General features: G+C 43.5%; 26 protein-coding genes. 17 read left to right on the forward strand and 9 right to left on the reverse strand.

The window, feature by feature from the left end:
• Positions 1-119: 119 nt before the first annotated feature.
• The 4 genes from secA to PI95_RS21450 all read right to left on the reverse strand — a co-directional run bounded on the left by secA (position 120) and on the right by PI95_RS21450 (position 5190).
• Positions 120-2912, reverse strand: coding sequence for a preprotein translocase subunit SecA (gene secA / locus PI95_RS21435; protein WP_039737600.1), 2793 nt, complete (start codon positions 2910-2912; stop codon positions 120-122).
• 235 nt (positions 2913-3147) lie between these two features.
• Positions 3148-3450 carry a hypothetical protein gene (locus tag PI95_RS21440; protein ID WP_163519067.1) on the reverse strand — a complete coding sequence of 101 codons (303 nt, stop codon included), beginning with the start codon at positions 3448-3450 and terminating at the stop codon, positions 3148-3150.
• A 27-nt stretch (positions 3451-3477) separates the two neighbouring features.
• Positions 3478-4011 (reverse strand): cytochrome c, encoded by a 534-nt coding sequence (locus PI95_RS21445; protein WP_039737598.1) that lies wholly within the window; start codon positions 4009-4011, stop codon positions 3478-3480.
• Between the two features lie 255 nt (positions 4012-4266).
• A complete protein-coding gene (locus PI95_RS21450; protein WP_052324654.1) occupies positions 4267-5190 on the reverse strand; it encodes a LysR family transcriptional regulator in 924 nt (307 codons plus the stop codon).
• Between the two features lie 313 nt (positions 5191-5503).
• Here PI95_RS21450 and PI95_RS21455 point away from each other — a divergent pair, with 313 nt between their 5' ends.
• The 15 genes from PI95_RS21455 (at position 5504) to PI95_RS21520 (ending at position 31842) form a co-directional block, all read left to right on the forward strand.
• On the forward strand, positions 5504-5764 hold the full coding sequence (locus PI95_RS21455) for a hypothetical protein (RefSeq protein ID WP_039737595.1): 261 nt from the start codon (positions 5504-5506) through the stop codon (positions 5762-5764).
• A 113-nt stretch (positions 5765-5877) separates the two neighbouring features.
• A complete protein-coding gene (locus PI95_RS37240; RefSeq protein ID WP_039737593.1) occupies positions 5878-7887 on the forward strand; it encodes a histidine phosphatase family protein in 2010 nt (669 codons plus the stop codon).
• 143 nt (positions 7888-8030) lie between these two features.
• Positions 8031-8798 (forward strand): carbonic anhydrase, encoded by a 768-nt coding sequence (locus tag PI95_RS21465; protein ID WP_163519068.1) that lies wholly within the window; start codon positions 8031-8033, stop codon positions 8796-8798.
• 179 nt (positions 8799-8977) lie between these two features.
• Entirely contained in the window at positions 8978-9946 is a 969-nt protein-coding gene (locus tag PI95_RS21470) for a mechanosensitive ion channel family protein (RefSeq protein ID WP_052324653.1), read from the forward strand.
• A 340-nt stretch (positions 9947-10286) separates the two neighbouring features.
• Complete coding sequence (locus PI95_RS21475; protein WP_052324651.1) at positions 10287-11924, forward strand: iron uptake porin; 1638 nt, start codon at positions 10287-10289, stop codon at positions 11922-11924.
• Between the two features lie 65 nt (positions 11925-11989).
• Positions 11990-14134 (forward strand): adenylate/guanylate cyclase domain-containing protein, encoded by a 2145-nt coding sequence (locus tag PI95_RS21480; RefSeq protein WP_039737591.1) that lies wholly within the window; start codon positions 11990-11992, stop codon positions 14132-14134.
• Positions 14127-15629 carry a mechanosensitive ion channel family protein gene (locus PI95_RS21485; RefSeq protein WP_039737590.1) on the forward strand — a complete coding sequence of 501 codons (1503 nt, stop codon included), beginning with the start codon at positions 14127-14129 and terminating at the stop codon, positions 15627-15629. The genes PI95_RS21480 and PI95_RS21485 overlap by 8 nt, the downstream gene beginning before the upstream one ends.
• Positions 15630-15746: 117 nt before the next feature.
• Positions 15747-16064: a hypothetical protein gene (locus PI95_RS21490; RefSeq protein ID WP_039737588.1), complete on the forward strand. Its 318-nt coding sequence runs from the start codon at positions 15747-15749 to the stop codon at positions 16062-16064.
• A gap of 130 nt (positions 16065-16194) precedes the next feature.
• Positions 16195-16623, forward strand: a complete 429-nt coding sequence (locus PI95_RS35315) for a globin family protein (protein ID WP_039737587.1) — start codon at positions 16195-16197, stop codon at positions 16621-16623.
• Positions 16624-16704: 81 nt separating this feature from the next.
• The gene (locus PI95_RS21495) at positions 16705-18585 is read left to right on the forward strand and encodes a globin domain-containing protein (protein WP_039737586.1); all 1881 of its coding nucleotides are present in this window, start codon (positions 16705-16707) and stop codon (positions 18583-18585) included.
• Between the two features lie 679 nt (positions 18586-19264).
• Complete coding sequence (locus PI95_RS21500) at positions 19265-20125, forward strand: DUF11 domain-containing protein (protein WP_236117141.1); 861 nt, start codon at positions 19265-19267, stop codon at positions 20123-20125.
• Between the two features lies 1 nt (position 20126).
• Positions 20127-23990 (forward strand): hypothetical protein, encoded by a 3864-nt coding sequence (locus PI95_RS21505; RefSeq protein WP_052324650.1) that lies wholly within the window; start codon positions 20127-20129, stop codon positions 23988-23990.
• Positions 23991-23999: 9 nt separating this feature from the next.
• The gene (locus PI95_RS21510) at positions 24000-26090 is read left to right on the forward strand and encodes an OmpA family protein (protein ID WP_039737581.1); all 2091 of its coding nucleotides are present in this window, start codon (positions 24000-24002) and stop codon (positions 26088-26090) included.
• Positions 26091-26309: 219 nt separating this feature from the next.
• Positions 26310-29444 (forward strand): beta strand repeat-containing protein, encoded by a 3135-nt coding sequence (locus tag PI95_RS21515; RefSeq protein ID WP_052324649.1) that lies wholly within the window; start codon positions 26310-26312, stop codon positions 29442-29444.
• Between the two features lie 67 nt (positions 29445-29511).
• Positions 29512-31842 carry an EF-hand domain-containing protein gene (locus PI95_RS21520; protein WP_236117142.1) on the forward strand — a complete coding sequence of 777 codons (2331 nt, stop codon included), beginning with the start codon at positions 29512-29514 and terminating at the stop codon, positions 31840-31842.
• Positions 31843-32363: 521 nt separating this feature from the next.
• On the opposite strand, the gene PI95_RS21525 is transcribed toward PI95_RS21520, so the two are convergent.
• From PI95_RS21525 to surE, 4 genes are all read right to left on the reverse strand, one after another.
• Positions 32364-33272, reverse strand: a complete 909-nt coding sequence (locus tag PI95_RS21525; RefSeq protein ID WP_039738267.1) for an AAA family ATPase — start codon at positions 33270-33272, stop codon at positions 32364-32366.
• A gap of 206 nt (positions 33273-33478) precedes the next feature.
• Positions 33479-34489, reverse strand: coding sequence for a bifunctional riboflavin kinase/FAD synthetase (locus PI95_RS21530; RefSeq protein ID WP_163519069.1), 1011 nt, complete (start codon positions 34487-34489; stop codon positions 33479-33481).
• 267 nt (positions 34490-34756) lie between these two features.
• The gene (locus tag PI95_RS21535; RefSeq protein WP_039737577.1) at positions 34757-35653 is read right to left on the reverse strand and encodes an MBL fold metallo-hydrolase; all 897 of its coding nucleotides are present in this window, start codon (positions 35651-35653) and stop codon (positions 34757-34759) included.
• A gap of 317 nt (positions 35654-35970) precedes the next feature.
• Positions 35971-36768: a 5'/3'-nucleotidase SurE gene (surE, locus tag PI95_RS21540; RefSeq protein ID WP_039737576.1), complete on the reverse strand. Its 798-nt coding sequence runs from the start codon at positions 36766-36768 to the stop codon at positions 35971-35973.
• 233 nt (positions 36769-37001) lie between these two features.
• Between surE and pheS the strand changes: the two genes are divergently transcribed.
• Positions 37002-38003 carry a phenylalanine--tRNA ligase subunit alpha gene (pheS, locus tag PI95_RS21545; RefSeq protein ID WP_039737575.1) on the forward strand — a complete coding sequence of 334 codons (1002 nt, stop codon included), beginning with the start codon at positions 37002-37004 and terminating at the stop codon, positions 38001-38003.
• Between the two features lie 181 nt (positions 38004-38184).
• On the opposite strand, the gene PI95_RS21550 is transcribed toward pheS, so the two are convergent.
• Positions 38185-39630, reverse strand: a complete 1446-nt coding sequence (locus tag PI95_RS21550; protein ID WP_039737573.1) for a RecQ family ATP-dependent DNA helicase — start codon at positions 39628-39630, stop codon at positions 38185-38187.
• A 266-nt stretch (positions 39631-39896) separates the two neighbouring features.
• On the opposite strand from PI95_RS21550, the gene PI95_RS21555 reads away from it, so the two are divergent.
• On the forward strand, positions 39897-40334 hold the full coding sequence (locus tag PI95_RS21555; RefSeq protein ID WP_039737571.1) for a GNAT family N-acetyltransferase: 438 nt from the start codon (positions 39897-39899) through the stop codon (positions 40332-40334).
• Positions 40335-40558: the final 224 nt, after the last annotated feature.

Here is a 40558-nt window from a genome sequence, read left to right on the forward strand (position 1 = left end):
CACCAGACGCTCCGCGAACGCTCCTCGCCACTACGAATAGACGGTACAGGCAACCGCGCTGCCTTGACTCACCGCAACGCACTGGCTCCCCTACAATGTAGGTAGTTCACCGCTTAACTTCAAACCATCTCTGATGGAGTCTGAACTACTGGTTGCGGTTGCGGTTGAAACATGAACAGTGAGTATACCACATCTCGGCGGATATTCACCATCATATCCAAGAAAAGTTCATATCCCTCGCTCTTGTACTCAATCAGCGGGTCTTTTTGACCGTAGCCGCGCAGTCCCACAGATTCTCGCAAGGCATCCATTTGTTGTAAGTGTTCCCGCCAGAGGGTATCAATTCGCTGTAAGATAAAGAACCTTTCAGCTTGTCGCATTAGTCCGGGCTGCACTTGGTCAACTTGAGCTTCCTTGTTGTCGTAGGCAATTCGCACCTGTTCGTGAAGGAAAAATTTAATTTCGCCAATTGTCATTTCCTCTAATTGATTTGGCTGCAAATCTTCCAGCAGATAGACGAATTCTTTGACTTTCTCAGCCAGCTTTTCTAATTCCCACTCTTCTGAGGGCAAGTCTGGGTTGATATAATAGTCAACGATCTCATCCATCGTTTTTTCGGCGTACTTGATTACCTGTTCTTTCAAGTCTTGCCCTTCTAGCACCCGACGACGTTCGGCATAAATAGCACGACGTTGATTGTTCATCACTTCGTCGTACTCAAACACCTGTTTGCGGATGTCGTAGTAATAGGTTTCGACTTTTTTCTGAGCGCCTTCTAAACTGTTGGTGAGCATCTTCGACTCAATAGGCATATCCTCTTCAACATTGAAGGCTTCCATTAAGCGGGCTACGCGATCGCCTCCAAAAATCCGCATCAAGTTATCTTCTAAACTTAAGAAGAATCTTGTCGAACCAGGGTCCCCTTGACGTCCTGCACGTCCGCGCAACTGATTATCTACTCGTCGCGATTCGTGGCGTTCTGTACCAATTACGTGCAAACCGCCTAACTGCACTACTTCTTCGTGTTCGCGACTTGTAAACTGTTCGTATTCGTGTTTGACGCGGTTATAAGCTTCGCGCAGAGTTTGAATTACTACGTCGTCAATTGGCGCTTTTTCTGCCGCCACAGCTACTTTCTCTTCTGCTTCTAATTCGGGTAAACTGCGCTCACCATACTCCCGCACCGCGACTTGTACAGCTTGTTTCAGCAGTTGTTCTGTTTCTTTTGACAGTTGGATGGGGAATACTTGTGGCGAAGCCTTCCAAGTTTTCACCTTCTTACCAGGGACAAAACCTTGTCCACCACCAGTGCCTGTAGGCAAACCCGCGTCTCTGTGGACACCAAAAGTATCTTCGTCTTCGGGTTGGACGATGCGGGGCATAAAGTATTCCCGCAGCTTCAGACGCGCCATATATTCAGAGTTACCACCCAAAATAATGTCAGTACCTCTACCAGCCATGTTGGTGGCGATAGTCACAGCACCTTTCCGTCCGGCTTGGGCGACAATTTCTGACTCTCGTTCGACGTTTTCTGGTCTTGCGTTGAGCAATTCGTGGGGAATATTTTGTTGCTTGAGAAGCCCGCTGAGATATTCTGATTTTTCTACGCTTGTGGTTCCTACCAGCACAGGTCTGCCGATTTGGTGCATTTCGGCGCATTCGTTAGCGATCGCCCGCCATTTACCCGGCTCAGTTTTAAAGACCATATCAGACAAGTCTTGACGCAGCCTTTTCCTGTTGGTCGGAGTTACCGTTACTTCCAGTTTGTAAATTTTTTCAAACTCAGGTTCTTCTGTCTTTGCTGTTCCGGTCATTCCTCCCAACTTGGGATACAACAAAAACAAATTTTGATAAGTAATCGTCGCCAAAGTTTGCGTTTCCGGCTGAATTTCTACGTGTTCTTTAGCTTCAATTGCTTGGTGTAGTCCGTCACTCCAACGTCGTCCTGGTAACACCCGACCGGTAAATTCATCGACAATTACCACTTCCCCATTGCGGACGATATAATTTACATCCTTGAGGAAAAGTTCTTTCGCTTTAATCGCATTGAAAACAAAGTGTGCCCACGGATCTTCCGGGTCGAATAAATCTCTTACTTCCAAAAGATTTTCCGCTTGAGCAAAGCCTTCATCGGTCAACAGCACGTTACGCGCTTTTTCATCGACCTCGTAATGCTCATCTTTTTTCAGAGTAAGTGAAATTTCCGCAGCTTGCAAATATTTTTCTGTAGGTCTTTCTACCTGCCCGGAAATAATTAGCGGTGTCCGCGCTTCATCAATTAGAATTGAGTCTACTTCGTCAATTACGCAGTAATTAAAGGGACGTTGCACAACATCTGCCATTGATGTTGCCATGTTATCACGCAGATAGTCAAAACCTACCTCGCTGTTAGTCACATAAGTGATATCGCAGTTGTAGTTTTTTTGACGTTCGGCGGGAGTCATATTTGCTTGAATTAGCCCCACACTCAACCCCAAAAAGCGATGCACCTGTCCCATCCATTCTGCGTCTCGACGAGCCAGGTAATCGTTTACGGTGATAACATGTACACCTTTACCGCTTAAAGCATTTAAATAACTTGGCAAAGTCGCAACCAGGGTTTTGCCCTCCCCGGTTTTCATTTCGGCAATTTGCCCTGAATGCAGGATAGCACCACCTAAGAGTTGCACATCAAAATGTCGCAACCCTAAAACACGTCTTGCTGCTTCCCGGACAACAGCATAAGCTTCGGGCAAAATATCATCTGTAGTTTCACCTTTAGCGAGTCGTTGTTGAAACTCTGCTGTTTTACCCTTTAACTGTTCATCAGAAAGAGCTTTAACTTCTTCTTCTAGAAGGTTAACTTCAGTAATGTAAGGTTGGTATTTTTTCAGCTTACGAGCGTTGGGATCGCCCAACAAAGTTTTTAGCATGGCGTTTGTTTTCAACTAAATCAAGAGGGGATGGAGATTAAAGGTTTGGCATTTATTATAAGCATTTAACCCAACCGAGCCGTGAGAGCGCAAGGTCGATCGGTTGAAGCAGGAGAATTAACTCAAAAACCTAGTCGCTTGTCGAGCCAATCAGTCTACTTAACGATTGGTTTAACTCATATCTTATAATTTGAAACTTATTTCATAGTATCATTTTGCCTTCAGCACTCGAAGGTTATAGCCAACCATGCGACTGTAGCGATCGCCCTACTTGCGGAGTGGAGGAGGGGGGGATGGGGGGAGGGGGGGATGGGGAGAGGGGGGGATGGGGGGATGGGGAGATGGGGGGATGGGGAGATGGGGAGATGGGGAGATGGGGGGAAAGAAGAATTATTCTCCTTGTCTTTTTGTCTCCTTGTCCCCCTTGTCCACGCCAGTCGCTACAACGGAGGAGACCTCCGCAACGCGCTGGCTCCCCTTGTCCCCCTTGTCTCCTTGTCTCCTTGTCTTTTTGTCCCCCTTGTCCCCCACTCCCCACTCCCCACTCCCCACTCCCCCACTCCTCCTACTTCCACTCTGAAGTCAGGCTGCGAAAGTTGAAGTCACTAGCGCTGGGATGACAGCTGACACAGCTACCTACTTGCACTGGGCGTGGTAGTTGCACTTTGGGATGCAAAGCTTTAAAATAGCGCGAATCGCTGAGGCGATACGGTGTTGGTTCTTCTTTGAGGTGGGAACGGGAAAAAGTTGACAAATATCTCCATACCAGGATGCGCGGTGGATCGACTAAAGGTTTGAGTTGTACGCCGTAGTGCTGCGAATCTTGCAGAAGGTTTTTCCAGGTTTGGGTGGGAAAAACAGCCGGGGAAAGGGCAATGTGACAAGTAGAGCAGTTTTCTAAATATAGTTGTTGTCCTAACTGATATTGTGCTGGCACTACGTCAACCGTGCCCACTTCTGACGTGTTTGTAGCACCTTGGACGTTAGTTGCCAAAAAAAGAAGCCAGCCCATAGCCAGACTCCACGCTAAAATTATCACCATTAAACCGATAGTTTTTCGTTTTGTTGGGCGGGATTTGCGCTTCACGAGATTTGACATTGCTCTGACTCACAGATATTTGAATGTGGCGCTTGAGCTAATCATAGGACTTATGCTGCGCTTGTGGTGTTTCTGACTTTGCTTAAATATTGCCGGATAACAATTTATTTGTCGTGTTATCAAATTAATCTGGTTAAATAAGTCAACTAAATTAAACATAAAATGCCATTATAGGGGGGTCCCCCCCTATTTTTAGTTTATTTAGGTTGAATTACTTATCAAATTAATCTTGTTAAAGATTTTTGCTTCTTGTTTTCACAGTTGCTGAGTTTGAGACGCGACTAACTCACGTAGCCAAATGTGTTGCGGATCGTAATGGCAACGCTCATGCCAAACCTGTATATAGTTGTAATTACCAAGTTCAATCGGTGGTTCAAGCACAGCCAGGTTTGTATATTTAGCAAACAGCATGGCAATTCGACGAGGCAAGGTAAAAATCAGATCGGTCTGTTGCACAATCAGAGGAACCGAGAGAAAATGCGGTATCTTCAACATCACTCGACGTTTTACGCCTAAATTTGACAACACATTATCCACATGGGTTTTAGTTGGACTCGGAACTATGTTTGCAGGCGTGATGAACCCGTGTGGCAAAGCAATGTAAGATTCAAGTGTAAAATTTGTTTGAGCGATCGGATGATCGGCGCGAATGACGCACAGATAATCTTCTACAAGTAACTTTTGGGATTTAAATTCCTCAGTTTCCGGTAGATTTAGAACTCCTAAACCTAGATCGATCACTCCATTTCGCAAGTCATCTAATATGTCAGAACGCCAATTATTGCATTCTAAATTCAGTTGAGGAGCTGCCCTGGAAATTTGATTTAAAACTGAAGGAAGAATCACGGCGGTTGCATAATCTGACGCACCTAATCGAATCGTGCCTTGTGCTGTTTTTGGATCAAAAACGGTTGGTTGAATTAACTGCTCAATATTTAACAAAATTTTTTGTAATGGCTCTAGTAACTCAAGAGCGCGTGGTGTAGGAGTCATGCCTTTGGCAGAGCGCACTAGCAGTGGATCGTTGAACACTTGACGCAATCGCCCAAGCGCATGACTGGTAGCGGATTGACTCAAACCAATTTTTTCTCCAGCATTCGTGACGTTACGCTCTTCGAGCAAGGCAGATAACACCAGTAGCAGATTAAAATCCAATGTTAATAAATCTATTTTATGCATATGTATCATTCATATCATGCATTTGACAAAGCATAGTAAATTCTCTAACATACATCTTATGTTTTTAAATGATTGCAGAAAAAGTCAAAATAATTGGTAATTTCAATCAGTGGGAGCTTGAATCCAGGTAATTGTTGACTGATTTCTCCTTGATGGTACAACCGAACAGTTTATCCGTGGAATTAATCGATGGTTGCAAAATCTAAAATTCCCAAGCCCCCGAATTTATCCGTGGGGTTAATCCAAAATCCAAAATCTAAAATCCAAAATTGCCTGACCGCCCAATTAAAAAACAGCGTGTTTGCAAATACCAATGAATTATGAATTATTAGGTCAAATTTCTCCGGGACTGGTACGAATTACAATTAATCCAATGATGCTAATTGGAGCGGGTGCTTTTGTGTGGATAATATACCAACTTCAAGCACTTGCCGAGCCAAAAAATATGTATGATACATCGCACTTGCGACTTATATTGCCAGGGTCGCAGTCAGTTATTATGCAATACTTTCCAAAGCTGATTGTGATGCAGGTGCAGACAGTTTTTACTACTATGTTGAAGCGGCAATTTTAAGAAACTTTTAAATTAAACTTCTCAAAACTTTACTGAAAAACCTATTGATAAATTGGTTACTTAGTATTATTGTACTTTAACAGAGTCAGATTTCAAACTATCTATTAACAATCGTGGTAAAAACTGATAATACCAGCGTGTCTGCTGCACAGAAGGATGATTATCCCGGACGTGCATACTTTATTCGGCATGGTGAAAGCACCAGTAACGAACGTAACATTTTTGCCGGGGTATTAGATGTTGACCTGACCGCATTTGGGAGGTTGCAGGCACGCCGTGCAGGTGTTGATATTAAGAAAAAAGGCGTGAAGTTTGATGCAGTATATGTTTCTCACATGAGACGGGCGCGACAAACTTGTGAAATCGCTCTTGCTGAAAGTCAAGCGCTGAAGTCGCCCGATATCCCTGTTCAAATCGACCATCGAATTAGCGAGAAATCCTTTGGCATTTTTGCGGGACGTAACCTGAATTTGCTGCGTCTTGCTTTGGGCTACGAAGGTTTCGAGGAAATGTTGCATTCCCATAACGAAGCACCTCCAGCAGGCGAGAAGATTGCCCAAGTTTACGGACGCGCTGCTTCTTTCTACGAAGAGCGGGTTGTACCGCACTTAAAACGGGGCGAAACTGTTTTAGTAGTCTGCCACCAATATGTATTAGAGCCTTTAGCACTTTATTTAAGCGATTTACCACCGACTGATTATAAACATCTGAAACTCCCCAATGGTAAAGCTCTCAGCGGTGAGGAGTTAGTCAAGTTTCGCGGCAAAGAATCTGGCGGTGCAGCTTCGGTGCGTAAACAGATCAACGATCTGTCAATTATGTGGGCAATTTTGCTGTATGCTGCTGCTTTCTTACTGGGAAGCTTGGTAAGGGCAGTCAGCGCTTCTGCGGTCGGAATTCCCTCAGAATTATTTCGAGCGATAATCGTTGTCTGTCTGGCGGCTTCAACGTTTTATACTTACCTAGACATTGACTTTGCAGCCAGTAAACGCAAAGTAACTCCAACTGTGAAGTATATAGTTTATGCGTGGATGTTGGCGAGATGGGTAGTTGGGCTAGCTTTAATATTTTCGGGAATTTTGTATCAAAGTCCCGGCGATTTGTACAAAGTTATGTGGGTGCTTTTTTGGATGGTGCCACCCGCCCTTACTTCCCCAGTTTTATCGGTACTTTGGGGCGGTAATCTTTATCCGTCGGCTATCTTATCAAGGACATTATCAATTATCGCTCCAGTGGCACTGATTGTGACATTTGGCTTGGCAAAACAATTACCAATTAACTCTTCGAGCCTGATATTTTTCGGTGTCATTCTAATTGTTGGTTTGGCAATACCGGGAGCTTTAGCCCAGTTTTGGCGTGACAAATCTCCTGTTGAATCAAATCACCACAGTAAGAATTGGAAATTTATTGGAGTGCTGGCGGTTGCATTCATGGCTTTAGCAACTGGCTTTCAGTTTACTCCATCAACATTTATCTCAGACTTATTTTACTCAACAGATGCAAACCGCTCTCTAGCTTGTCTGCAACAATTGGCAGTGGCAACATTAGTCTTTATCTTAATGCGCGTCTTTGCTGTATTAACTTCAGTGTTTACAAAAGACAAGCTGATCAAGGCAGAAGCGAGGGATGCTTATATCCTGCTTGTTAATCCAAACTTTTTCCTTTGGGCAGCTCTTTTCCTCGGAGTTAGTGCAACTGCAAATCCAGAAGCTGTAAGTTATGCAATTTTTTGGGCAGCATTAGGATTTTTCTGCATACCACTGGTCGAGCAGATATTGTTTATGAATTCATTTGGTAATGAATTATTGCGCGAAACACTGCGTTCTTCGAGAATGGCAACAGAAGATGTGAGAAAACTTTTTCATCAATTGGATACAGATGGAAGCAATGCACTCGATAAAGACGAAATTATGGAGCTTTTAGGGCGAATAGAAGATATGACAACAGGTGAACGCTCCTCTGAAGATGTTAGGAGGTACGTAACTGATTATCTTTTTGCCACTCTTGACTCCGATAAAAATGGGACGGTTGATTTGCAAGAGTTAGAAGAGTATGTATCAACCTACGGGTTAGTTGCTAACCTTAACGTTGTCTCTGCTGCTGCATCCCCAGTAACAACATAATCAAGCGAGGCAGAGTAAACGCATCTTAATTAGTCTTGACAAAACCCTTGGTTAGTGCATCCACGGAATCATAACTTATCGTTTTGCCCTGCCCTCATCCTCCAACTTTTTCTCCCATCACAAAACGCGAACTGCAAACAATAATGGATAGACGAACCTTACTTAAACTCTTTGGATTTGGGACGCTGGAAATTTCGTTGGGTGTCAGTTTCCCATCAAGAGTGTCTGCTGTTGGACAAGTTCACTGGGGCTATATCGGAGAAAGCGGTGCCCAGAATTGGGGGAACCTGTCTCCCGAATTTCAACTGTGCAAAACGGGAATCCGGCAATCGCCAATTGATTTGCACGGAGCAGTCCCAGCCCAACTGTCACCAATTGAAATTGATTATAAGGAAAGTCCTCTACGCATCGTCAATAACGGTCATACCATCCAAGTGAACTATGAACCGGGAAGCTCAATTAAGCTAGACGGTCAGACCTTTAACCTGGTGCAATTTCACTTCCACGACCCCAGCGAACACACCATTGATAAAAAATTATTTGACATGGAATTGCATCTAGTGCATCGCAGCGAGGCTGGTGCGCTAGCTGTGATTGGAGTGTTATTGAAGCAGGGACAACACAATGCTGCCCTGCAACCGATCTGGGACGCATTCCCAAGTAGCAATCAACCAGAGCAAGTAGTGAAGACAGTGAAGGTAAATGCAGAGCAATTTTTACCAAAAGACCGAAAAATTTACCGCTACTTTGGCTCTCTGACGACGCCACCCTGCTCCCAAGGAGTGAACTGGATTGTGATGCAGCAGCCTATCGAAATCTCACAAAATCAGATTCAGCGATTTGCCGACTTAATATCTATTGATGCCAGACCTGTGCAACCGCTAAACAATCGCTTTGTATTGCGTTCTTGAAGACCCGATTTTTAAGAAGCAAGTCAAGGTAGTTGAAAGAGAATAAACGTATTTGTAGGGACAATTCATGAATTGTCCCTACACCAAGCGACGAAACAATCCCCGATTTCTAACAAGCAAGTCAAGGGAGTTGAAAGAGAATAAACTGCAACGTTGTGTAAGTATCAAATTAGATAACCATGAAAATTTTTGCAATATCATTCATAGCAGCTCTTACTGGTTCTGATTTTTGGAAGCTCATTTTTAGTGCAGACATCTCTATCGTCAACACACCGATACCGCTGTTCAAAATAGTTTTTGTCGTCATTGTCCTCACACTTACCCTAGCGTTAAAACAAGTTTTCTCCGAAATTATCATTCGTAGAATCGAGCGTCTGACTAGCAAAACGCAAACCACCTTTGACGATGAGTTAGTCGAGATTATCAAGCAACCTTTAAACTGGCTGATTGTTATCGGTGGACTGTGGATAGTGCAGCTAATTCTGGCAGAAAATTTCGGAACAGAATTGAACGAAAAAGTAGAAGGGATTCTTAGGTTTGGTGCTTACGCTACCTTCGCCTTTATAGTTTACCGTGCCGCTCCTGTGTTGGGAGAGGTGCTGAAACAATTGGCGCTGAAAAGTGAAACCGAGTTAGACGATTTGCTCGTGCCTTATCTGCCGAAATTGTTTCAGGTGCTGGCGATCGCTATTATCTTGCTCAAAGCAAGTGAGGTGTTTTTGGGTGCATCAGCAGGCGCACTCATCGGGTTGATTGGTGGAGCGGGTGTTGCGATCGGTTTGTTATTGAAAGACCTGTTCTATGACTTGTGTTGTACCATCATTATCTACGTAGATAATCTGTTTCGACCCGGCGACCAAGTGACGATGCATGGAGTAGAGGGTTTAATTAAAGTGGAAAATGTTGGACTGCGAAGTACAACCCTTCGTATACTGACCAGAAACACTATCCAAAAAGTGCCGAATTCTAAAATGATTAATGGAGTAGTGGAAAATTGGTTCCAACCGATAGGAAATGATAATTCAATAGGTATCAACTTAACCCTAAAAATTGATGGTATTTCAGCAGAAAAAACCGAAAAATTTTGTATTGGTCTTCGAGAAATTCCCAAGTCAATTGATATCTTGACGGAAAAGTTTTTTATTTAGTTTAGCGAACTAAATCAAAATTCTCGTGTGATTAAAATTCGGGTTTTTGCTAATACTAATGGTAATTCCCAATTATACTTTGATACCATCGAAAAAGTAAACCTAGCGATACTGACTTTACTGGAGAAAGAGCAGATTAATCAATTCTCTTATTATCCGGTGCAACTCCAAACTAACCTTGGAGAAGCTCAAAATATTTATGATTACGCTCCCATTAATAGGTAAAAAGTGAAGAGCCTTCTTTCTTTTACCTTTTGCAGCAACGCCCACTTTCAATCCAAAACCTGCCTTGAATCTAACTTTTCTCAAGTATTTTCGCTTTTCTGCACACAACATAAATATGAGTTTCAGCAGACCTTGGCAGATTGTCATCAGCTTATACCTTTTCCACTTCTTCCAAGTTACTCCCGTACTTGCCGAGCAGTTGACGCTATCAGATCAATTCCCAGATTCTACTATTGCTGAAATGCCTACTCTCAACCAAGTAACCAGTGTTGATCAATTGACTGATGTGCAACCAACAGATTGGGCATTTCAAGCACTGCAATCTTTAATTGAGCGACATAGGTGTATTACAGGTTATTCAGATAGCACTTTTCGTGGTAGCCGTGCTTTAACTCGTTATGAATTTACAGATATTTTAAATTCTTGCTTGAATCGCCTCAACGAACTGATGGCAACTAAACTTGCCGACCAACTAACTCAAGAGGATTTATTTATAGTACAAAAACTACAAGAAGAGTTCGCTGAAGAATTGACAACTTTGCGAGTCAGAATAGATACTCTGGAAGCTCGCACTACTCAGCTAGAAGCCAATCAGTTTTCTACAACTACAAAGCTATCAGGTCAAGTCATCTTTGCAGTAAATGGAGGAGCATTTGAGGGCGATGGCGCAGGGCGCCCGCTTCGCGATGCTCCTTTAGGAGCCGCCAAGGGCGATCGCATTGTCAGCCCCACAGGTGCAGAGATCGCTCTTAACGACCCAAATATTGCCAGCCTTTACCGTGTTGTCTTGGATTTAGACACCAGTTTTCATGGTAGCGATCGCCTAAAAATTCGTCTTGAGACTGGCAGCAACGGTAGTCGTGATAACGCGGCTGGGGTTTTAGAGCCTTTTTTTGGCAGTGTTTTAGACTTTTCAGTGAAACCACCTAGCGATGGCAATATTGGCGTAGGTAGGCTGTATTACACTTTCCATCCAATTCAAGATTTTACAGTCTCTTTTGGTTCTAATATTCGTACTACAGACTATGTGGATCGCAACAGTCACGCCAATCTCAATTTCCGAGACTTTGCCACCCAAGCATTTATCAACAACTTTATTCTCTTGCCTATCAATGGACCGAGTACTGGAGCAGCACTTGATTGGAAACCTAAAGCCACACCTTTTAGGATACGTGCTGTTTACGCAGCAGCAGATGCACAAAATCCTCGCAATCAAGGGCAAATTAGAGGTTTATCCACGTTTATTCCACTGCTTTACTCTAACAATGCAGGCGATCGCGGTTTATTCGGTGATACTTACCAAGGTATAGTTGAATTTGAATATGCTCCTGACAAAGCTTTTGCTCTACGCCTCCAGTACACTGGGGGGCAAATGTTGAGTAACCGCTTTGATGTATTTGGGGTTAATTTTGAATTGGCACTTTCAGATAAGTTGGCGGTTTTTGGTCGTTATGGCTACGGTGATTACAGTAACACTACCTTCGGCGATCTCAATCCTCAATACTGGATGGCGGGTGTTGCATTCCGAGACTTATTGAAGCCGGGAGCAATAGCCGGTATTGCAGCCGGTCAGCCCTTTATTGAAGGTAATATTGGCAACGCTACTCAAACTAACTTTGAAGCATTTTATAACCTCCCGATTAACGATCGTATTCGGGTGACACCTCTAATTCAAGTGATTACCAATGCTGCCAATCAAAATACTAACGGCACTATTATGACAGGGACGCTAAGAACAGTCTTTTCTTTTTAACCAAATACAATATATCCAAATGTCTAAAGTCCAGAAATAACACAAAGAATATCAATAAAATTTATATGCAAATACTTAATCAATTAAGTATAAAAACAAAACTTATAGTCATGTTGCTGGTAATCAGCCTTTGCACTATGCTGGCAAGCACCTTTACATGCTCTACTGCTGGTAGGTCTCTTCTGACGGAAAGGGTCTTCAATCAATTAACCAGCCTGCGTTCCGCCAAAACTTATCAAATCGAAGATTATTTTGAAAACCTTTACATCCATAGCCAAACTTTAAGCGAAGACCTGACAGTGCTTGGCGCGATGCAGGAGTTTCAGACAACTTACCGCGAACTGGAAAAATCAACAGTACCAGCGGATTTTGACAAAAAAATTGATACCTACTACCAAACACAATTTCTCCCCAAACTGGCGCGAACTAGCGAGGGTTCGCCCGTTGTCGCATCTTACACGCCAAAAACAGTTCCTGCCCGTTACCTACAATACTACTACACCGTCGCTAACCCCAACCCCGTTGGTAAAAAACTTCTCCTTGACGACCCAGGCGATCGCAGTGACTACAGCCGCGTTCACGCCCGCTACCACCCGATTTTTCGCAATATAGTGCAAAAATACGGTTACTACGATATGTTTTTAATCGAACCCGCAGGAACCGTTGTCTACACAGTTTTTAAAGAAACCGATTTTACCACAAACTTCACTAACGGACCCTACAAAGAGAGTAACTTAGCAGAAGCGATCGCCGCCGCACGACAAGCAAACGGAAAAGGCTACGTGAAAATAGTAGATTTTAAACCGTACAGCCCTTCTGGGAGTGCGCCTGCCGCTTTTATCGCTACCCCAATCTTTAACAACTCCCAATTCATTGGTATTTTGGCGTTCCAGCTTCCGGTTGACAAAATTAACAATGTGATGACTGGTAACAAACAGTGGAAACAAAATGGTCTGGGCAATTCAGGAGAAACTTATCTAGTCGGGTCAGATTATCTCATGCGTTCTGCGTCTCGTTTCCAAATTGAAGACCCAAAAGGTCATGCAAAAACTCTCCGTTCTATCGGTACTGATGAAAAGACCATCAACAAAATCAAAGAGTTTAATACTACAATTCTTTTACAACAAGTACAAACAAAAGCAGTAAAAGAAGCGTTGTTTGGCAAACAGGGCACGCAGGTAATCGATGATTATCGTAATATTCCAGTTTTAAGTTCTTATGCTCCACTAGATATTGAAGGATTGAGGTGGGCTATCTTGGCGGAGATAGATGTTTCTGAAGCTTATGCCCCAATTCATTCGTTTGAAAAAACAGTTTTGATTGGGGCTACTTTAATCATTGCCCTAATCACGCTTGTTGCCATGTGGCTGACCGCAATTTTTGTCAAACCAATCAATACTTTAATCAAAAGCGCTCGCAAGGTGGGAGCCGGAGAATTTGACGCGGTTGTGAAATCCGGTTCGCAAGATGAATTTGGAGAGTTGGCTAAATCATTTAACCAAACGATAGACAGCCTTCGCGCCGAAACTCAACTCATCGATCGCCAAAATCGCTCTAATGAAGCATTAGTCTTAAGTATATTTAGTCCCGCGATCGCTAAACGCCTTAAAGACGGAGAGAGAGAAATTGCCGATCAGATTTCTAATGTCTCGGTTTTGTTTTCCGACCTCCACCGATTCACCAGGCTTTCTCAAACGATGTCTGCTCAAGAAGTTGTTGCCCTGCTGAATGAACTAGTAACTAACTTCGATGAAATGACAGATAAATACGGTTTGGAGAAAATTAAAACTATTGGTGACGGTTACATGGCTGTATGCGGGTTGAGTGTGCCGCGTTTGGATCATGATAAACGCACGGTAGATTTTGCTTTGGAAATGCAGGCGTTTGTCCGCCGATTTAATTATGAAAAAGGCTTGCATTTAGATGTGGAAATCGGCATCAATTCCGGAGATGTGGTTGCAGGTGTGATTGGCAAAAATAAATTGCTCTACGACGTTTGGGGGGATACTGTAAATATTGCCAATCGGTTGAAGTCTGCTTGTCCGGTAGGAGGAATTTTAGTTTCTCAAAATATATGCGATCGCCTGCGCGATATCTACGATTTTGAATTCTTTGGTGAAATTCAAGAACCTGGAAAAGAAAAGCTAGTGGGTTGGCAACTCAAAAGTTCTCAGCTTCAAGTAAGTGTTCAAGAAGAAGAATATGAATAATTTCAGCTTTTCAAACAACTGGCATACTTGGGCGGTAATTGTCGGATTAGGGTTCCCACTCCTGGTAGTTTTACTAGGAGAAATTATTTATCATCTAAAAAGGCGCGGTAGACCGCTGGCGGCTACTCTGCGGGTTGTGAAAAACCTCGTTTTGCCCGTGTTAATGCTGATGCTTTTAATCAGGAATGTCTTAAAAGTTGACGTAAACGGGAATTTTGCCAAGCTCGTTGAAACGCTGTTTTGGATATCTGTTATCTACGCTTCTCTCTCGCTATTTAATGTAATTTTGTTTGAAGAAGCGGAGGCGAATACATGGCGGGCAAGGATGCCCAAACTGCTGATCGACCTTTCGAGGTTGTTTTTGGTGCTAGTAGGTAGTGCGATCGTGCTGGCGGCGGTGTGGGGTGCAGATTTGGCGGGTCTGGCTACGGGATTGGGCGTTAGCTCGATTGTGATTGGTTTGGCGCTTCAGGACACATTGGGTAGCATCATGTCTGGGATTGCGCTGCTTCTGGAACGCCCCTTCAGCGTGGGTGATTGGTTGCGCGTTGGCAATAGCGAAGACCAAATCATTGAAGGGCAAGTAATTGATATTAATTGGCGATCTGTTCGCTTGCTAACTCTCCAGCGCCAGATAATTATCGTTCCCCATCAATTCATTGGCAAAGAAATAATCCATAATTACAGCCAACCAGAACGCATTTATAACCAACGCATCAATATTGGCTTCTCCTACGATAGCCCCCCTAACGTCGTGAAGCAGGTACTACAAAGTACAGCTTTGGCTACACAGGGCATATTAGCTCAACCCGAACCAGAGAGCAAAACCACATCCTATGATGAGACGGCAATTATCTATGAAGTGGAGTTCTTTATCGAAAATTTTGAGGATATGGAGCAGATACTTGATAGATTTATGACGCGAATCTGGTACGCAGCGCAGCGAAACAACCTGACGCTATATCGCTACCGATACGAGTATGCTGTGGAAACTGCTGATAAGGCAGATAGCGCTGCAAGTAAGTTAAGTCAGTTGCACTCAATTCCCGGATTTATGCCTTTAACTAGAGAGCAGAAAAATTTGGATGACTTAGCGAAGGGAACTATTGTACAACAGTTCGGTGCGGGCGAGAAAGTTATCCGGCAGGGCGAGCCTGGTAATGCTTTGTATATTATCATTGCGGGTCAGGCTCTAGTCACCGTCACCAACGAGTTTGGCAAGGAATTGGAGGTAATGACTATCTTGCGTGGTGAGTTCTTTGGCGAGATGGCACTGTTTACTGGGGAACCAAGTCCGGTATCAATCAAAGCAGTTGACGATTTGCAAGTTCTTGTCATGTACTCAGATTCTGTAAATACGATGATTTCACGTCAACCAAGCTTGGGACGTGAGATAGGTAAAATTATCGAAGCGCGAAGCAAAGCGGTAAGTATGGCTCAACAAACAGATGTTTCGTCCAATGCTGAGGTTGAAACTATTAGGAATTGGAAGTAAATTGATATCAAATGAAGTCAGAAGAAAGGGAACCCCATATTAAAAAGATTGAAATATGCGTAACATTGAAAGTATTGTCCAGTTAACTAATAAAGAACTTGTGAGGAAGGGATACCAATGAAGTTAGATAAATTCGTCCTGGCACAAAATATGGCTTTTCTGATATCGATTCCACCAGAAAGCAATTTAGCAAAATTACTTTCCTTTTGTTTGGCGACAAAGGCAAGAGTTAATACTTCAGGAACAGAAATCTTGAAGATAACCTGTGAACTAATGGAAAACCCATCAAATTTGCCTTATTGGACTCAAGACGTGATGGGACTTGATTTAGATTACAGTAGTGAGGAGTGGAAAGCTTTGGGAGAGATGGGTATAAAAGATGCAGCAGAATTTATGGCTAAGATCGGGCAAGAATTGGATTCTTTGAATTTGTAATATCAAGCTGTGGCTGAAGCAAAGAAACTCTCAGTTTCAAAACATATCGAAAGCATTCATCATCACCGGATAGTTAAAAAACCCTGTCTTTAGACAAGCGATCGTCAACTTTCAACAGAGGAACAAAATTATGTCTTTAAATGTTGAACTTTTAGAACAAAGTTTCGAGCAAATCAAACCTCGCGCTAATGATTTCGTAGCTAGCTTCTACGAAAACCTGTTTGCAACTCACCCGGAAGTAAAACCGCTGTTTGCCCACACTAACATGGTAGAACAACGGAAACATCTCATAGCTGCTCTGGTCTTAGTGATACAAAATCTCCGTAAACCAGAGGTTTTAGGGTCAGCTCTCAAAACTTTAGGAGCCAAACACGTTGGATATGGGACAATTCCCGAACATTACCCCGCAGTTGGAGAAGCATTGTTGACGACTTTTGAGCAGTATCTCCATCAAGATTGGACTCCTGAGGTAAAGCAAGCCTGGGTCGATGCCTTAACAGCAATTACTGCTTTGATGTTAAAAGGTGCAGGAGAAGATTATGCACTCTTAACTGTGTAAAAAGCATTAGTAAGCGCTGGTAAATCCAGAAAGCCCTGTGTTTATACAGGGTAGTTTCAGCTTTTAAGTCAGGCAAGAAATATGTCTTTAAATATTGAACTTTTAGAGCAAAGTTTCGAGAAAATTAAACCCCGCGCTGATGAATTTACAGCTAGTTTTTACGAACACCTGTTTACACTTTACCCAGAGCTGAAACCGCTGTTTGCCACAACCGATATGGCAAAGCAACAGAAAAAGCTGCTTAATGCTCTGGTTTTAGTAGTAGAAAATCTCCGCAATGCCGAGGCTTTAGAGCCTGTTCTCAACGCTCTAGGAGCAAGACACGTTGGATATGGAGCAATTGCCAAATATTATGGACCAGTTGGAGAAGCACTGCTGATGTCTTTTGAGCAGTATCTCCAACAAGATTGGACACCCGAAGTAAAGCAAGCGTGGGTAGATGCTTACAGAGCGATTACCGCTTTGATGTTAAAAGGTGCTGGTGCAGAATCTGTACCAAAAGAAGTTCAATTATCGAAAATACCAGAGAAAAAAGTAGAATCTCAACTAGAGTCAGTCCCAGAAAAAGAGCCTCAGGAGTTACCCGTAGAGTTACTCGAAAGCAGTTTCGATAAAATTAAACCTCGCGCTGATGAATTTGCAGCTAGCTTCTACGAACACCTGTTTACACTTTACCCAGAGCTGAAACCGCTGTTTGCCACAACTGATATGGCAAAGCAAGAGAAAAAGCTGCTTAATGCTCTGGTTTTAGTAGTAGAAAATCTCCGCAATCCGGAGGCTTTAGAGTCTGTTCTCAACGCTTTAGGAAAAAGACACATCGGATATGGAGCAACTGCCAAAAATTACCGCCCAGTTGGAGAAGCACTGCTGATGTCTTTTGAGCAGTATCTCCAAGAAGATTGGACTCCTCAAGTAAGCAAAGCGTGGAAAGATGCTTACACAGCGATTACTGCTTTGATGTTAAAAGGTGCTAGTGCAGAATCTTCACCAAAAGTTATCTCAGATGAAAAAGCAGCAACCAAAGAAAAGCCAAGACAATTAAAGGAATCTAAGCCATTTAAGCCGGAAGTAGAGCAACAGAAAAAGCCTTTAATATCGATTCAGTTAGATGGTGAAATTCTCCAAAAAATCAGAGCGAAAATCAGCGACAAATATCAGCAATTTCAACCAAAATTATCAGTTGGGCAGTGGGCTGAAATCCTCAAACAAATTCCGCGTAAAGCGATCGATACTTTCTGGATATCACCAGCATGGTTAGTCGCTACTGTTTCAGCCGTCATCTTCACAATATTTTTTGTGAGCATCGATGAAAATTCTGTGCTGGGAAAGGCTCTGGGTGCTGCTGATACTATTAGTCTCGTAGTTGCCTTAGTTCTAGTGATTAAAGAAGCTCCCGATCGCAGAAAACAATTTCACTACCAAGCTTGGAGTATCATCGACGCAGCGCACGGTGTAAAAGTTAGCTATGCCAGAATTCTAGCACTCCAAGATTTAAATGAGGATAATGTTTCTCTTAGAGGTTTGGATGCTGTGGGTGCAGAGTTAGTAGATATTAATCTCCCCAAAGCTAATCTGAGTGCAGCAAATTTAAGTGAAAGCGACCTCAGTAATGCTAATCTGAGCAACGCTAACCTCGATAATGCTAACCTGAGTCAGGCTAAACTTTCTGGTGCTAATCTCAGTCATGCCAAGCTGAGTTTTGCTCACTTAAATAAGGCTAATCTCAGTAGTGCCAACCTCAGTAGCGCAAACCTAATTTGTGCCGACTTGAGTAATGCGAATATGAGCGGTGCGAATTTGAAAAATGCTACTTTGAGCGGTGCTAACTTAGAAGGTACTTACCTAACTGGTGCAAATTTAAAAGGTGCTAAAGTCAGCAATTATGAACTGAGTGCTGCTTTTATTGAAGGTGCGATTATGCCTGATGGTTCAAAACATCAGTCTCTCTTTGATTCAAAATAGCGTGTCTGATAGTTGGTGAGAACTTGTTTTTTTAAGCGCGATACCGAAGCGCTGCTGCTTTCAGCAGATCGCTCTATTTATTCTGCACATCTAAGTATTTTTTCAGTACTTAAATATTATTCTAAATAAGTTTTGGTAAAAAATATCTTTTTATAAATAAGCGATATTTACCTTGTTTATTTATACAAATTAAGTTATTCAACACAGTAATTTGTAAAGCCTATGCAAAGCTATTGCCAATTGATACATCTCTAGTTATATTGAGTTTGCAGATAAATCTGTTTGCTGCATATGTAAGGGAATTGCAGCATCTACCTCAATAAATAATTAGGGCATTTATCACATTTAAATAATTCATCTATAAACCGATAATTCCAATATTGAGTATCGGTGGCATTTCGTGTTGAGTATGGGAAAAGTTTTCCGGACTCTTGTACGCAAAAAATGAGCGTATTTCCACTCTGCTGATGATTGTAATCGGTAAGTAGTTTCTTTTTGCCAATCTGCACAAAAGCGGAAAGTCTGAGCGGAGGTTTCCTCCGTTCCCCGAAGGGGTTGCCGAAGGCATCAGAACTTTCCAAGACAAACGCTGATTTTTAACGATTCGGGTATTCAAATGAGATTGATAATCAAACGGTGGAGGTGTAGTCACCTTCTCCTATTTTTGCTGCTTCCGGGAATGCTTACTTGGGAAGCAAAGTCTGCTGTTGCCGATGAAATTGTAAATACAGCAGTCTTTGGGGGTGACAATATCCAAAATGTCAACACCAATCGCACATCACTAACCACAGATGTTGCAGCTTTGCAGATTATCAAAAGTGGCGATCGCGCCGCAGCTGAACCTGGAGATACAGTAATTTACCGTGTTTCCATCCGCAACACTGGCGGCGTGAGTGCGAATAATCTCACTCTTACAGATATTTTACCATTAGGGCTGCAATTAATTACGCGATCGCCGCAAGCAACTTTAACAAATAGCGGTACAACAACCCCAGTCACAATATCAACCACACCACCACAGAATCGCACATTCACCATCAATGCCGCTAGCATCCCCGCACAAGCAACTTTGAATGTAGTTTACGCTGCCACAGTCACACCTGATGCAGTGCGGGGAACTGGGAGAAATTTAGCAGTTGCGAATGCTGGCAACATCAAAAGTAATACAGCTAGCTATTTGCTAAAAATTCGTCCAGGCATAATTTCCGATTGTGCAACTTTGATTGGACGTGTCTTTGTCGATAAAAACTTTGACGGTGAACAACAACCCGGAGAACCGGGAATACCCAATGCTGTGGTTTACATGGATGACGGTAATCGCATTGTCACCGATGCCAATGGATTGTTTTCTTTGGCGAATGTAATTTCAGGCGATCGCACCGGCACTTTAGATTTAACTACTTTACCAGGTTACGCGATCGCTCCCAACTTTCGCAGCATCCAGAAAAATAGTCAATCTCGACTTGTGCGACTCGCACCTGGGGGTATGGCACGAATGAACTTTGCCGTTACACCCGCTTTTAGGGAGGGACGACAATAAGATGACGCAGGCAAGTTCGAGAATTGATATAACTTTACTGACAATTTGTAGTGCGCTGCCAATTTTGCCGGCTGCAAGCGCAACGGCAAATACAAATCCTCAAAATCAAGAAAGCGCAAATCCTTCTAAATTATCTCACTTAATTGCACCAGTTGAACAAGATAGCGCTGCGGTTTTTTCGCCCAGCGTTCAACCTGATGAATTGTCAGGAGATATCGAGGTTAAAGAACAAATTATTCCCGTAGAGACGTTCCACCGGAACGTCTCAAAGACGTTCCAGCGGAACGTCTCAAAGACGTTCCACCGGAACGTCTCTACCCAAGACGTAACCGAGGAAATACATATACCTTCAATGAATGCAGTTGAGACTCAAATAAAAAGTAATGCAAGTATTGCTGCTGATGAAGTCAGGATTGTTAGTCCGCAAGATAGTGTTATTACTGATAAATTTACTAATTTAGTAGTTGAATATCACTCCAGCGCTGAAGTGACGGTAAAAGTGAATGGTAAGTTGATTGACGCAAGTATAGTTACGCAGGTAGAAAAAGATGCTACACAACAATTGAATACTCAAGTTTGGTATAACGTTCCTTTGGAGGAGGGTGAAAATACTATAACTGCACTTGCAAATGGTAAAGCTGTAAGCGTCAAAATAACAGTTAAACAAACAAAGGCAAAAATCAGTATTGCACCTACAGGTAATAGAACAATTCCGGCTGATGGACGTTCAACTATCGAGTTAAATGGTAAAATCATTGATGAAGATGGGGAAATCATACCCAAAAATGTCACCGTTACTTTAACCGCTAGTGCAGGTAAGTTTGTCGGTGCAGATCAAGACAAAGACGCAAGCGGGTTTCAAGTACTTGCGCGTAATGGTATATTCACTGCAACCCTGCAATCTACTTTAGAAGCGCAAAGAGTACAAATTCGCGCCGCAGTTGATGCATTAGAAGACAAGGGAACAAGGGGACAAGGAGGACAAGGAGGACTTGGGGGACAAGGAGGACTTGGGGGACTTGGGGGACAAGGAGGACTTGGGGGACTTGGAAGTGAATTTTCTCCCTTGTCTCCCTTGTCTCCCTTGTCTCCCTTGTCCTCTCCCTCTCCCCTGGAAGCGTATACAGATGTAGAATTCATCACTTACTTACGTCCTTCTTTGGCAACCGGTTCTGTAAATCTGCGGATTGGTGCGGGAGGAACAAATTATTGGGGTAGTTATCGCGATTTTCTCAACCCGAAAAAACAAGGAACTGAAGTAGATTTAAATGCTGCTGTGTTTGCAACGGGTAAAGTTGGGGATTGGTTATTTACAGGTGCATTTAATAGCGATCGCTCTCTCAATCAAGATTGTAATAATGATAATCGCCTTTTTGGTAGTATTCAATCGTGTGAAAAACAATATCCTGTCTACGGTGATAGTTCTACAGTTACTTCTACCGCACCTTCTATAGACAGTGTTTATGCTCGTTTTGAGCGGACATCTCCCGTACCCGGAGCGGAACCCGACTACTTTATGTGGGGAGATTACAATACAACTGAATTTGCCAGAACTTCGCAACTTTACACCGCAACCACCAGACAACTGCACGGGTTTAAAGGAAACTACAATTTTGGCAACCTGCAATTAACAGCTTTATATGCAAACAATATTGAAGGCTTCCAAAGAGATACTATCACTCCCACTGGTTTAAGTGGAACATACTTTTTATCCCGTCGCTTAGTTATTCCAGGTAGTGAAAACGTCTTCTTAGAATCAGAAGAAATCAATCGTCCCGGTACAGTAGTTGAACGCAAACCGTTATCGCGTGGTGCAGACTACGATATTGATTATGACCGGGGAACGCTGAATTTTCACCGTCCCATGTTCGCTACAGAATTAAATTTTTTTGGTAGCACTCTTGTCAAGCGGATTGTTGTAACTTACCAAAATGATGGAGGTGAAGATACAAATCTTTACGCAGGCAGACTGCAATATAACTTTAGAGGAGAAGCGGGAAATACAAATTCATTTATTGCAGGTAGTTATCTGCGAGAAAATCAAGGAGCGCAAAACTTTCAATTATACGGCTTTGACTTTTTCGCACCTTTGGGTAAAAACGGTCAAATTATCGGCGAGTATGCTCACTCCAATCATAATTCTATCAGCTTTGGGGATGTTAGCGGTTCTGCTTATCGTTTAGAAGCATTTGGCAATTTTAGCGATCGCATTCAAGCTAAAGCTTACTATCGTTCTCTGACAGAAAACTTTGCCAATAATGCGACATCAAGTTTTACACCCGGACAAACTCGTTATGGTGCATCAGCGATCGCTCTTCTAACTGATTCTACCAGCTTTAACTTGGGATACGATCGCGAAGACAACTTTGGTATCACTCCCGCAACGCGATCGCAGTTTTTTGACTTATTCAACCCGCAACCGCAACCCACCCCAGGAAGTCGAGTTGATAACAAACTTACCACCATTCGCGCAGGTATTCAGCAAAAGCTGGGTGCGTCAGACTTAGGTATAGAGTACGTAAACCGTTCCCGCATAGATAAAATCAGCAATCAGTTTGACGGTAACGCCAGTCAATTAGTATCTCATCTCAACGTTCCTTTAAGCAATGCTTTAACTTTTCGCGCTCAAAATGAACTTAACCTAGGTGAAAGCGACGTTTTATATCCTAACCGTACCACTCTTGGTTTAGATTGGGCATTGTATCCTGGCGTAACCATGCGACTAGCACACCAATTTTATGATGGTGGTTTGCTCAAAGGCAACAGCATCACCAGCTTAGATACAATTCTTGAGCGCAAACTCTCGGAAAATACCAACATCACCGGACGTTACTCGATTTTATCAGGTGTTGAAGGCTTGAGCGATCGAGGAGCGGTAGGGTTAAATCATCGCATCCGTTTAGCACCAGGTTTAAAACTTAATTTAGGTTACGAACACATATTCAACAATTTATTTACTCCCACAGCAGCAGGTGCTAGATTTGCTCAACCTTATGCAGTTGGACAAAGTGCTTCATCTTTGGGACTGTTTTCCGGTGATGCTTACAGCGTCGGATTGGAATACACTGATAATCCCAACCTTCAAGCAGGTGCCCAATTTGAGTATCGCAACGGTAGCGGCGGCAGCAATACGGTAATTTCCGCAAATCTTGCTGGGAAAATTACACCTGCTGTCACAGCATTAGTCCGCTATCACCAAGCCGGTGGTGCAAATCAACTTTTAGAAGGATTGGGAGACACCGCAAATCTGAAGGTAGGTTTAGCTTACCGCGATCCGAATAACGATAATTTTAACGCTTTACTGCGTTACGAGTATCGCCAAAATCCCTCGACGATTCCCGACAATTTGTTAAACGGTAGCGGTAACAATTCAATAGATCACCTCTTCGCTGCCGAAGCTATTTACGCACCTAATTGGCAGTGGGAATTCTACGGTAAATACGCATATCGTAACAGCACAGGTTACTTAGCGAATAACTTTACTAACAGTAGCAGTTTGCATTTAGCGCAGTTACGCGCAAGTTATCAACTAGGATACCGCAGCGATTTAGCAGTGGAAGGACGTTGGATCGGTCAACCCGACCAAGGATACAACGAATTTGCTGTAGCGCTGGAAGGTGGGTATTATTTCACACCAGATTTGCGAATTGGTTTAGGTTACGCTTTTGGTGGTGTCGATGACCGAGATTTTACAGGTTATCGCTCGAATGGTGGTCCTTATTTGAACATCAGCTTTAAGGTAAATGAGCTTTTCGGTGGTTTTGGACGACAGAAGGTAGTACCGAGACAACAGCAGGAATCTGAGGTTAAAACTGTAACAGAGATGCCAAAAGTCAATACAACTTTAGAAGTATTTTCTCAATGAGGAGTGCATATGAGTGGAATTATACGACGTAGTGAGCGCTTCAGCGCTCAAATAAGCACTAAAGTGCTTACTACGTGCTTTCTATTGCTTATCTCACCAGAAATAGCAGTTAGTCAATCTCCGGTTTCCCCCTCCTCTTCCTTGCGGGTTGTGGTGAATAGTGGGGAAGATGCTGTCAAAGCTGATGATAAGTTGACTTTACGAGAAGCGATCGCCTTAATAAATAACAGCTTACCACTACAGCAATTAAGCGGTGCTGAAAAAGCTTTGGTACGGCAAAATACGCCGGACTCACGTATAGAATTTAGCTTACCATCTAGTGAAATCACTATCCAATTACAGCAGGAATTACCAGCTTTAACAAAGTCGGTGGTAATTGATGGTACTACTCAACCAGGTTACAACGCTTTGCGATCGGCTACTGCCCAAATTGCTATCCCTAAACCGATGGTGGCAATAACTCCTGCACTCAACAAAGAGATAATTCGCGGTTTAAGTGTCGTTGCTGATAACGTGCAAATTCGCGGTTTAAGTATTTACGGTTTCAGTTCGTCGAACCGAGGCGCAACTTTAACTATACCACCAGCGGATATCTTTATTGACAACAGCAGGAAAAATGTGGTGCTGGAAAATAACTGGTTGGGTATTACCCCAGATGAAAAAATGCCAGAAAAAACATCTGCTTTTGGGGTTTACGTTTTCAACAGTAGGGGTACGACGATTAGACGCAACCGTATTTCTTACCATGATGGCAGTGGCATTATTACCTCGCAGCGTGCGGAAAATACTTTGATGATAGAAAACATCATCGTCGGTAATGGTCTTGCGGGAATGCCTGATGCAGTGCGTTTAGAAGGGGTAATTTCTAACTCACAACTTCAAGGCAATTTGATTTGCGGTAACGATGGTGCTGGTGTTTATTTATTCAAACCATCAGGGAAAGTACAAATTCGCGATAACCGCATCGCTTTCAATGGTAAGCGTTTGCGACGCGCTGCGGTCTATTTGATGGGCAATGAACATCAAGTTATTGATAATGAAATCAGTCATCAAACTGGACCTGGGGTGGTGGTGACTGCGTTTCCTAGCAGTAAAGCTTATGGTTTTGGTTCAGCGTTGGGTAATGTAATTCAAAATAACAGATTTGGTGAGTTAGAAGGTTTGAGCATTGATTTGAACACTCAGCAAAATCTGGATGTCAGCGATTTTCAACGCGGTGATGGTTTCAACCCTAAGCGTAACACTTCAAACCGACGCATAGATACAGGCAATGGAGCGGTGAATGCACCAGAGTTTGCTAGTTCGGAGTTATTTATTGTCAATGGTAAGGCTTTAATTAATGGTACTGCTGATGCTGGTTCTCAAGTCGAAATTTACCGAGTTGACGAGCAAGACAATGATTATGGTCCTTTGAGTCAGCCTTTGGCAACGGTAAGTGTAGATGAAAAAGGCAAGTTTAATGCTAGTTTAACTCAGTTGCAGGCGGGAGACAAAATTAGTGCGATCGCTACTGTTCCTAAATATGGCACTTCCGAACCAGCATACAACGCGATTATCCGTTCTGTTAATGCTTCGCAAGTAATCCAAAATCGCAAATCTAAAATCCAAAATCCCCAATGTGTCAGCGCAGCACCATCACCAAAACCAGAACCGCTTCCACAACCGATACCAGAACCACAACCAAAACCAGAACCGATACGTTTGAAAGTACCGCGTATTATTCACTTTGCTTTAGATAAATCTAATATTAGTTCTGAAAGTGCAACGGTGCTAAATCGCGTTGTCGAAGTATTGCGGCAATATCCTTTCATTGTAGTGGAAATTGAAGGACATACAGACCCGCGTGCAAGTGATGAATACAACTTAGCGTTGGGTAAACGACGTGCTTCGTCTGTGAGAAATTATCTCTTAAAAAGTGCGATCGCGCCAGAACGCATGACCATTCGCTCATTAGGGGAAACTAAGCCACGTTCTCAAGGTAATAGCCGTATTGATACTGCACGAGATAGACGTGCGGAATTGATTTTCAAAGATATCAGGGGTGTAGAAATCATCATCGAAGAACAAGAAAACGACTTACAGATAGAACCATTCCGTTAAATCCTTATTATTTTTATCTCACGCAAAGCCAAGGCAGCGCGTTGCGGGGGTTCCCCCCGTTGTAGCGACTGCCGCGCAGAGACGCAAAGGAAGAAATGAACAGGACTTACGCAAAAATTCTCTCTCTTCCTCATTCCTCTGTGAACTCTGCGTACTCTGCGGTTCGTTTTTCCATAACCAGTGCGTAAGTCCTAATGAAAAAAAGTGTGGTGTAAATAGATGAAAATTCCTGCAATTTTACTGACAACTACATTTAGTTATCAAAGTCTGCTTTTATTTACCGCTTCCCCGGTATTCGCTCAAGTTACACCGCAATTATGCGCCATTCCTGGCAGAGATAGTCCGATACCTTTAAGTGGGATAATTAATACCTATTACCCAAGTCAGGCAAATACTACCATATCGCCCGGTGCAACGTCAATTCCAGTCGGAACACCCACCAACGGAGCGTTAATTCAACCAGGTGACTTATTATTAGTCATCCAAATGCAAGCAGCAGATATTAATTCCAGTAACACCGATGCTTACGGTGATGGTATTGCGGGGGGTGGTAACAGTGCAAATACTAAAGTCGCTCCATCCGGGGGAGCAACCGGTGCTAGTGGTTACACCAACTCGACTGCTGGGAATTATGAATATGTGGTTGCTACAAGTTCCGTTTCCGGAAATTCGATATCTATTAAAGGTACAGGTTCCGGTGGTGGGTTGAGGAATTCTTATAGTAATGCTGACTTTGGCACTCAAGGACAAAGAAGATATCAAGTAATTCGCGTCCCGCAATACTCTAGCGCTAGTGTAAATTCAACTTTGACCGCTGCCCCGTGGAACGGCTCTACAGGCGGGGTTTTAGTATATGATGTTGCGGGGAACCTCAATCTGAACAACGCTACTGTAGATGTCACCGGTAAAGGTTTCCGTGGTGGCGGTGGAAGATTTTTTAACGGCGAACCTGGATTATCATTCAATGACTACCGCACCCTTTCAACCCAAAATGCTAATGGTTCCAAAGGTGAAGGTATTGCAGGTACACCCCGCTTTCTCATTCAAAAATTTAACAACACTACTGGAAATTCCCTTGTCACTCCTCAACTAATAGATAATATCAATGAAGGTTACCCAAATGGCAGCTACGGTAGAGGGGCACCCGGTACCGCCGGCGGTGGTGCGACTGATGGAAATCCCGGCGGTACAAACAATGAAAACTCCGGTGGAGGTGGTGGTGGTAACGGTGGTTTTGGCGGTTTGGGGGGCGAATCTTGGAATTCTCAACGTTTTATCGGCGGTTTTGGCGGTACAGCTTTTGGGGCTGATGTTGCCCGCGTTGTCTTGGGTGGTGGTGGTGGTTCAGGCTCAAGTAATAATCGTACCTCGATTATCAGAGGTATTCTTCCTGATGGTCTTGCTAGCAGCGGCGCTCCTGGTGGAGGTATGGTATTAATTAGAACTGGTAGCGTCAGTGGTAATGGTGCGATCGCTGCGAATGGTGACAATGCTTACAATGTGGAAAACGATGGTGGTGGTGGCGGCGGTGCTGGTGGTAGTGTGGTAGTTACCGCTGCCAATAATAACCTTACAGGTTTGACTGTAAATGCCAATGGTGGTAGAGGCGGTGATGTCAGATTTGTTTCACCGCACGGTCCTGGTGGTGGTGGCGGTGGTGGTGTTGTTTTTAGCAGTTCTGGTGCGGTTGTCAATGTTAGCGGTGGCACTCCTGGCGGTACTGGCGACCCAATTGACCCTACGCAAAACTTCGGTTCTACTACAGGTTCTAGTGGAGTTAGTGCAGCCGCCGGCAGTATTCCCGGTGCAAATTCCGGTGCTGAATGCTTGCCGATATTAACTGTTAATAAAACTACCAGCACGCCCGGTCCACTTAACAAGCCGAGTAAAGCAAGTTATACTATCACCGTTTCTAATACTGTCAACCGAGGTACAGCGCTTAACGTTAATATTACCGATACTTTGCCAGCTGGTTTTACTTTTGATGGCTCAAGCACTCCCACTATCAATGTAACTGGTGGGGCAACTCGTAACGCAATTAACAATGCAACTGCTGGCGCAACTACTGTTAATTTTGGCACATTCGATATTCCCGGCGGCGCTACTGTAGAAATTACCTTTACAACTGACATTTCTGCAACCGTAGCCGATGGTGTTTATCAAAACTCCGCGACAGCAACTTATCTCGACCCAACCCGCACCACAGCCAACGGTACAACAAGTACAAGTTATGATGCGGCAAATCCAGGTGAAGATGTAACTGTAGCTTCTTTAACTCCGACAATTCGCAAGTCAGTGCGCTTTTTGCGAGATAATGACGGAACAAAAACTGTCACAGTTGGTGATGATGTCCAATATACGATTATCGTTACCAATCCGAATCCAGCTAGTTCTGTAGATAATTTAGTGATTAGCGATCGCGTTCCCGCACAACTACAAATTTTACAAGATAGTGAGAACGCAATTGAATTTTCTTCCGGTTTCAACGTTGCTTCTACCTTACCCAACAACAGTTTTAACGGTACTGGCAATTCGATTATCTTTTCTAATCCTGGCACTGTGCCGCCAAACAGCACTGTTACAGTTACTTATAACGCCCGCATTCTGCCTAATTCTGAAACGAGAATCAGCAACATAGCCAGTATTAATTTTACAGGAGATAACGGGAAGGCGATCGTTTCTGATGCCAGTGACACAATTAACCCCAATCTACCTGGTTCCGGTGTCAATTCTGGCAACCCAGATGCAAACGGCAATGTCAACCAACCCACCGGCGACGGTATTAATCCTGACCCCACAATCATTAACTTTATCAACCCACCTCAATTACCGCAACTACGTGGAGTCAAGCGAATTACCAATGTAATTAGAAACGGCGCATCAATAAATAATGTCAACTTTCATACGTTTATCGATGACCAAAATGATGATACTGACAATGCTGCCGGATGGTCAAAACTCAAACCAGTAGGAGTTCCCATCATTAGCCCGCAAATACGTTTGCAAAGTGGCGATGAAGTAGAATATACCGTCTATTTTCTTTCCGATGGCAATCAGCCGGTGCAAAATGCCAAATTTTGTGACTCTATCCCCAACGGGACAAAGTTCATTCCTGACAGTTTTGGTTCAGGTAGTGGCATTTTGGTAAATATTCTGAACAAAGCTACACCCCAAACGAATACCGCAGATAGCGATAATGCTAGCTTTTTCTCGCCCTTAGCGCCATTACCAGCTAATAACGTTTGTTCTAATCAGAATAATCTTAAAGGAGCAGCGATCGCTAATTTTGGCAATCTTGACAACACAACTGGCAACAATTACGGCTTCGTTCGCTTCCGTGTCAAAATCGATTGATATATAGCAAAGTTCAACAATTATCGAGGATTGATTGAAGATGCCTGTGGAGCATGAAAACAAGGTAATGACCTCCCAAGAGGTGGCTAAGTTGTGGGAAGCTTTCCAAATGTTTGACGAGGACGGTAACAGTACCATCTCAGCAGAAGAACTGGGGCAGGTAATGCGTTCTTTAGGACAGAACCCCAGCGACACAGAGCTGCGGGATATGATTAAAGAGGTAGACGTTGACTTGTCGGGTGCTATCGATTTTGAAGAGTTCAAAGCGCTGATGGTGTCTCAGCAAGGCGATCGCAAGAGCCGTTTGGCACTGGCATTCAGCGTGTTTGACGAGAACGGCACCGGTGAAATTACCGCTGATGAGATGCGGAATGTGATGAGCCAATTTGGGCTGACAGATCAAGAACTAGATGAGATTATCAAAGAAGTCGATCATGATGGCGATGCTTCAATTGACTTTGAGGAATTCTGTAAGCTGATGCCAGAATCAGAAACTGCGATCGGCTACAAAGATTCACCAATTCCTCTCGTCACAAAAAAAACAACCGCAACAGACGGTGGAGTTGCCCCCACCACCGAAGACACTCCACAAGAAGCAACCACAAAGCTCGAACCGGAGATAGCGCGGCTAAAAGAACAACTGGCACAACACCCACAAAGCGAGCAAAAGCGCGGAACGTCCCGCTTGCAAATGCAGATTGGTTTGTTTCGTTTGATTCAAGGAGCAGCCTACCGTTGCTTCCGCGAAAGTTTCTCTGCCAATCACGAAACCCACCTGCGGGTGAGAAACCTACCTTATAGAATTACTGACTTCGTGGAGTTTGTAAAGACGGCGATCGCCCTCTACAAAGGGTTAGGTATAGTAGAAGCGGCTTGTCATCCAGTACTTGATGCAGTAGTTGAATCCCTTACAGATGAATATGCCCGACTAGAAGAGCGCATCAAGAACTGGAAGACAATAGAAAAGACAACAGAGATGTTGGCAGAAGAAAAAGCGATGGTAGAAGCGCGTCGCAAATCAGCCAATGTCAAAGACAAATTTGCGGCAGGAGTCGAGTTTGCAATCACGCTGAAGAAAAAGCATTTCAGCTTGCGCGACATCGCGGAAGGTGTGCTTGCCATCAACGAACTCAACCGACTGCGGAAGATGGAGCTCAATCAAGAAATGGCTCCACCACCAGCCAAATCAGAGGAACATCCAAAAGAGTACCTGAACAAGTGGAACCGTGTCATCCTCTCCCAAGCATCAGAGGAAGTGGATGGTGCGATGATGCCAGTAAACTATTGGTATGAAGATTTCATGCCAAAGCTGCTGGCTGCATTCAGCGTCAGCACTGCCGCAGACATTCAGAGCAACACAGTACCTGATGAGGCAGCTTTGGACAAGTGGTACGAGGCAACTAAGGCATCGGGGAAGTTTGGCTTTTATGGGGCAGATGTTGCAGAGAACTTTCTCAAATGCACCCCAAAACAAAAGCTGATGCTCAAGCAAGCATGGCGTCTCACAGACCATTACTTGAATGGAGTGCAGAAACGGCGCGAACGTCAGGAATTTGGACGCGAGTCGGGCGCACTTTCTCAGTATGTAGCATTCATTGACATATATGTAGGTCGGAGTGATGTCAAGGACTCGCAAATGCGGGTGAGCTTCCCATACTATATTGGACCAGCAGTATGGCGCTTTTTCCACACCACTGCTGAAATTGTATCTACCAAGACCGACGTACAGCAGAAAGCTCTGGTGGCAGTTTTTAAGGATTTCTTTAAACTATTTGCCACCATGTACCCCTGCCCCTATTGCCGCCATCACCTAAATATGTATGTGGTGCAGAACAAAGAGGTGGAAATGTATCCGATGGAGTACCTTTTGCTCGGACGTGATGCCCAATTGACTAACTTTGAGGTGTCAATGGAGGCAAAACTCTCCACTGTAGTCGATGGCTCCTCCCTGCGCTTATTCTTTTGGAAGCTGCACAACACCGTCTCCTCTTCGATCGCTCGCTCAGAGGAGTGGTATCACAAAGATGAGAAAGCCTTCTACACCACCCGCTATTGGCCCAGTCTTGACACCGAGCTGGCACGAGCCAAAGCACTCAAACATATCAGCATTGCAAGCGATCGCATCTACCGCCTTTATGGTATGCTAAAGCCGGCATCGCGGCTCTCCGGGGCAAGAACCACATTGCAAAAGCTCTTGCAAAAGGGTGATTGGGAAGGCATCAAGGAAGCATGTCTGGTTGCACAAGATTACATCAATGATTTGGAGTCGGCTGTCCAGAGCGGACAATTTTTACAAGAAACATACTGTTTTGATCCTAACCTTGTGGATAAAACTCCCTACTTCACTCCTGAAGAAGAAGAGTTTTCCCGCAGCGGTGTGTTTGTAGAACTGACCTAATATCATAAAGTCGTGTTTTTGTCAACTCTAGCAGGGTAGCGCAGGAATTCATAATTAGTAATTAGTAATGAGTAATTATCTCAATTACTCATTACTAAGTTTATAGAGAGTAATTTTGAGGAATATATGCTAATGCAGTTAGACAAGTTTGTATTAGCACTAAGCAGCATTACATGAATACTACAAAAGTTTGTAGACGTTAAAACCCTTGATTTACCGTTAAGCGGTTACTTGAGGATTTGAGAAGTAAGCTACTACAACCTTAGATAAAATCCTTAAATAATAAGACTTTGGCGAATTGCGGTACAGGCGAAACTTGATATCAAAGTTCATTGTCACATGATGCGCCACGCTTGTGGTTATTTTTTAGTGAATCGGGGCACTCTAGCAGGGGGAAAGAGGCTTTTCCGATTTTTGCACAGATCCGGTAATCATAAGCGATTAACCGAACTTGATATAATTGGAGGCAGCAGCCCACAGAAGGCATTCCCAGGTGGAACCTGGGAACGAGAGTGCGAGAGTTAGGGAATAGGAACAATTCTCAATAACCGCTCCATAACAGTTCTTGCCCGACGCCCTCCCCCTGGAATCAGACGATGACAAAGAACATGAGGAGCAAGAAATTTCACATCATCAGGAATCGCGTAATCACGTCCTAACAGAAAAGCTAACGCCTGCGTAGCTCGTTGTAGAGCCATTGTACCGCGAGGACTGACACCCAGAGAAATTTCTTCATCTTGGCGCGTCGCCCGCACCAATTCCAAAATATACTGTTGCAATGAGCTTTCCACTCTTACTTGAGCGCAAATTTGGCGCAATTCCTGCACCTCTGCCAAAGTAATACAAGGTTGCAAATCAGCAACTTTGATATTCTTATCGACAGTTTGCAGCATCTGTAATTCTTCAGCTTGAGAAGGATAGCCCAAACTCAAGGAAAGCATAAACCGATCCATCTGCGCTTCTGGCAAGGGAAAAGTACCTTGATATTCGATGGGGTTTTGAGTGGCAATCACAAAGAACGGTGTCGGAACCGCACGAGAAACACCATCTACTGTTACTTGTTGTTCTTCCATCACTTCCAGCAAAGCTGACTGAGTGCGGGGTGTAGCCCGATTGATTTCATCAGCTAGCAGCACATTGGCAAATATTGGACCAGGGAGAAAGCTAAATTCGCCGCTTTTTGGATTCCAAATATTGATACCAGTAATGTCAGTAGGTAGTAAATCTGGGGTGCATTGCAGGCGTTGAAATTTGCCATCAATAGAACGAGCTAGAGACTTTGCCAGCAGGGTTTTACCAACTCCAGGGACATCTTCTAGCAAAGCGTGACCACCACCTAACAAAGCAACTAGCACTAAGCGTATTGCCTCACTTTTGCCAACGATGGTCAGAGCGAGATTTTGTGTTAGCGCGTCAATTTTTTTTCTCATGCACTGTGGGGAATGGGGAATTGGGAATGGGGAATGGGGAATGGGGAATTGCGAATTGGTAATTGCGAATTGCGAATTGCGAATTGCGAATTGCGAATTGCGAATTGGTAATAAGAGATTCTTTCCATACCCATTACCCATTACCCATTACCCATTACCCATTACCCATTACCCATTACCCTTTGTATAGTGTTCCCACTCAGCATTCAAAACTCATTACCAAGAACTTCTTTAGCAGCAATGCAGTCAAGTTGAATTTGTGTTTTCAGGTCTTCTAGAGAAGAAAATTTTTGTTCTGGGCGTAAAAATTTGGCGAGTTGCACTGTCAGGTTTTTGCCGTACAAATCGCCAACCCAATCTAACAGATGCACTTCTACGGTTGGATGAGTGCCGTTTACAGTCGGGCGATCGCCTATATTCATTACACCTTTAATGGCAGAATTTTGGTTTTCTTCGATAAAAACGCGAACTGCGTAAACACCTTGACGGGGCAAAAATTTTTCTTTAGGTAATTGCAAATTGGCGGTGGGAAAGCCTATAGTTCTGCCAATTTGTTGACCTTGGACAACAACACCAATTAGGGTATAAGGACGCCCTAAAAGTTGGTTAGCTAGTTCGACGTTGCCGTTTGCCAAATGTTGGCGAATCAGTGAAGTGCTAATACGAGCCTCCTCGGTGGAAGTGACACTCTCACCTGCATGAGTTTGGATGGGAACGATGGTAACGGGAATGCCGTATTTGGCGGCGAGAAATTGTAAATGCTTGGCGGTGCCGCTGCGCTTTTTACCAAAACAAAAATCTTCCCCGACGCTAATTTGCTGACATTGCAATTGTTGCACGAGAATTTGTTCTACGAATTCTTCGGGAGTCAAAGCTGATAATTCTTTGCCAAAGGGTAATAGTACCAGTTGTTCGATGCCAAGCGATCGCAGCTGTTGCACTTTTTCATCCACTGGTGTCAACAAAGCATGAGGTATCCCTGTAAAAAATTCTTGTGGATGCGGATAAAAGGTGACAACTGTTGAGTAAATGTAATTAGTATTACTTTCTTTCTCTCTATTTTCTCTGTTGGCTTGTTGCAAAATTGGTGCAATTACTCTTTGATGCCCGCGATGGACACCATCAAATTTGCCCAGCGCAACAGCAGTAGGCGTTAAAGCCAATTTGGTGGAAGAAGCAACCCACACAGCACACCCATTTGGAGACAGATTTACCACGTCGATTCGGGGATTTTAGGTTTTTGAAGCAGTTCAGAAAAAATTTATTTTTCGTTTGCTAGTTTTCGCGAGAATGAATTCAAGAAAGAACTAACTTTTCGCTGCTGCCGTTCAGCTAACTGCCATTCATCCGCTGTTTGAGCGATCGCTCGTGCGGAAGAACCCGCATTGAATGTAGTTCAAGCGGCATACCCGTTGGGGTATGTGGCGATAAAGCTGTTTATCACCAATCTAAACTAAAATTTCCCATCGCTTCGACTACAACCTTTAAGCAGAAAACTCACTAACAGGAATAGATTCTGATAAGGGCATGGATATGGGAACCTGAAGTACCATTCCTTCCCGTGCCATAATCGCACCAGGAAATTGCACCGCTGCTTCTTGCCCTACACGATCCAAAAATTCATCGTCGTGTGCCGGATCGTGGTGGAAAATTACCAAAGTTTTGACGTTAGCTGCTTTGGCTATTTTCACAGCTTCTTGCCATGTGGAATGTCCCCAACCGATTTTCGGCGACTTTGGCGAATGATATTCATCGTCGGTATAAGTGGAGTCATAAATGAGGATATCGGCATTACGAGCTAGCCACATCACATTTTCATCCAACCTGTCGGGAAAATGCTCAGTATCAGTAATATAAACAGCCGCACCATCCCGCCAATTAACTCGGTATCCTACCGCTTCACCGGGATGGTTCAGAGGTGCCGTTTCGACGGTAATATCATTAATTTTGATTGGCTCTCCGGCTTTGACATTGTAAAAATCCAAATTTGCTTGCATGATTTGCAAGGGTACGGGAAAATTTGGATGCAGCATTTGGTCATTCAGCCGCTGTTCGACGGTGGAACCATCAGGAGCGATCGCCCCATAAATATGAAAGTTATTTCCCCTGACAAAACCTGGCGTAAAAAAAGGAAATCCTTGCACATGATCCCAGTGGGAGTGCGTGAAAAATATATGAGCTTCTATCGGCATTTGGCGCAATAATGATTGCCCCAAAACATGCAGTCCCGTACCACCATCGAAAATTAAGCGTTTACCGCCCGCTTGCATCTCAACGCAAGGGGTATTACCGCCGTAACGAACGGTATGTAGTCCTGGACTGGGGATGCTGCCGCGAACGCCCCAAAATTGTACGGTAAATTGATTATCTATCCTAGACATGGGTGTTGCTTTGCTGGATACTGAGCGGGCGATCGATAAAAGAAATTGTTACTCCTGTTTGTCCAGTTTATGCTGTATCTTGTGCGCTTTGTGAGACGGGGAATTTCAAAGGTAAAACAGCATACCCTTTTCAATGCTAGTGCAGGCTTAATTTGGTTATCTTGCTCTTGCTTATTATTAAAGACTGCAAGGCAAATTCCTTGACTTTTCCAGGCGTATATGTATGAGTTGTTTTCAAGAGTGCTCCTACTTTATAGCCTAAATTTTCTTGTAATGCATTTAACAAGCTTTACTAGCTCCCTTGTACATAAAATTATTCAAGTCAACTTAAATTCCCACTCAGACAATTGATTAACGCCACCTGCATAGGTGAGATTATATTGCAATGGGGTTATACTGATGTAGTTTTTACGGATAACATGCACGTCAGTAGGTACATTTTCAGGCAAATTTAAATCGGATGGCGGTTCCACATCTTCTAGAACTTCTCCGGTTAACCAGTAGTATGTTTTTCCACGCGGATCGATGCGCTTGTCAAAAACATCTACGTAGCGTCGCACTCCCTGACGGGTAATAGTCACTCCAGCAATTTCTGACCACTTGACGGCAGGAATATTGACGTTAAGCAACATCAATTCTGGTATGGGTTTTGCTGCTATTTGGTCTAGGAGAATTTTGGCAAAGTCAGCAGCAGGTTGAAAATCTTTGCAAGTGTGGCTGGTAAGACTCAGTGCTACACTGGGAATGCCTTCAATTATACCCTCCATTGCGGCGGAAACAGTTCCGGAATAAAGAATTTCGGTTCCCAAATTAGCACCTTGATTAATGCCAGAAACAACCAAATCAGGGGGAGAGTCTAGCAAAGCCCACAACGCTAATTTAACACAATCGGAAGGAGTACCATCGCAAGCCCAAGCATTGACAGCAGGATGAAACACCGATTCAATGATTTCGGCGCGAATTGGTTGGTGTAAAGTTAGTCCGTGTCCGGTTGCCGATCGCTCGCGATCCGGGCAAACTACAGTCACATCATGACCGGCTTGTGCCAAACAATTGGCTAAAGTCCGAATCCCTAAAGCCGCAATCCCGTCATCATTGCTAATTAGTAATTTCATAAGTCAAGAGTCAATAGTCAATAGTCAATAGTCAATAGTTAAGAGACAATTGTCAATGTCAGGCGTCACATGTATCAGGCAAAAAAAACATACTTACACACGCGATCGCCTTTAAACTGGTAAAAAGAGGTTTGCTTTAACCCTTACCTTTGACTCATCAATGGCATATGACTAAGGTCATTAGTCTTTTGACTCTTGACTCTTGACTGTTGACTAATTCACAACTGTAAGAAATGACGAATCAGCCCAGCAATTTAGAGGCTCAACTTTTAGCACTGCGAATTGAAGGAGAAAAAGCGATCGCAGCTGCCGATAGCTTAGAACGCCTAGAAGAACTAAGAGTCGGCTACCTTGGTAAAAAAGGGGAATTGTCCACACTGTTGCGAAGTATGGGACAATTAAGTGCCGAAGAACGACCCTCAATTGGGGCGATCGGCAATACAGTTAAAGAAAGCCTTCAAACCAGTTTAGACAAACAACGCGCCTCTTTAGAAGCTGCTCAAATTCACGCACAGCTAGAAGCAGAAACTCTAGATGTGACAATGCCGGGAATTTACAGCCCCCAAGGACGTATCCATCCCCTGAATGGTATTATCGACCAAGCGCTAGATATCTTTGTCGGTATGGGCTACACCGTGGCTCAAGGTCCAGAGATGGAAACAGATTACTACAATTTCGAGGCTCTGAATACCCCCCCCGACCACCCAGCGCGTGATATGCAGGATACTTTCTACCTCCCAGATGGAAATCTCCTACGTACTCAAACCTCGTGTGTACAAATTCGTTACATGGAAGCCGAAGAACCACCGATTCGGATTGTAGCCCCAGGACGAGTTTATCGGAAAGATGATGTAGACGCTACCCACTCAGCAGTTTTTCATCAAATAGAACTTTTAGCAATTGACGAGGGACTAACTTTTACAGACCTTAAAGGCACTATTAAGTTGTTTTTAGAAGCAATGTTTGGCGAATTACCAATTCGCTTCCGTGCCAGTTATTTCCCGTTTACAGAACCTTCTGCGGAAGTCGATTTGCAGTGGAATGGTCGCTGGTTAGAAGTTATGGGCTGCGGTATGGTCGATCCTAATGTGTTGAAAGCTGTGGGTTACGATCCAGAAGTTTATACTGGATTTGCCGCCGGTTTTGGTGTCGAACGCTTTGCGATGGTTTTACACCAAATGGACGATATTCGCAGATTATACAATAGCGATTTGCGCTTTTTACGGCAGTTTTAGGCAGGTTGGTGGTTAGTGGTTAGGAGTTAGGAGTTAGGAGTTAGGAGTTAGGAGTTAGGAGTTGGTGGTTAACTGTTGACTGTTAACCCTCAACCAACAACCATCAACCATCAACCAACAACTAACAACCAACAACTATCAACCAACAACTATCAACTAACAACCATCAACTAACAACTAACTACTTCCTGCAATTATCGCAATGCCCACACCGCCAGTTTGCCGCTTCTTTGTCAAAACCAAAAGCATTTAACAAAAACTGCCAGCGGCATTGCTTTGTTGTCAGATATTGATTCATCTGCTTTGCGGCATTAAGTTGCGTCGTTAACTGCTTTGGTCTGCTTTCTTCAATAATGTACTCGAAAGGGTTAAGCCAGTTTAACTGACCGCTGCTGTGGAGAAGAGAAAGAGCAACAGCACTATCGGGAAATTGTTTGGCTACTGCATTGACTTCTCCCTTTTTAGGCAGTTTTTTCATCAGTTGCTGTGCGTCCAGTTGTTGCTTACGCATCCGATCCTCAAAAAACCTTTGTCTTTGCTTATCCTCTGGATCTAACCATCCCGTAGGTTCACTAATCAACATCAACGCTTGCGCTGGTTTTCCATCTCTTCCAGCGCGTCCAATTTCTTGCACATACTCCGAAAGCAAATGCGGTGCGTGGAAGTGAATCACCCAACGCACATCTGGCTTATTTATCCCCATCCCAAACGCACAAGTACAAACAACAAAAGGGATTTTTCCACTTAGCCAACTCGCTTCTACTGCACGGCGTTCTTCTGCACCCAATCCCGCATGATAAGAAGTTGTAGAATAACCTTTTTCTCTCAACCACTCAGCTAAATTCTCGCTATCTCGCCGAGTACGTACATAAACTAACCCAGGTTCTTGTTTCCGTTCTTGAATAAACTTTAATAAATGTTGCTTTCTTCCGCGTGGTGTCCAAACAATGCGAACACTGGGGTTAAGATTAGAACGGTACGGATTAACACGAAAAAACGCCGGTTGCTCTAATCTTAAGACTTCTTTAATAGTTTTTTGAGCCAGAGGATCGGCGGTGGCGGTAAAAGCGGCTACGCTGATGTGTGTTCCCTGTGGTTTGAATTTGAGCAGCGCTGGTCGCACCGCCCCCAATCTTCGATAAGCTGGTCGAAATGTATCGCCCCATTGTACCAGACAATGTGCCTCATCTAATATCAATCCGTTAATTTTTAACTGCGGCTGACACAATCTTTCCCAAACTGGCGCACTCAGTAAAGTTTCTGGCGATAAATACAGCAATCTTAGCTGTTGTCGTTCCAAAGCTTGCAAAACCGCACGTCGTTGGCTAGAAGGCAATTCACTATGCAAAAGCGCTGCACTCAAGTTGCGCTGACGTAGTTCCTGCACTTGATTTTCCATCAACGCTACCAAGGGGGAAACTACTAGCGTTAATCCTGTTTGTAGCAGTGCCGGCAACTGAAAGCATATTGACTTTCCGCCACCTGTGGGCATAATAATTAATGCGTCTTTTTCTGCCAACAAACAGCTGATGATTTCTCCTTGTGGCGGACGAAAATCATCATAACCCCAAATTTTTTGAAAAGCAGCACGGACATCTTTCCAAGCTGGGGGTTGATGTTGATTCATAATTGATGGTAGGTAGATGCACCCTTCTCCTTGCACACTTCATTTACATGACGTGTGTCTTAATATAACCTTGGCTATGAAGTTAAGGGTTCAGTATTTTCTACATTAATTTGTATAAAATATTTAATTTTCCTTTTGACTAAGGAAAAATATGGCTGAAAGACGAGTGAAGGAAGAGGGGTTTTAACGACTTTAATGCGCTGACCGCACAGATGAATTAAAATTAATTACCATATCTAAACACTATAAATAATCAATGTAGTCTGATGAACGAAGAATTAAAACATAAGTTTTATATCAGTACGGATAAATCTAAATTAGATATAAAAGCAATTCATGATTTTTTACAAAGTTGCTATTGGACTGAGAATATTCCATTAAGAATTGTCGAAAAGTCAATCAAAAATTCTTTATGCTTTGGACTTTATGAAGGTGATACACAAGTTGGCTTTGCTAGAGTAATCACTGATTATGCAACTTCTGCGTTGTTAAAAGATGTTTTTATTCTTGAGCCTTATCGAGGACAAGGTTTAGGTAAATGGTTTGTCAACTATATTTTGGAATATCCAGAATTACAAGATGTTCAAAGGTGGTTATTAGGAACAAAAGATGCCCACGGGCTTTATCGTCGTTACGGTTTTAAAAATTTGACAGAACCAGAAAAAATTATGATGCGTTTAAATCATAATGCTCATCAGTTGTGAGATTTTTTTATGTATATAGGACTTACGCACTCATGTCGTCAAAAAGGTATTTGTAGGGTGTGTTAGACGGAACGTAAGATCGCACCAAAACATAATCGATGGTGCGATCTTCCTACGGCATAACACACCCCTGCAACAACCCACGACAAATGTGGACAGCCTTGTTTTGTAGATCCTCGATCCCCCACGACATTTTTGATTGAAGGCTGTCCACATTTGTCTAG

Source organism: Hassallia byssoidea VB512170, from assembly GCF_000817785.2.
Lineage (GTDB): Bacteria > Cyanobacteriota > Cyanobacteriia > Cyanobacteriales > Nostocaceae > Hassallia > Hassallia carrinoi.

What these genes read in the sequence shown, in the direction of transcription:
- PI95_RS21470 (WP_052324653.1), top strand. Translation starts at nt 8,978, where the DNA reads ATGAAAATTTTTGCAATATCATTCATAGCAGCTCTTACTGGTTCTGAT.
- PI95_RS21490 (WP_039737588.1), top strand. Translation starts at nt 15,747, where the DNA reads ATGAAGTTAGATAAATTCGTCCTGGCACAAAATATGGCTTTTCTGATA.
- PI95_RS21495 (WP_039737586.1), top strand. Translation starts at nt 16,705, where the DNA reads ATGTCTTTAAATATTGAACTTTTAGAGCAAAGTTTCGAGAAAATTAAA.
- PI95_RS21555 (WP_039737571.1), top strand. Translation starts at nt 39,897, where the DNA reads ATGAACGAAGAATTAAAACATAAGTTTTATATCAGTACGGATAAATCT.
- PI95_RS21505 (WP_052324650.1), top strand. Translation starts at nt 20,127, where the DNA reads ATGACGCAGGCAAGTTCGAGAATTGATATAACTTTACTGACAATTTGT.
- pheS (WP_039737575.1), top strand. Translation starts at nt 37,002, where the DNA reads ATGACGAATCAGCCCAGCAATTTAGAGGCTCAACTTTTAGCACTGCGA.
- PI95_RS35315 (WP_039737587.1), top strand. Translation starts at nt 16,195, where the DNA reads ATGTCTTTAAATGTTGAACTTTTAGAACAAAGTTTCGAGCAAATCAAA.
- PI95_RS21535 (WP_039737577.1), bottom strand. Translation starts at nt 35,653, where the DNA reads ATGTCTAGGATAGATAATCAATTTACCGTACAATTTTGGGGCGTTCGC.
- secA (WP_039737600.1), bottom strand. Translation starts at nt 2,912, where the DNA reads ATGCTAAAAACTTTGTTGGGCGATCCCAACGCTCGTAAGCTGAAAAAA.
- PI95_RS21520 (WP_236117142.1), top strand. Translation starts at nt 29,512, where the DNA reads ATGACCTCCCAAGAGGTGGCTAAGTTGTGGGAAGCTTTCCAAATGTTT.
- PI95_RS21525 (WP_039738267.1), bottom strand. Translation starts at nt 33,272, where the DNA reads ATGAGAAAAAAAATTGACGCGCTAACACAAAATCTCGCTCTGACCATC.
- PI95_RS21465 (WP_163519068.1), top strand. Translation starts at nt 8,031, where the DNA reads ATGGATAGACGAACCTTACTTAAACTCTTTGGATTTGGGACGCTGGAA.
- surE (WP_039737576.1), bottom strand. Translation starts at nt 36,768, where the DNA reads ATGAAATTACTAATTAGCAATGATGACGGGATTGCGGCTTTAGGGATT.
- PI95_RS21500 (WP_236117141.1), top strand. Translation starts at nt 19,265, where the DNA reads ATGCTTACTTGGGAAGCAAAGTCTGCTGTTGCCGATGAAATTGTAAAT.
- PI95_RS21475 (WP_052324651.1), top strand. Translation starts at nt 10,287, where the DNA reads ATGAGTTTCAGCAGACCTTGGCAGATTGTCATCAGCTTATACCTTTTC.
- PI95_RS21445 (WP_039737598.1), bottom strand. Translation starts at nt 4,011, where the DNA reads ATGTCAAATCTCGTGAAGCGCAAATCCCGCCCAACAAAACGAAAAACT.
- PI95_RS21450 (WP_052324654.1), bottom strand. Translation starts at nt 5,190, where the DNA reads ATGCATAAAATAGATTTATTAACATTGGATTTTAATCTGCTACTGGTG.
- PI95_RS21480 (WP_039737591.1), top strand. Translation starts at nt 11,990, where the DNA reads ATGCAAATACTTAATCAATTAAGTATAAAAACAAAACTTATAGTCATG.
- PI95_RS21485 (WP_039737590.1), top strand. Translation starts at nt 14,127, where the DNA reads ATGAATAATTTCAGCTTTTCAAACAACTGGCATACTTGGGCGGTAATT.
- PI95_RS21455 (WP_039737595.1), top strand. Translation starts at nt 5,504, where the DNA reads ATGAATTATGAATTATTAGGTCAAATTTCTCCGGGACTGGTACGAATT.
- PI95_RS21510 (WP_039737581.1), top strand. Translation starts at nt 24,000, where the DNA reads ATGAGTGGAATTATACGACGTAGTGAGCGCTTCAGCGCTCAAATAAGC.
- PI95_RS21550 (WP_039737573.1), bottom strand. Translation starts at nt 39,630, where the DNA reads ATGAATCAACATCAACCCCCAGCTTGGAAAGATGTCCGTGCTGCTTTT.
- PI95_RS21515 (WP_052324649.1), top strand. Translation starts at nt 26,310, where the DNA reads ATGAAAATTCCTGCAATTTTACTGACAACTACATTTAGTTATCAAAGT.